Annotated in this window: 57 protein-coding genes and 1 pseudogene (1 of these 58 running past the window's edge); 44 read left to right on the forward strand and 14 right to left on the reverse strand. The window is 72.9% G+C overall.

Annotated features, from left to right (window positions below):
• Positions 1 to 182: 182 nt before the first annotated feature.
• A complete protein-coding gene (locus ACFO0B_RS05175) occupies positions 183 to 2222 on the reverse strand; it encodes a hypothetical protein (RefSeq protein WP_378611137.1) in 2040 nt (679 codons plus the stop codon).
• Positions 2223 to 2507: 285 nt separating this feature from the next.
• Between ACFO0B_RS05175 and ACFO0B_RS05180 the strand changes: the two genes are divergently transcribed.
• Positions 2508 to 3371 carry a tetratricopeptide repeat protein gene (locus tag ACFO0B_RS05180; RefSeq protein ID WP_378611371.1) on the forward strand — a complete coding sequence of 288 codons (864 nt, stop codon included), beginning with the start codon at positions 2508 to 2510 and terminating at the stop codon, positions 3369 to 3371.
• 18 nt (positions 3372 to 3389) lie between these two features.
• Here ACFO0B_RS05180 and ACFO0B_RS05185 read toward each other — a convergent pair whose 3' ends face one another.
• On the reverse strand, positions 3390 to 3539 hold the full coding sequence (locus tag ACFO0B_RS05185) for a hypothetical protein (protein WP_378611138.1): 150 nt from the start codon (positions 3537 to 3539) through the stop codon (positions 3390 to 3392).
• A 102-nt stretch (positions 3540 to 3641) separates the two neighbouring features.
• Between ACFO0B_RS05185 and ACFO0B_RS05190 the strand changes: the two genes are divergently transcribed.
• The 5 genes from ACFO0B_RS05190 to recN are packed head-to-tail and all read left to right on the forward strand — an operon-like array spanning position 3642 to position 8434.
• Positions 3642 to 4640 (forward strand): HAD-IIA family hydrolase, encoded by a 999-nt coding sequence (locus tag ACFO0B_RS05190; protein WP_378611139.1) that lies wholly within the window; start codon positions 3642 to 3644, stop codon positions 4638 to 4640.
• Positions 4637 to 4900 (forward strand): hypothetical protein, encoded by a 264-nt coding sequence (locus ACFO0B_RS05195; RefSeq protein ID WP_378611140.1) that lies wholly within the window; start codon positions 4637 to 4639, stop codon positions 4898 to 4900. Before ACFO0B_RS05190 ends, ACFO0B_RS05195 begins: the two co-directional genes overlap by 4 nt.
• Positions 4901 to 5722 carry a TlyA family RNA methyltransferase gene (locus tag ACFO0B_RS05200; protein WP_378611141.1) on the forward strand — a complete coding sequence of 274 codons (822 nt, stop codon included), beginning with the start codon at positions 4901 to 4903 and terminating at the stop codon, positions 5720 to 5722.
• Positions 5719 to 6681, forward strand: coding sequence for an NAD kinase (locus ACFO0B_RS05205; RefSeq protein WP_378611142.1), 963 nt, complete (start codon positions 5719 to 5721; stop codon positions 6679 to 6681). The genes ACFO0B_RS05200 and ACFO0B_RS05205 overlap by 4 nt, the downstream gene beginning before the upstream one ends.
• Complete coding sequence (recN, locus tag ACFO0B_RS05210; RefSeq protein WP_378611143.1) at positions 6659 to 8434, forward strand: DNA repair protein RecN; 1776 nt, start codon at positions 6659 to 6661, stop codon at positions 8432 to 8434. Before ACFO0B_RS05205 ends, recN begins: the two co-directional genes overlap by 23 nt.
• Positions 8435 to 8514: 80 nt before the next feature.
• Here recN and ACFO0B_RS05215 read toward each other — a convergent pair whose 3' ends face one another.
• Entirely contained in the window at positions 8515 to 8934 is a 420-nt protein-coding gene (locus ACFO0B_RS05215; RefSeq protein ID WP_233016967.1) for an SRPBCC family protein, read from the reverse strand.
• 157 nt (positions 8935 to 9091) lie between these two features.
• On the opposite strand from ACFO0B_RS05215, the gene steA reads away from it, so the two are divergent.
• The 11 genes from steA (at position 9092) to der (ending at position 21071) form a co-directional block, all read left to right on the forward strand.
• Positions 9092 to 10306 carry a putative cytokinetic ring protein SteA gene (steA, locus tag ACFO0B_RS05220; RefSeq protein ID WP_378611144.1) on the forward strand — a complete coding sequence of 405 codons (1215 nt, stop codon included), beginning with the start codon at positions 9092 to 9094 and terminating at the stop codon, positions 10304 to 10306.
• Positions 10307 to 10317: 11 nt separating this feature from the next.
• Positions 10318 to 11262 carry a copper transporter gene (locus ACFO0B_RS05225; RefSeq protein ID WP_378611145.1) on the forward strand — a complete coding sequence of 315 codons (945 nt, stop codon included), beginning with the start codon at positions 10318 to 10320 and terminating at the stop codon, positions 11260 to 11262.
• 166 nt (positions 11263 to 11428) lie between these two features.
• Positions 11429 to 13147 carry a CTP synthase gene (locus tag ACFO0B_RS05230; RefSeq protein WP_378611146.1) on the forward strand — a complete coding sequence of 573 codons (1719 nt, stop codon included), beginning with the start codon at positions 11429 to 11431 and terminating at the stop codon, positions 13145 to 13147.
• Positions 13148 to 13293: 146 nt separating this feature from the next.
• The gene (locus tag ACFO0B_RS05235) at positions 13294 to 13938 is read left to right on the forward strand and encodes an NUDIX domain-containing protein (protein WP_378611147.1); all 645 of its coding nucleotides are present in this window, start codon (positions 13294 to 13296) and stop codon (positions 13936 to 13938) included.
• 8 nt (positions 13939 to 13946) lie between these two features.
• Positions 13947 to 14864, forward strand: coding sequence for a site-specific tyrosine recombinase XerD (gene xerD / locus ACFO0B_RS05240; RefSeq protein ID WP_378611372.1), 918 nt, complete (start codon positions 13947 to 13949; stop codon positions 14862 to 14864).
• A gap of 402 nt (positions 14865 to 15266) precedes the next feature.
• Complete coding sequence (locus tag ACFO0B_RS05245; RefSeq protein ID WP_378611373.1) at positions 15267 to 16079, forward strand: ParA family protein; 813 nt, start codon at positions 15267 to 15269, stop codon at positions 16077 to 16079.
• Positions 16076 to 16933, forward strand: a complete 858-nt coding sequence (locus ACFO0B_RS05250) for a segregation and condensation protein A (protein WP_378611148.1) — start codon at positions 16076 to 16078, stop codon at positions 16931 to 16933. Before ACFO0B_RS05245 ends, ACFO0B_RS05250 begins: the two co-directional genes overlap by 4 nt.
• Positions 16930 to 17586, forward strand: coding sequence for an SMC-Scp complex subunit ScpB (gene scpB / locus ACFO0B_RS05255; protein WP_378611149.1), 657 nt, complete (start codon positions 16930 to 16932; stop codon positions 17584 to 17586). Before ACFO0B_RS05250 ends, scpB begins: the two co-directional genes overlap by 4 nt.
• 7 nt (positions 17587 to 17593) lie before the next feature.
• Positions 17594 to 18922 carry a pseudouridine synthase gene (locus tag ACFO0B_RS05260; RefSeq protein ID WP_378611150.1) on the forward strand — a complete coding sequence of 443 codons (1329 nt, stop codon included), beginning with the start codon at positions 17594 to 17596 and terminating at the stop codon, positions 18920 to 18922.
• 65 nt (positions 18923 to 18987) lie between these two features.
• A complete protein-coding gene (cmk, locus tag ACFO0B_RS05265; RefSeq protein ID WP_378611375.1) occupies positions 18988 to 19659 on the forward strand; it encodes a (d)CMP kinase in 672 nt (223 codons plus the stop codon).
• Complete coding sequence (gene der / locus ACFO0B_RS05270; RefSeq protein WP_378611151.1) at positions 19656 to 21071, forward strand: ribosome biogenesis GTPase Der; 1416 nt, start codon at positions 19656 to 19658, stop codon at positions 21069 to 21071. The genes cmk and der overlap by 4 nt, the downstream gene beginning before the upstream one ends.
• A 55-nt stretch (positions 21072 to 21126) precedes the next feature.
• Here the strand turns inward: der and ACFO0B_RS05275 are convergent, their stop codons facing one another.
• Both ACFO0B_RS05275 and ACFO0B_RS05280 read right to left on the reverse strand, forming a co-directional pair.
• Positions 21127 to 21501 (reverse strand): hypothetical protein, encoded by a 375-nt coding sequence (locus ACFO0B_RS05275; protein WP_378611152.1) that lies wholly within the window; start codon positions 21499 to 21501, stop codon positions 21127 to 21129.
• On the reverse strand, positions 21498 to 22601 hold the full coding sequence (locus ACFO0B_RS05280; protein WP_378611153.1) for an AraC family transcriptional regulator: 1104 nt from the start codon (positions 22599 to 22601) through the stop codon (positions 21498 to 21500). Before ACFO0B_RS05280 ends, ACFO0B_RS05275 begins: the two co-directional genes overlap by 4 nt.
• Before the next feature lie 81 nt (positions 22602 to 22682).
• Here ACFO0B_RS05280 and ACFO0B_RS05285 point away from each other — a divergent pair, with 81 nt between their 5' ends.
• The 12 genes from ACFO0B_RS05285 to ACFO0B_RS05340 all read left to right on the forward strand — a co-directional run bounded on the left by ACFO0B_RS05285 (position 22683) and on the right by ACFO0B_RS05340 (position 35520).
• Complete coding sequence (locus ACFO0B_RS05285) at positions 22683 to 24164, forward strand: flavin-containing monooxygenase (protein ID WP_378611154.1); 1482 nt, start codon at positions 22683 to 22685, stop codon at positions 24162 to 24164.
• Complete coding sequence (locus ACFO0B_RS05290) at positions 24161 to 25900, forward strand: FAD-dependent oxidoreductase (RefSeq protein WP_378611155.1); 1740 nt, start codon at positions 24161 to 24163, stop codon at positions 25898 to 25900. Before ACFO0B_RS05285 ends, ACFO0B_RS05290 begins: the two co-directional genes overlap by 4 nt.
• Before the next feature lie 124 nt (positions 25901 to 26024).
• Positions 26025 to 26828, forward strand: a complete 804-nt coding sequence (locus ACFO0B_RS05295) for an MlaE family ABC transporter permease (RefSeq protein WP_378611156.1) — start codon at positions 26025 to 26027, stop codon at positions 26826 to 26828.
• Entirely contained in the window at positions 26825 to 27703 is an 879-nt protein-coding gene (locus ACFO0B_RS05300) for an ABC transporter permease (protein ID WP_378611157.1), read from the forward strand. Before ACFO0B_RS05295 ends, ACFO0B_RS05300 begins: the two co-directional genes overlap by 4 nt.
• Entirely contained in the window at positions 27700 to 28683 is a 984-nt protein-coding gene (locus ACFO0B_RS05305; RefSeq protein WP_378611158.1) for an Mce family protein, read from the forward strand. Before ACFO0B_RS05300 ends, ACFO0B_RS05305 begins: the two co-directional genes overlap by 4 nt.
• Entirely contained in the window at positions 28680 to 29696 is a 1017-nt protein-coding gene (locus tag ACFO0B_RS05310) for an MlaD family protein (protein WP_378611159.1), read from the forward strand. Before ACFO0B_RS05305 ends, ACFO0B_RS05310 begins: the two co-directional genes overlap by 4 nt.
• Positions 29697 to 29770: 74 nt before the next feature.
• On the forward strand, positions 29771 to 30763 hold the full coding sequence (locus ACFO0B_RS05315) for an MlaD family protein (protein WP_378611160.1): 993 nt from the start codon (positions 29771 to 29773) through the stop codon (positions 30761 to 30763).
• A gap of 1 nt (position 30764) precedes the next feature.
• On the forward strand, positions 30765 to 31826 hold the full coding sequence (locus tag ACFO0B_RS05320; RefSeq protein WP_378611161.1) for an MlaD family protein: 1062 nt from the start codon (positions 30765 to 30767) through the stop codon (positions 31824 to 31826).
• Positions 31823 to 32890 (forward strand): MlaD family protein, encoded by a 1068-nt coding sequence (locus tag ACFO0B_RS05325; protein WP_378611162.1) that lies wholly within the window; start codon positions 31823 to 31825, stop codon positions 32888 to 32890. Before ACFO0B_RS05320 ends, ACFO0B_RS05325 begins: the two co-directional genes overlap by 4 nt.
• On the forward strand, positions 32887 to 33852 hold the full coding sequence (locus ACFO0B_RS05330) for an MlaD family protein (RefSeq protein ID WP_378611163.1): 966 nt from the start codon (positions 32887 to 32889) through the stop codon (positions 33850 to 33852). Before ACFO0B_RS05325 ends, ACFO0B_RS05330 begins: the two co-directional genes overlap by 4 nt.
• Complete coding sequence (locus tag ACFO0B_RS05335) at positions 33849 to 34553, forward strand: hypothetical protein (RefSeq protein ID WP_378611164.1); 705 nt, start codon at positions 33849 to 33851, stop codon at positions 34551 to 34553. The genes ACFO0B_RS05330 and ACFO0B_RS05335 overlap by 4 nt, the downstream gene beginning before the upstream one ends.
• Before the next feature lie 10 nt (positions 34554 to 34563).
• Positions 34564 to 35520, forward strand: coding sequence for an oxygenase MpaB family protein (locus ACFO0B_RS05340; RefSeq protein WP_378611165.1), 957 nt, complete (start codon positions 34564 to 34566; stop codon positions 35518 to 35520).
• On the opposite strand, the gene ACFO0B_RS05345 is transcribed toward ACFO0B_RS05340, so the two are convergent.
• Positions 35517 to 36185 (reverse strand): TetR/AcrR family transcriptional regulator, encoded by a 669-nt coding sequence (locus ACFO0B_RS05345; protein ID WP_378611166.1) that lies wholly within the window; start codon positions 36183 to 36185, stop codon positions 35517 to 35519. The genes ACFO0B_RS05340 and ACFO0B_RS05345 overlap by 4 nt on opposite strands.
• A gap of 135 nt (positions 36186 to 36320) precedes the next feature.
• Between ACFO0B_RS05345 and ACFO0B_RS05350 the strand changes: the two genes are divergently transcribed.
• Both ACFO0B_RS05350 and ACFO0B_RS05355 read left to right on the forward strand, forming a co-directional pair.
• Positions 36321 to 37301: an oxygenase MpaB family protein gene (locus ACFO0B_RS05350; protein WP_378611167.1), complete on the forward strand. Its 981-nt coding sequence runs from the start codon at positions 36321 to 36323 to the stop codon at positions 37299 to 37301.
• 17 nt (positions 37302 to 37318) lie between these two features.
• On the forward strand, positions 37319 to 37771 hold the full coding sequence (locus ACFO0B_RS05355) for an oxygenase MpaB family protein (RefSeq protein ID WP_378611168.1): 453 nt from the start codon (positions 37319 to 37321) through the stop codon (positions 37769 to 37771).
• 31 nt (positions 37772 to 37802) lie between these two features.
• Here ACFO0B_RS05355 and ACFO0B_RS05360 read toward each other — a convergent pair.
• A pseudogene (locus tag ACFO0B_RS05360) lies at positions 37803 to 38156 on the reverse strand (LLM class flavin-dependent oxidoreductase); the annotation flags it as partial.
• A 184-nt stretch (positions 38157 to 38340) separates the two neighbouring features.
• Here ACFO0B_RS05360 and ACFO0B_RS05365 point away from each other — a divergent pair.
• The 6 genes from ACFO0B_RS05365 (at position 38341) to ACFO0B_RS05390 (ending at position 47197) form a co-directional block, all read left to right on the forward strand.
• On the forward strand, positions 38341 to 39834 hold the full coding sequence (locus ACFO0B_RS05365) for a flavin-containing monooxygenase (protein ID WP_378611169.1): 1494 nt from the start codon (positions 38341 to 38343) through the stop codon (positions 39832 to 39834).
• A 63-nt stretch (positions 39835 to 39897) separates the two neighbouring features.
• On the forward strand, positions 39898 to 43110 hold the full coding sequence (locus tag ACFO0B_RS05370; protein ID WP_378611170.1) for an acetyl-CoA carboxylase family protein: 3213 nt from the start codon (positions 39898 to 39900) through the stop codon (positions 43108 to 43110).
• A gap of 130 nt (positions 43111 to 43240) precedes the next feature.
• Complete coding sequence (locus tag ACFO0B_RS05375) at positions 43241 to 43645, forward strand: YciI family protein (RefSeq protein ID WP_378611376.1); 405 nt, start codon at positions 43241 to 43243, stop codon at positions 43643 to 43645.
• Positions 43645 to 44871, forward strand: coding sequence for an RNA polymerase sigma factor (locus ACFO0B_RS05380; protein WP_378611171.1), 1227 nt, complete (start codon positions 43645 to 43647; stop codon positions 44869 to 44871). The genes ACFO0B_RS05375 and ACFO0B_RS05380 overlap by 1 nt, the downstream gene beginning before the upstream one ends.
• A 158-nt stretch (positions 44872 to 45029) precedes the next feature.
• On the forward strand, positions 45030 to 46070 hold the full coding sequence (locus tag ACFO0B_RS05385; RefSeq protein ID WP_378611172.1) for an AraC family transcriptional regulator: 1041 nt from the start codon (positions 45030 to 45032) through the stop codon (positions 46068 to 46070).
• A 101-nt stretch (positions 46071 to 46171) separates the two neighbouring features.
• On the forward strand, positions 46172 to 47197 hold the full coding sequence (locus ACFO0B_RS05390; protein ID WP_378611173.1) for a PP2C family protein-serine/threonine phosphatase: 1026 nt from the start codon (positions 46172 to 46174) through the stop codon (positions 47195 to 47197).
• 92 nt (positions 47198 to 47289) lie between these two features.
• Here ACFO0B_RS05390 and ACFO0B_RS05395 read toward each other — a convergent pair whose 3' ends face one another.
• A complete protein-coding gene (locus ACFO0B_RS05395) occupies positions 47290 to 48798 on the reverse strand; it encodes an FAD-dependent oxidoreductase (RefSeq protein WP_378611174.1) in 1509 nt (502 codons plus the stop codon).
• Positions 48799 to 48909: 111 nt separating this feature from the next.
• On the opposite strand from ACFO0B_RS05395, the gene mbp1 reads away from it, so the two are divergent.
• The gene (gene mbp1 / locus ACFO0B_RS05400) at positions 48910 to 49155 is read left to right on the forward strand and encodes a microaggregate-binding protein 1 (protein WP_378611175.1); all 246 of its coding nucleotides are present in this window, start codon (positions 48910 to 48912) and stop codon (positions 49153 to 49155) included.
• A gap of 65 nt (positions 49156 to 49220) precedes the next feature.
• Here the strand turns inward: mbp1 and ACFO0B_RS05405 are convergent, their stop codons facing one another.
• The 3 genes from ACFO0B_RS05405 to ACFO0B_RS05415 are packed head-to-tail and all read right to left on the reverse strand — an operon-like array spanning position 49221 to position 50363.
• Positions 49221 to 49553, reverse strand: a complete 333-nt coding sequence (locus ACFO0B_RS05405; protein WP_378611176.1) for a hypothetical protein — start codon at positions 49551 to 49553, stop codon at positions 49221 to 49223.
• Between the two features lie 16 nt (positions 49554 to 49569).
• Positions 49570 to 50022: a hypothetical protein gene (locus ACFO0B_RS05410; RefSeq protein WP_378611177.1), complete on the reverse strand. Its 453-nt coding sequence runs from the start codon at positions 50020 to 50022 to the stop codon at positions 49570 to 49572.
• 14 nt (positions 50023 to 50036) lie between these two features.
• Positions 50037 to 50363, reverse strand: a complete 327-nt coding sequence (locus ACFO0B_RS05415) for a hypothetical protein (protein ID WP_378611178.1) — start codon at positions 50361 to 50363, stop codon at positions 50037 to 50039.
• A gap of 123 nt (positions 50364 to 50486) precedes the next feature.
• On the opposite strand from ACFO0B_RS05415, the gene ACFO0B_RS05420 reads away from it, so the two are divergent.
• Positions 50487 to 50912, forward strand: a complete 426-nt coding sequence (locus tag ACFO0B_RS05420) for a ChaB family protein (protein ID WP_378611179.1) — start codon at positions 50487 to 50489, stop codon at positions 50910 to 50912.
• 22 nt (positions 50913 to 50934) lie between these two features.
• Here the strand turns inward: ACFO0B_RS05420 and ACFO0B_RS05425 are convergent, their stop codons facing one another.
• Together ACFO0B_RS05425 and ACFO0B_RS05430 are read right to left on the reverse strand one after the other, a co-directional pair.
• On the reverse strand, positions 50935 to 51165 hold the full coding sequence (locus tag ACFO0B_RS05425) for a DUF6480 family protein (protein ID WP_378611180.1): 231 nt from the start codon (positions 51163 to 51165) through the stop codon (positions 50935 to 50937).
• 8 nt (positions 51166 to 51173) lie between these two features.
• A complete protein-coding gene (locus ACFO0B_RS05430; protein WP_378611181.1) occupies positions 51174 to 51296 on the reverse strand; it encodes a hypothetical protein in 123 nt (40 codons plus the stop codon).
• Between the two features lie 203 nt (positions 51297 to 51499).
• On the opposite strand from ACFO0B_RS05430, the gene ACFO0B_RS05435 reads away from it, so the two are divergent.
• The 5 genes from ACFO0B_RS05435 to ACFO0B_RS05455 all read left to right on the forward strand — a co-directional run bounded on the left by ACFO0B_RS05435 (position 51500) and on the right by ACFO0B_RS05455 (position 54806).
• Positions 51500 to 51808 carry an STAS domain-containing protein gene (locus tag ACFO0B_RS05435; RefSeq protein ID WP_378611182.1) on the forward strand — a complete coding sequence of 103 codons (309 nt, stop codon included), beginning with the start codon at positions 51500 to 51502 and terminating at the stop codon, positions 51806 to 51808.
• Between the two features lie 39 nt (positions 51809 to 51847).
• Entirely contained in the window at positions 51848 to 52528 is a 681-nt protein-coding gene (locus tag ACFO0B_RS05440) for a PAS and ANTAR domain-containing protein (protein WP_378611183.1), read from the forward strand.
• Between the two features lie 193 nt (positions 52529 to 52721).
• On the forward strand, positions 52722 to 53150 hold the full coding sequence (locus tag ACFO0B_RS05445; protein ID WP_378611184.1) for an ATP-binding protein: 429 nt from the start codon (positions 52722 to 52724) through the stop codon (positions 53148 to 53150).
• Positions 53140 to 53940: an RNA polymerase sigma factor SigF gene (locus ACFO0B_RS05450; protein ID WP_378611185.1), complete on the forward strand. Its 801-nt coding sequence runs from the start codon at positions 53140 to 53142 to the stop codon at positions 53938 to 53940. Before ACFO0B_RS05445 ends, ACFO0B_RS05450 begins: the two co-directional genes overlap by 11 nt.
• A gap of 494 nt (positions 53941 to 54434) precedes the next feature.
• Positions 54435 to 54806, forward strand: coding sequence for a hypothetical protein (locus ACFO0B_RS05455; protein WP_378611186.1), 372 nt, complete (start codon positions 54435 to 54437; stop codon positions 54804 to 54806).
• Between the two features lie 73 nt (positions 54807 to 54879).
• On the opposite strand, the gene ACFO0B_RS05460 is transcribed toward ACFO0B_RS05455, so the two are convergent.
• Positions 54880 to 55856: the end of an HAD-IC family P-type ATPase gene (locus ACFO0B_RS05460; RefSeq protein ID WP_378611187.1), read on the reverse strand. The gene runs 3580 nt beyond the window's last position; only the last 977 of its 4557 coding nucleotides appear in the window; its start codon lies off the right edge, out of view; the stop codon is at positions 54880 to 54882.

Raw genomic sequence — 55856 nt, forward strand, 5'->3', positions numbered from 1 at the left:
CCGGAAGCTAAGCCTGCCAGCGCCGATGGTACTGCACTCGACAGGGTGTGGGAGAGTAGGACACCGCCGGAACAAATTGTCAGAGCAGGGGATCCACCGAGGTGGGTCCCCTGCTCTCGTTTCGGGCCCGATCGCACCCGCCGGCAGGCGGGTGCTTCGTGCTGCCCGCAGCATGGTTGAATTCAAGAGCGAACATACTTCTCCCGGCGGGACCGGGAATTCGGAAAGGGAACATCGTGCCGGAACGGAACGACGACCGGAAGCCCTTCCGACGTGACGCCTCGCAGGGCGACTCCGACCGGCGCGGTTCGGGTGATTCCCGCCGAAACGACAACAGCCAGGGCGGTTTTCGTCGGAACGACGACCGCGGTGGCAGTTCCCGTCCGGGCGATCGCGACAGTCGGCCGAGCCGCGGTGGAGATTCCGACCGCCGCTCGCGCGACGGCGGCGACCGGTCCGGTGGTTTCCGGCGCGACGGCGGTTCCTCCCAGGGCGGGAACAGCGGGTTCCACCGGGGCGGCGACAGCTCCGGCAGCTCGAGTCAGGGCGGTTACCAGCGCGGCGGGGACCGTGACGGTGGATATCGGGGCGGGGGCGACCGGAGCGGTGGTTTCCGGCGGGATGACGATCGCCCGGGCCGGCGCGACGATCGTGACAGCGGGCCGCGCCGCGAGGGCGGCTTCCGTCGGGACGACCGGGGTACCGGTGATCGGCAGGACAGCCGTGGTGGCGGTTTCCCGCGGGGGAACGACGGCGGTCGCCCCGGGGGCGACAGTGCCGGTGGTTTCCGCCGGGACGATCGCGACAGCGGGTTCCGCCGTGACGACCGCGGTGGTGCCGATCGCGGCGGCGGTTACCAGCGCGGCGGCGATCGCGACGGTGGATTCCGTCGAGGTGGCGACAGCGACAACCGGGGCGGAGGTTTCCGTCGGGACGGCGGCGACCGAAGTGGTGGCTTCCGGCGCGATGGTGACAATCGCGGCGGCGACAGTCGTGGCAGTGACAATCGTGGCGGCGACAACCGCGACGGAGGCTTCCGTCGCGGGGGTGATAGTCGCCAGGGTGGTTTCCGCAGCGGGGGCGACAGCCGTGACGGCGGTTCCCGCGGTGGTGGCAACAGCGGCCGTGACGGTGGCTTCCGGCGCAGCGACGATAGTGGCAATCGCGAGGGCGGTTTCCGCCGTGGCGGCGACAGCGACAACCGTGCGGGTGGCTTCCGGAGTGGAAGCGACGGTGGAGCCCGGCGGGATGATCGCGGGGGTGGGTTCCGCGGCAATGACCGCGACACCGGCAACCGGCGTGAGGACCGCGGCAGCGGGTTCCGGCGCGACGACCGGGGCGGCGATTCCCGTGGTGGCGATCGGGGAAGCGGCTATCGGGGCAACAGTGATCGCGACGGCGGGTTCCGGCGCGGTGGTGACCGCGAGGGCGGCTTCCGCAACGACGACAACAGGGGTGGTGCCCGGCGCGACGATCGCGAAGGGGGCTATCGCAAGGACGACCGCGCGGGCGGTTCCCGCGAGGGCGGGTTCCGGCGGGATGATCGCGACAGCGGATCTCGCGGGGGCCACGGCTCCGGCGGCTCGAATCAGGGCGGCTATCAGCGTGGTGGGGACCGTGACAGCGGGTTCCGGCGTGGTGATCGGCCGGAGGGCAAGGGCGGGTTCCGGCGGGATGGCGGGAACCGGTCCGACGACCGTGGCGGGAATCGGCAGGGCGGTTACCAGCGTGGGAACGATCGTGACGGTGGTTTCCAGCGCGATGGTGATCGGCCGGCGAGCAACCGTGCCCGGGAGTTCCGGCGGAATGATCGCGCCGACCGGGCCGATGATCGCGCGAGCGGTGCGGGGGCCGAGGAGCAGGCGAACGACTTCGGTGCTCGCGCGGACGAGCTCGCTCCCACGAACGAGCGCGACGACCGTGCGGACAGTGTCGCCGGCCAGGTGGACGGCCGGGATGATCGCGCGGACGATGATCGCGCGGACGGCGGCGAGGAGCGCGAGCGCGGCGCCGACGATCGCGAGCGCGCAGGCGACGGTGACGAGCGCAGTGCGGACAACGACGACGCTCGCGCCGATGCCGATGCCGATGCCGATGCCGATGCCGATGCCGATGCCCGCGCCGGCGGTGCCGATAATCGCGGAAGCGGCGGCAGTGACCGTGCTGGCGTTGTCGATGATGGCGAGCGGGGCGTCGGCGACCGCCGGGACACCGGTGAGCACCGCGAGCGCGGTGCCGGCGGAGACGCGGTCGGTGACCGCGAACGTAGCGCCGATGGCGGCGTAGCCGGTGACAATGACCGCCCGGACGGTGCCGGGAACCGCGTGGACGGTGTCGACCGGGCCGCAGCCGGTTCCGGCGAGCCCGGCGATGGCGTGAGCGGTTCGGCGGCAGGTACCCGGGCCGGTGGCACCGGCGCCGCGGGCGAAGCGGCGCCGGCCAGCGAGGAAGCACCGACGGACGAGGCGGACAGCGGACCGCGCGGTGGCGGGGCCGACGCGGCCTCGATCGCCGGCGGCTCCGATGTACCCGCGGCGCGGTCCGACGACTCCGCCCCCGACTCGAACGGCGCCGCGCGAATCGCGCCCGCGAACAACGCCGGGGAATACCGCAGTTACAGCCGCTCCGGCGGTGACGACCGCCGCCGCGGTGGCGAGGGAGCCCGCGTCGGCCGCTCCCTCGACCGCCGCCCCCCGCGCCCGGAGGAGCCGGACCTCCCGGACGACATCCAGGCCTCCGACCTGGACCCCACCATCCGCCGCGACCTGCTGAGCCTGGACAAGGGCAATGCCGAGACGGTCGCCAGGCACCTGGTGATGGCCGCCGCCCTGATCGCGGACGATCCGGAGCTCGCCCTCGCGCACGCCAGGGCGGCGCGGCAGCGGGCGGGGCGGATCGCGGTGGTCAGGGAGACCGCGGGCGTCACCGCCTACCACGCGGGCGAGTGGGCCGAGGCGCTCTCCGAGCTGCGCACCGCGCGCCGGATGTCCGGCGGCTCGGGGCTGCTGGCCGTGATGGCCGACTGCGAACGCGGCCTCGGCCGCCCGGAGCGGGCCATCGAACTCGGCCGCAGCGAGGAGGCTCGCGCGCTGCAGGGCGAGGAGGCGATCGAACTGCGCATCGTGGTGGCAGGCGCGCGCATGGATCTGGGGCAGGTCGACCAGGCCGTGGTGACGCTGCAGACCGCCGAGCTGGATCCGGCGCGCAGCGGGTCGGCGCACGCGCGGCTGTTCTACGCCTACGCCGACGCGCTGGTGGCGGCGGGACGGACCGACGAGGGGCTCACCTGGTTCCTCAACGCGGCCGCCGCGGACCTCGAGGGCGATACCGACGCCGAGGACCGGGCCGCGGAGCTCACCGCCGAGAACTGAACCTGTCGGTGGCCCCCGCTACAGTGCGGGGGTCTCGTCGAGGAGCCCGGGCACGCCCGGGTGGCCGGTCCGCGTCCGCGGCTCGTCCGGATTGGTGACGACCGGGTCCCGTCGCGGCACCCGGGTGACGATGAGCACGGCGGTACCCGTGCTCGGTTCTGCGACCATGAGGACGAGACGGCGGCGCATCCGCGCCGCGCGCGCCCGCAGCGGGTGCGTCCGATGGACCGGTTCGGCCGGATCCCGGCGCCGAGACGAAACGAGGGTGGAGTGACCCGGCTACGAGACGGTTACCGAGCGCTGCTGCTCGATCTGGACGGCACGCTGTATCGCGGCGCCGCGGTGATTCCCGGTGCCCCCGATGCGCTGCCCGCCGGCTCCGCGCAGCAGCTCGTCTACGTCACCAACAATGCCAGCCGCAGCCCGGGCGCGGTGGCCGAGCACCTCACCGAACTCGGTTTCGCCGCGGGCACCGACGACGTGGTCACCAGTGCGCAGGCCGCCGCGCGGCTGCTCGCCGAGCGGGTCCCCCCTGGCGCCGATGTGCTGGTCGTCGGCACCGACGCGCTGGCGGCCGAGGTCAGCGGTGCCGGGTTGAATCCGGTGCGGCGCTTCGATGATCGGGTGCCGGCGGCGGTGGTGCAGGGGCATTCGCCGCAGACCGCCTGGCCGGATCTCGCCGAGGCCGCCTACGCCGTCCGGGCAGGCGCGCACTGGGTGGCCGCCAATACCGACCGCACCCTGCCGAACGAACGCGGCCTCGCGCCGGGCAACGGCTCCCTGGTCGCCGCGCTGCGCGCCGCGACCGACACCGAGCCGGAGGTGGCGGGCAAACCCTTCGCGCCGCTGCTGGAGGACGCACTGACCAGGGCGGGCACCAGGGCCGCGCTGGTCGTCGGCGACCGGCTGGACACCGATATCGAGGGCGCCAACCGGGTCGGGCTGGATTCGCTGCTCGTGCTCACCGGCGTGAGCACCCTGGACGAACTGGCCACCGCGCCGCCGGAGCACCGGCCCACCTATGTCGCGCTGTCCCTGGACGCGCTGAACCACCCGATCGCGGCGGACGAGGTGGAGCTCGGCTCGTCCGCGCTGGGCGAGCTGCTCGGCGCCGAGCCCGCCCGCGCCTTCCGGGTGCGCGGCGGCGCGGGCGACCGGGTGGCGAACGACGGCGCGACCGGGGGCACCACCCCGGGATCGGCGGCGGCCGGGGGCGGTGCGGCCACGGGCAACGGCTCCGGAAATCCGATAGCGTTGAGCCCACGATGACAACTCCGACGCCGCGTCCGCACCCCGGCCCGCACGGCCACCGCCAGGGGATGCCGCTGCCGGGCGGCCACCTGCCCGGCGCGGGGCCGGAGCCCGCCGACCCCGCCCTGGTGCGGGCCGAGGTCGGGGAGTTGCTCGCCGAGCTGGCGGCGGGCGCCGGGCACGCGGACGCCGGGGTCGACCTCATCCGCCGGGCGAAGATCCTGGAACAGGCGCACGACGTGCTGGTCGAGGCGCTCGCCACGGTGGACAAGATCTGAGTGGCCAGGCGTGCGCGCGTTGACGCCGAGCTGGTCCGCCGCGGCATGGCCCGCTCGCGCGAACACGCGGTCGAGTTGATCACCGCTGGCCGCGTCCTGATCAACGGCTCGTTGGCCTCGAAAGCGGCGACGGCGGTCGAGGCCGGTACCCCGCTGCTGGTCCGCACCGAGCCGGACGAGGTCTCCTGGGCTTCGCGGGGGGCGCACAAACTGCTCGGCGCGCTGGCGGCCTTCGAGCCGGACGGGCTGACCGTTGCCGGGCGGCGCTGTCTGGACGCGGGCGCCTCCACCGGCGGCTTCACCGACGTCCTGCTGGCCAAGGGGGCGGTGCGGGTGGTGGCGGTCGATGTCGGCTACGGCCAGCTCGTGTGGCGGCTGCAGAGCGACGACCGGGTGGCGGTGCTCGACCGCACCAACGTCAGGAACCTGACTCCGGAGGCGATCGGCGGGCCGGTCGAACTGGTGGTCGGCGATCTGTCGTTCATCTCGCTGGGGCTGGTACTGCCCGCGCTGGCCGCGTGCGCGGCGCCGGGCGCCGATCTGGTGCCGATGGTCAAGCCGCAGTTCGAGGTCGGCAGGGACCGGGTCGGCTCCGGTGGTGTGGTGCGGGATCCGGCGCTGCGCGCGGCGGCGGTGCGCGAGGTGGCGGCCGCCGCGGCGGCGCTCGGGCTGCGGACGCGGGCCGTCACGGCCAGCCCGCTGCCCGGGCCGTCCGGCAATGTCGAATACTTCCTGTGGTTGCGGAACGAAGGCCCGGTCACCGACGACCGGGACGCGGTCGCCACCATGGTGCAACGGGCCGTCGAGGAGGGACCACAGTGAACGCGGGAACGCCACTCAGTGGCCGGGAGATCCTGTTGGTCGCGCATCCGGGCCGGGCCGAGATCATCGAGACGGCGCACCGGGTCGCGAAGATCTTCGCCGACGCCGGGATCGGGTTGCGGATCCTCGCCGACGAGGCCGACAGCACCCGATTCGAGGGGGCGGTCGGCAGCGACGGCGCGGTGCGGGTGGTCGAGGCAGGCCCGGCCGCCGCGGTCGGCTGCGAGATGGTGCTGGTCCTCGGCGGCGACGGCACGCTGCTGCGCGCGGCCGAGCTGGCCCGCCCCGCCGCCACCCCGGTGCTCGGAATCAATCTGGGCCGCATCGGATTCCTCACCGAGGCCGAGGCGGAGAACCTGGACGAGGCGCTGGCCCAGGTGGTGCAGCACGACTACCGGGTCGAGCACCGGATGACCATCGACGTCACCGTCCGGGTGGACGACGAGATCGTCGAAACCGGCTGGGCACTCAACGAGGCCAGCATCGAGAACGCCTCGCGGATCGGGGTGCTCGAGGTGGTGCTCGAGGTGGACGGCAGACCGGTGTCGTCGTTCGGCTGCGACGGAATCCTGCTCGCCACCCCGACCGGCTCCACCGCCTACGCGTTCTCCGCGGGCGGCCCCGTGGTCTGGCCCGAACTGGAAGCGCTGCTGGTGATCCCGAGCAATGCGCACGCCCTGTTCGCCCGGCCGCTTGTCGCGAGCCCGGAGTCCCGGATCGCGGTCGAGTCGGTGGCCACCGGACACGATGCGATAGTTTTCCTGGATGGCAGGCGCACGCTGGCGCTGCCGCGCGGAAGCCGCGTGGAGGCGGTCCGCGGCGCCGAACCGGTGCGCTGGGTGCGGCTGGACTCGGCGCCCTTCGCGGACAGAATGGTGCGCAAATTCCAATTGCCCGTGACAGGCTGGCGAGGCCGGCGGCGAACGGAGAGCACAAGTGCTGACAGAGATCAGGATTGACGGTCTCGGCGTCATATCCGCCGCGACCGCGCAGTTCCACGAGGGGCTGACCGTCCTCACCGGCGAGACCGGCGCGGGCAAGACCATGGTGGTCACCAGCCTGCACCTGCTCAGCGGGGCGCGGGCGGACCCGGGGCGGGTGCGCCTCGGCGCCGAGAAGGCCGTGGTGGAGGGGCGATTCACGGTCGACGAGCTGAACGAGGCCGCGCGCACCGAGGTCGGTGCGGTGCTGGAATCGGCGGCCGCCGAGGCCGACGACGACGGCAGCGTCATCGCCATCCGCACGGTCGGCAAGGACGGCCGCTCCCGGGCACACCTGGGCGGGCGCGGCGTGCCCGCCTCGGTGCTCGCCGGGTTCACCGCGCCGCTGCTCACCGTGCACGGGCAGAACGACCAGCTGCGGCTGCAGCGGCCGGAGCAGCAGCTGGCCGCGCTGGACCGGTTCGCCGCCGAGGCCGTCGAGCCGCTGCTGCGCGGCTACCGCAAGCACCGCAAGGCCTGGCTGGCGGCGCGGGAGCGGCTGCTGGAGCGCACCGCGCGCAGCCGGGAGCTGGCGCTGGAGGCGGATCGGCTGACCCACTCGCTCACCGAGATCGACGCCGTGCGGCCGGAGCCGGGCGAGGATCTGCGGATCGTGGACGAGGTGCGCAGGCTCAGCGATCTGGATTCGCTGCGCGACGCCGCGGTGGTGGCGCACGACGCGCTGGCCGGGCCCACCGACGCACCCGACGCGGGATCCGGCGCGCTGGACCTGCTCGGCACCGCGCGGGCACGGCTGGAGGGTGCGGAGGATCCGGCGCTGACCGCGCTGGCGCCGCGGCTCGCCGATGCCATCGCGGTGGTGGTGGATCTGAGCACCGAACTCAGCGGCTACCTCTCCGACCTGCCGTCGGACCCGAGCGCGCTGGACTCGCTGCTCACCAGGCAGGCCGAGTTGAAGACGCTGACCCGCAAGTACGCCGCCGACGTGGACGGGGTGCTCGCCTGGGCGGAGGAATCGCGGGCCAGGCTCGCCTCGCTCGACGTCTCCGAGGAGGCGATCGCGGCGCTGGCAGGCGAGGTCGACGCGGCCGCCGAGAAGGTGCGGGCGGCGGCGGTGAAGCTCAGTGCGGCGCGGACGAAGGCGGCGGGGAAGCTGGCAGGCGCCGTGAGCGCGGAGCTGGCCGGGCTGGCCATGGGTAAGGCGCGGCTCGAGGTGACGGTCAGGCAGATGCCGGCGAGCGCGCAGGATTCGGCGCCGCTCACGGTGGATGGAGCCGAGCTGCACGCCGGGTCGTCCGGGGTGGACGAGGTGGAGTTCCGGTTGTCCGCGCACTCGGGGGCGCAGTCGCTGCCGCTGAGCAAGAGCGCTTCGGGGGGTGAGCTCTCCCGGGTCATGCTGGCGCTGGAGGTGGTGCTCGCCGGGTCCGATCACGGGGCGACCATGGTCTTCGACGAGGTGGACGCGGGGGTCGGTGGCCGGGCCGCGGTCGAGATCGGGCGCAGGCTGGCCCGGTTGGCCCGCACCCACCAGGTGATCGTGGTGACGCACCTGCCGCAGGTGGCGGCCTTCGCCGACACCCACCTGGTGGTGAACAAGTCGGACGACGGCAAGGGGCGGGTGGACAGCGGGGTGCAGTCGCTCGACCGTGAGGAGCGGGTGGTCGAGCTCGCGCGCATGCTCGCCGGGCTGGACGACACCGAGACCGGGCGCGCGCACGCCGAGGAGCTCCTCGAAACCGCTCGCGCCGAACGGGAACCGGCCAGCGCCTGAGGTCGCTCCGCCGCGCGGCGGGCAGTGGTCGAGCGCGAGGGCGCCCGGTCACCGGACCGGGCGCCCTCGGGAAGCGTGGGTCAGCGGACCGCTTTCTGCGCACCCTTGATCATGGTGGTGATCAGATTGCGCAGCCCCAGCTCCAGCACCTTGCCGGGCACCGGCAGCTTGGGCTCGGACTCCATGGTGTAGCTGACCAGGGTGCCGCCGTCGGTGTCGGCGAAGGTGACGACGCCGATGTGCCGCTTGACCGGCGCCCCGGCGACGACCTTGTACGCCATCCGCTCGTTCGGCACGAGCTCGGTGATCTCCTCCGTGATCCCGACCCCGCCGACGCCGATGAGGTGCTGCGCGCCGACGCCCTCGCGCTCGGTGCTTCCCGGCCGCTTCAGGGTGATGTTCACCGCCAGGTGCGGGCTGAGGCTCTCGCGGTTCGCGAAGGTGCGGTAGACGACATCGCGGGGGGCGGCGACGACGGCATCGACGGTGGTGCTGGCCATGGAAAGGCTCTCCTCGGATCGGACTGTCTGTGACAGGAGCATATCGGGTTGTCTGGGGGTTCGCCGGAGTGGTTGCGGTGGTATCACTGTGACGAATGTGGCGTTGGATGCGGCGCGCCTCCACCTGTGGTCGAGGGTTTGCGGAGATCATCGGCCCATGAAGATGCCGGCGCTGCTGTCGAGGAGTTCCGAAACGCTGCCTGGTCGCTCCGGAATAGCCAGGGTGGATCGCAACACTCGGCGTCTGCTGAAACGGGTCGGTCCCGGCGATATCGCGGTGCTCGACGAGATGGATCTGGACCGGGCCACCGCGGATCGGCTGCTGGAGGCCGGCGTCGTCGCGGTGGTCAACACCTCGCCCTCGATCTCCGGCCGGTACCCGAACCTGGGGCCCGAGGTGCTGGTCGCCAATGACGTGCTGCTGCTGGACACGCTGAGCTCGGATGCCTTCGCCAAGATCAAGGACGGCGCCAAGGTCCGGATCCACGACGGCACCGTCTACGCCGACAAGCTGGTGAAGAAGGAGCCGGAGGCGCTGGTCGACGGCATCGAGCTCACCGAGTCGGTGGTGGGGGACCGGATGATCGCGGCCCGCAACGGGCTCGCCGACCACCTGGAGGCCTTCGCGGGCAACACCATCGAGTTCGTGCGCACCGAGAGCAGCCTGCTGATCGACGGCGTCGGCGTGCCCGCCCTGACGCTGACCATGAAGCAGGCGCACGTGGTCGTGGTCGGTGAGGGCCCGGACCACGCCGACGACCTGCGCAGCTTGAAGCCGTTCGTCAAGGAGTACGCGCCGATCATGGTCGGTGTCGGCCGCGGCGCGGACACGCTGGTGAAGCAGGGGTACAAGCCGGATCTGATCGTCGGCGACCCGGACGAGATCACCACCAAGACGCTGCGCTCCGGCGGCGAGGTGATCCTGCCCGCCGACACCGACGGCCACGCCAAGGGGCTGGACCGGATCCAGGATCTCGGGATCGGCGCCACCACCTTCCCCTCGTCCGGCTCGGCGACCGACCTCGCGCTGCTGCTCGCGCACCACCACGGCGCGGCCATGATCGTCACCGCGGGCGCGGCGGCCTCGCTGGACGAGTTCTTCGACCGCGGCCGCAAGGACAGCAACCCGGCCACCTTCCTGACCCGGCTCAAGCTCGGCACCACGCTGGTCGACGCCAAGGCGGTCGCCACGCTGTACCGGCACCGCGGCTCCGGCGCCGCGCTGGCGCTGGTGGTGCTGGCGGCGCTGGTGGCGGTGATCGTGGTGCTGGTCGCCTCGGACAGCACCGGCGCCGTCCTGGACTGGGGCATCGACATCTGGAACCGCTTCGCCGTCTGGGTGCAGGGCCTGGCCGGCGCGCGCGACAACTGAGGGGAGCCGCGATGATCTCGCTGCGCCAGCACGCCATCTCGATCGTGGCGATCTTCCTCGCGCTCGCGCTGGGCGTGGTGCTCGGGTCGCAGACGCTCGCCGCCGACCTGCTCGGCGGGCTGCGCTCGGACAAGGCCGAGCTGCGCACCCAGCTGGACGCGGCGACCGAGCAGAACCGGCTGCTCACCGATCAGCTCGCGGTGACCGACGAGTTTCTGTCCAGATCCGCCGGTGCGGTGGTGCAGGGCACCCTGGCCGATCGCACCGTGCTGGTGTTCACCACCCCGGACGCGGTGCCGGAGGACGTCGACACGGTGAGCAGGAACCTGGAGGCCGCGGGCGCCGCCATCACCGGGCGGATCGCGCTGAACACCCCGTTCCTGGACACCGGCGAGGGCGACCGGATGCGCAGCGCGCTGATCAACGTGATCCCGGCGGGCGCGCAGCTGCGCACCGGCGCGACCGACCAGGGCAGTATCGCGGGTGACCTGCTCGGCCAGGTGCTGCTGCTCGACCCGGTGACGGCGCAGCCGCGCAGCACGCCGGAGGAGTTCGGGCTGGTGCTGGAGACGCTGCGCGGGGGCGGATTCCTCGCCTACGGCGAGGATCCGGTGCGCGCGGGGCAGCTCGCGGTGGTGATCACCGGCGACATGCCGGATGCCGGGAACGGCAGCCGCGGGGTCTCGCTGGCGCGGTTCGCCGGTGGGCTGGACTCGGCGAGCGCGGGGGTGGTGCTGGCCGGACGGCCGGGCGCGGTGAACGGGCAGGGCCCGATCGACGTGGTGCGCTCGGACACGCCGCTGTCGGCCGCGGTGACCACGGTGGACAACCTGGACAGGCAGATCGGCCGGGTGACCGCGGTGCTCGGGCTGAGCGAGCAGCTCAACGGCGGCGCGGGTCGCTACGGCACCGCCGCCAAGGCGACCGCGCTGACGGTCGCGACGCCGTCGAGCTGAACGCCGGGTCCGCGCGCGCCGCCCCGCCTGCCGGCGTGACGCCGCGGGGCCGCGGGCGATGCATCTCACAGCGGTCGCTCGGGCGCATCACCGCACTTCGGCGAATTTCCGGCAAACCTGCGTGGCGGGTGAGCTCGGCGCCGGGCGCATGTTACCGTGAAGTCCCGTGGGTCAAACACGGATTCAGGCGCGAACAGCCACGAAGCACATCTTCGTCAGCGGTGGCGTCGCCTCCTCACTGGGCAAGGGTCTCACCGCTTCCAGCCTCGGTCAGCTGCTGACCGCGCGCGGGCTCCGGGTGACGATGCAGAAACTCGACCCCTACCTCAACGTCGATCCGGGCACCATGAACCCCTTCCAGCACGGTGAGGTGTTCGTGACCGAGGACGGCGCCGAGACCGATCTGGACGTCGGGCACTACGAGCGCTTCCTCGACCGCGACCTCTCCAGGGACGCGAACGTGACCACCGGGCAAATCTATTCGACGGTGATCGCGAAGGAGCGGCGCGGCGAGTACCTGGGCGACACGGTGCAGGTCATTCCGCACATCACCGACGAGATCAAGAGCCGCATCCTGGCCATGAGCGCCCCCGACCCCGAGGGCATCATCCCGGACGTGGTGATCACCGAGATCGGCGGCACGGTCGGCGACATCGAGTCGCAGCCGTTCCTGGAGGCGGCCAGGCAGGTCAGGCACGACGTCGGCCGGGAGAACGTGTTCTTTCTGCACGTCTCGCTGGTGCCGTACCTGGCGCCGTCGGGCGAGCTCAAGACCAAGCCGACGCAGCACTCGGTGGCCGCGCTGCGCAGTATCGGCATCCAGCCGGACGCGCTCATCCTGCGCTGCGACCGCGAGGTGCCGCAGGGGCTCAAGAGCAAGATCGCGCTCATGTGCGACGTCGACGTGGACGGCTGCATCTCCACCCCGGACGCGCCCTCGATCTACGACATCCCCAAGGTGCTGCACCGCGAGGGGCTCGACGCCTACGTGGTGCGCAGGCTCGGGCTGCCGTTCCGGGACGTGGACTGGACGGTCTGGGGCGATCTGCTGGACCGGGTGCACTCGCCGCGCGAGACCGTCGAGGTGGCGCTGGTCGGCAAGTACGTGGACCTGCCGGACGCCTACCTCTCGGTCACCGAGGCGCTGCGCGCGGGCGGCTTCGCCTCGCGGGCCAGGGTGCAGATCCGCTGGGTGCAGTCGGACGACTGCGCGAGCCCGGCGGGCGCAGCCTCGGCGCTGCGCGACGTGGACGCGGTGCTCATCCCCGGCGGCTTCGGCATCCGCGGCATCGAGGGCAAGGTCGGGGCGATCACCTACGCCCGGACCCGCGGGCTGCCGCTGCTCGGGCTGTGCCTGGGGCTGCAGTGCGTGGTGATCGAGGCGGCCCGCTCGATCGGGCTGGCCGAGGCCAACTCGGCCGAGTTCGAGCCGGATACCCCGCACCCGGTGATCTCCACCATGGACGACCAGAAGCAGATCGTGGCGGGCGAGGCCGACCTGGGCGGCACCATGCGGCTCGGGGCGTACCCGGCGGTGCTGACGAAGGGGTCGCAGGTGGCCCAGGCGTACGGCACCGACCAGGTCTCCGAGCGGCACCGGCACCGGTACGAGGTCAACAACGCCTACCGGGACCGGATCGGGAAGAGCGGGCTGCGGTTCAGCGGTACCTCGCCGGACGGGCGGCTGGTCGAGTTCGTCGAACTGCCCGCCGACAAGCACCCGTTCTTCGTCGCCACCCAGGCGCACCCCGAGCTCAAGAGCCGCCCGACCCGGCCGCACCCGCTCTTCGCGGCGCTGATCGCGGCGGCGCTGAAGTACAAGCTGGCGGAGCGGCTGCCGGTGGACATCCCGGACGAAGAGTTCGCGGGCGCGGAACAGGCATGAGCGAGTCAGGCCCGGAGGCGGGAGCGGAGCGTGGCCACGGAGGGCCCTCGCTCAGGCCGGATGAACCCAGCATGAGCGAGTCAGGCCCGGAGGCGGGAGCGGAGCGTGGCCACGGAGGGCCCTCGCTCGGGCCGGATGAACCCAGCATGAGTGAGCAGGTGGGGAAGCACACGTTCGAGACGGTCTCGTCGGAGACCGTCTACAGCGGGGCGATTCTGGCGCTGCGCCTCGACCAGGTGGTGATGCCGGGCGGCAAGGTCGCCGAGCGGGAGGTGGTGGAGCACCACGGCGCGGTCGCGGTGGTCGCCGTCGACGATGCCGGTGACGTGGTGCTCATCCGGCAGTACCGGCACCCGATCGGCACCCGGCTGCTGGAGCTGCCCGCCGGGTTGATCGATGTCGAGGGCGAGGACCCGCTGGCGGCGGCCCGCCGCGAGCTGGCCGAGGAGACCGGGCTGGCCGCCGCGCGCTGGTCGGTGCTGGTCGACGTCGCGCTCTCGCCCGGCTTCACCGACGAGGCGCTGCGCATCTACCTGGCCGAGGGGCTCACCGCGACCGACCGGCCCGATCCGGAGCTGGAGGAGGCCGACATCGCGCTGGTGCGGCTGCCGGTCGCCGAGGCGGTCCGGGCAGCGCTGGCAGGCGAGATCGTGAACGCCACCGCGGTGGCGGGGGTGCTGGCGCTGGCGACCGCGCGCGCCACCGGCGCCGCGCTGCGGGCGGCGGAGGCACCGTGGCCGGGGCAGCCGACCGCCCTGCTGCGCAGGCAGGCCGCGCAGCGCGAGAGCTGAGCGGCGCGGTGCTCGCCAGGGAGATCGACGGCTACCTCGACCACCTCGCGGTCGAGCGCGGCGCGGCCCGCAACACCGTCGCCGCCTACCGGCGCGACCTGGCCAGGTACCGCGAATTCCTGGACGGCCGCGGCGTCGCCGCGCTGGAGCAGGCGGGCGAGGCCGACGTGGCCGAGTTCGCCACGGCGCTGCGGGCGGGCGGGGCGGGCAGGCCGGCGCTGGCCGCCGGGTCGGTGGCGCGGGCGCTGATCGCGGTGCGCGGGCTGCACCGCTTCGCCGCCGCCGAGGGGGTGGCCGCCACCGACGTGGCGCGCGCGGTGAAACCGCCGAGCCAGGGGCGCAGGCTGCCGAAGGCGCTGCCCTACGACCAGGTGCTCGCGCTGCTGGAGGCCGCGGCCGCGACGGACGCGCCGCGCGCGCTGCGCGACCGGGCGCTGCTCGAGCTGCTGTACTCCACCGGCGCCCGGATCTCCGAGGTGGTCGGGCTCGACGTGGACGACCTGGACACCGATGGCCGAGCGGTGGTGCTGCACGGCAAGGGCGGCAAACAGCGCATGGTCCCGATCGGGCGGCCCGCGCTGGCCGCGGTCGACGCCTACCTGGTGCGCGGGCGGCCCGCGCTGGTGCCGCGCGGGCGGGCGGCGGGCGGGCCCGCGCTGTTCCGGAACGCGCGCGGCGGCAGGCTCTCCAGGCAGAGCGCCTGGCAGGTGCTGCGCTCCGCCGCCGAGCGGGCCGGGATCGAGGCGGCGGTCTCGCCGCACACGCTGCGGCACTCCTTCGCGACGCACCTGCTCGACGGCGGCGCCGACGTCCGGGTGGTGCAGGAGCTGCTCGGGCACGCCTCGGTGACCACGACGCAGATCTACACCCTGGTCACGGTGACGACGCTGCGCGAGGTCTGGGCCACCGCGCACCCGCGCGCGTGACCCGACCCGACCCGCCCGATTTCGTACCCACCGGCCGGTAACCCGGACGCGCGGCGGTGACACGGGGAACACTGGGACGCGCGTGTCCGAGCGACGGTGCCCCGCACGAGGCGGTAGCGTCTATCGGAAGCTGGACCGTACGAGAGCGAGGTCGCGCCATCCCGGCTTCGCTACGCTCGGCAAGGAACGGGCAGGACGTATAAGGAGCAGCGGATCGTGACCACAGCCAGTGCGGAACCGCCGAACAACGCGTCCGTCCGGGGTCCGTCCGCCCGCGCGGAGCGGCGCGGCGACGCCGAGCCCAAGGGCCCGTCCAAGGCCGCGGCCGATTCGCTCTGGGGCGACGGCGCCGAGCCCGTTCCCGAGGACGCCGACGCCGACCTCGGCCCGACCGGACGGCCGCTGCGCCCGGTGCCGGATCCGCCGCCGGTGGAGAAGACCGGCCAAGCGCTGATCGTCGCCATGTGCAACCAGAAGGGCGGCGTCGGCAAGACCACCTCCACCATCAACCTGGGCGCCGCGCTCGCCGAGTACGGCCGCCGGGTGCTGCTGGTCGACCTCGACCCGCAGGGCGCGCTCTCCGCGGGGCTCGGGGTCGCGCTGCACGATCTGCAGTACACGGTGCACAACCTGCTGGTCGAGAACCGCGTCGGGATCGATGACGTGGTGATGGAGACGCGGGTCGACGGCATGGATCTGCTACCCAGCAATATCGACCTCTCCGCCGCGGAGATCCAGCTGGTGAACGAGGTCGGCCGCGAGCAGTCGCTCGGCCGCGCGCTGGCGCCGGTGCGGGACCAGTACGACTACATCCTGATCGACTGCCAGCCCTCGCTCGGTCTGCTCACCATCAACGCGCTGGCCTGCGCCGACGGCGTCATCATCCCGATGGAGTGCGAGTACTTCTCGCTGCGCGGCCTCGCGCTGCTCACCGACACCGTCGACAAGGTGCGGGACCGGCTGAACCAGCAGCTCAGCCTCTACGGCATCGTGGTCACCATGTTCGACGCCAGGCTGCAGCACGCCAGGCAGGTCATGGCGCGCGTGGTCGAGGTCTTCGGCGACCTGGTCTACGACACCGCGATCGGCCGCACCGTGCGCTTCCCGGACGCCAGCGTGGCCGGTGAGCCGATCACCACCTGGGCGCCGAAGTCGACCGGCGCGGAGCAGTATCGATCGATGGCCAGAGAGGTCATCCACCGGTCCGGCCGGTGACCACGACCGTCACCCCCGAGGCGCCCGAAGCGCCCCGCCAGACGTTCCACCTGCGGCTGAGCAACTTCGAGGGGCCGTTCGACCTGCTGCTGCAGCTGATCAGCGCGCGAAAACTCGACGTCACCGAGGTCGCGCTGCACAAGGTCACCGACGAGTTCATCGCCTACACCAAGGCGCTCACCGCGGCGATGTCCGCGCCGAACGGGCTGCGCGCGGACAAGATCCTGGACGAGACCACCGAGTTCCTCGTCGTCGCCGCCACCCTGCTCGACCTCAAGGCGGCCCGGCTGCTGCCCGCCGGCGAGATGACCGACGCCGAGGACCTGGAGCTGCTGGAGGCGCGCGACCTGCTCTTCGCGCGGCTGCTGCAGTACCGGGCGTTCAAGCAGGTCGCCGAGTTGTTCGCGGAGCTGGAGGCGGTGGCGCTGCGGCGCTACCCGCGTTCGGTCGGGCTGGAGGAGCGGTTCGCCGGGCTGCTGCCCGAGGTCACGCTCGGGGTGGACGTGCCGCGCTTCGCCGAGATCGCCGCGGCGGCGTTCCGGCCCAAGCCGAAGCCGCGGGTCGGGCTGGACCACCTGCACGCGCACACCGTCTCGGTGGCGGAGCAGGCCGAGCTGGTGCTGGACGTGCTCAGGGAGCGCGGCATCGGCGGCTGGACCACCTTCGCCGAGCTGATCACCGGCCTCACCGAGCCGATCGAGATCGTGGCCAGGTTCCTGGCGCTGCTCGAGCTGTACCGGGGCAGGCACATCGAGTTCGACCAGCCGGAGCCGCTCGGTCCGCTCGGCGTCAGCTGGACCGGCGACCCGGAGGCGGTGCGGGCCCCGGCGACCATCGAGGAGGACTACGGATGACCGACGCGGTGGCGAATTTCACGCCGGAGCCGCTGGACGGCCCCGAATTCCGGGCGGCGCTGGAGGCCATGCTGCTCGTCGTCGACGCACCGGCCCCGGTCGAACAGCTGGCCGCGGCGCTGGACGACACCACCGAGCGGGTGCAGACGGCGCTGCGCGGGATGTCCGCCGAGCTCGCCGCCAACGGCAGCGGAATCGACCTGCGTTTCGTCGGGGACGGGTGGCGCTTCTATACTCGCAGCGAGTACGCACCCTATGTGGAACGGGTACTGCTCGACGGCGCCAGGACCAAACTGACCAGGGCGGCGCTGGAGACCCTGGCGGTCATCGCGTACCGCCAGCCGGTCACCAGAACCAGGGTCGGCGCGGTGCGCGGGGTCAATGTCGACGGCGTTATGCGTACGCTGCTGGCACGGGGCCTGATCGCCGAGGACGGTGTCGATCCGGAGACCAACGGCACCCTCTACCGCACCACGGAGCTCTTCCTGGAGCGGATCGGGCTGGCGTCGCTCAGCGATCTGCCGCCACTGGCGCCGCTGCTCCCCGGCGTCGACATGATCGACGAGATCAACGAGAGCCTGGAGACGGATCCCCGCTACACCAGGCTGCGAAAACCCGCCGGGTCCGATCTGGACCTCGGCACCGAGAACTGAAGGAACTATGAACACCCCCGCTCGCCGAGATGGCACACCGGATCGAAGAAACCGCAGCGACCAGCCCGGCCGCGGCAGGCCGGAGCGCGGGCAGCGCACCGCCGCCGCCCGCGCCGACGGCGCCCGCCGCGCGGACGAGGAACGCGATCGCCGCCGCACCCGCGGCGACACCGACAGCCGCGGAAGCGGCTACGGCCGTGACGACCGCGGCGCGAGGCCGGGCGGCGGCCAGGACCGCGCCGGGCGTCCCGACGGCGGCTACGGCCGCGGGGACGACCGGGGTGGACGCCCCGGCGGCGGCCAGGACCGCGCGGGCCGCTCCGGTGGCGGCTACCGCAGGGACGACGGCGGAACCGGAGGCCGCTACGGCGGCGGCAGGCCCGACGGTGGCCGTGCCGGTGCGTCGGGCGGCCGGTCCGAGGGCGGCTCGGATCGCCGCTACGACGGCGGCCGCCGGGACGAGGGCGGCGCGCGCCGCGACTCCCGCCCCGCGGCCAAGAAGGCCAAGCCGGAGCGGCAGAGCAGCTCGACCCCGCTGCTCAGCAATGCCAAGCCGGCCAAGCACCAGCACGCCGAGGGCGGCCACACCAAGCTCCCGTGGGGCGAGGGGGAACGGCTGCAGAAGGTGCTCGCGAAGGCGGGCGTCGCCTCGCGCCGCGCCGCCGAGGAGCTGATCGCGCAGGGCCGGGTCGAGGTGGACGGCGCCATCGTCACCGAGCAGGGGCTGCGGATCGACGCCGAGAACGCCGTGGTCCGGGTGGACGGCACCCGCGTCGTCGTCCGCGAGGAGCTCGTGCACCTGGCGATGAACAAGCCGCGCGGCTGGCAGTGCACCATGTCCGACGACCTGGGCCGCCCGTGCGTCGGCGACATCGTGGCCGAGCGGATCGTCGCGGGCCAGCGGCTCTTCCACGTCGGCCGGTTGGACGCCGACACCGAGGGGCTGCTGCTGCTCACCAACGACGGCGACCTCGCGCACCGGCTCATGCACCCCTCCTTCGAGGTGCACAAGACCTACCTGGCCACCGTGCGCGGCGAGGTGGACCGCTCGCTGGGCAAGCGGCTGCGCGCCGGCGTCGAGCTGGAGGACGGCCCGGCCAGTGTCGACCGCTTCCAGGTGCTCGAGGTCAACGAGGGACGATCCCTGGTCAAGCTGGAGTTGCACGAGGGGCGCAAGCACATCGTGCGCAGGCTGCTCGCCGAGGTGGGCCACCCGGTGGACCGGCTGCTGCGCACGCACGTCGGCCCGGTGGCGCTCGGCGATCAACGTCCGGGCACGCTCAAGGTGCTCGGACGGGACGAAGTCGGAAAACTCTACGAGGCGGTGCAGTTGTGAACGGTCTGGAGATCCCGGTGGCCGATACCGCGCGGTTGTCGGACGATTCGCCGCTGGTGGTGGCGATGGACGGCCCGTCGGGCACCGGGAAGTCCAGCGTCTCGCGGAGGCTGGCCACCCGGCTGCGCGCCCGCTACCTGGACACCGGCGCCATGTACCGGGTCGCCACCCTGCGGGTGCTGCGGCTCGGCGTCGACCCGGCCGACCCGGCCGCCGTCGCCGCCGCGGTCGCGGAGCTGCCGCTGACCATCGGCACCGACCCGGGGCAGGAGCTGATCCTGCTCGCCGGTGCGGACGTCTCCGACGAGATCAGGGGCAGCGTCGTGACCCGCGCGGTCTCCGCGGTCTCCGCGGTGCCTGCGGTGCGCGAGCAGCTGGTGGCGCTGCAGCGCGAGCTGGCGGCGGGCGCCGGGCGGATCGTGGTCGAGGGCCGCGACATCGGCACCGTCGTGCTGCCGGACGCGGACGCCAAGGTGTACCTGACCGCCTCCGCGGAGGCCCGCGCGCACCGGCGCAATCAACAGAACATCCGCGAGGGCAGGGGCGACGACTACGCCGGTGTCCTCGCCGACGTGCAGCGCAGGGACACCCTGGACTCGACGCGCGCGGTCTCCCCGCTGCGCCCGGCCGCGGACGCGGTGCAGGTGGACACCAGCGAACTGGACATGGACGAGGTCATCGACGAGCTGTACCGGGTGGTCGGGCACGCCGTGGCCGGAAACGGACGGACGCGGTGACCGAGGACGTACTCGCCGGAGACGGCATCTGGAGCGACGAATCCGACTGGGAGATCCAGGATCTCGATTCCGAGGCGGAGGCGGGCGACGAGATCGCCATGCCGACCCTCGCGGTGGTCGGCCGCCCCAACGTCGGCAAGTCGACGCTGGTGAACCGGATCCTCGGCAGGCGCGAGGCCGTCGTCGAGGACATCCCCGGCGTGACCAGGGATCGGGTCTCCTACGAGGCGAGCTGGTCCGGGCGGCGCTTCTGGGTGCAGGACACCGGCGGCTGGGAGCCGGACGCCAAGGGGCTGCAGCAGTCGGTGGCCAGGCAGGCCGAGCTGGCCATGTCGACCGCCGACGCCATCCTGCTGGTGGTGGATGCCGTCGTCGGCGCCACCGCCACCGACGAGGCCGCGGTGAAGAAGCTGCGGCGCAGCGACATCCCGGTGATCCTGGTCGCCAACAAGGTGGACGACGTGCGGGCCGAGGCCGAGGCGGCCTCGCTGTGGTCGCTCGGGCTCGGCGAGCCGCGGATGGTCAGCGCCGCGCACGGCCGCGGCACCGGCGACCTGCTCGACGACGTGCTCGCGGCGCTGCCGGAGACCCCGCGCGAGGGCACCCCCGGCCTCGGCCCGCGCCGGGTCGCGCTGGTCGGGAAGCCGAACGTCGGCAAGTCCAGCCTGCTCAACAAGCTGGCCGGGGACGAGCGCTCGGTGGTGCACGACGTCGCGGGAACCACCGTCGACCCGGTGGACACGCTGGTCGACCTCGGCGGCAAGATCTGGAAGTTCGTCGACACCGCCGGGCTGCGGCGCAAGGTGGCGCACGCCTCCGGCACCGAGTTCTACGCCTCGCTGCGCACCAAGTCGGCGCTGGAGGCATCCGAGGTCGCGATCATGCTGATCGACGCCTCGCAGCCGCTCACCGAGCAGGACCTGCGGGTGATCAGCCTGGTCGCCGACTCCGGGCGCGCGCTCGTGCTCGCCTTCAACAAGTGGGACCTGGTCGACGAGGACCGGCGGCTCACCCTGGAGAAGGAGGTCGACCGCGACCTCAACCGGGTGCCGTGGGCGCAGCGGGTGAACATCTCCGCGCACACCGGCCGCGCGGTGCAGAAGCTGGTCCCCGCCATGGAGGGCGCGCTGGAGTCGTGGGACAAGCGCATCTCCACCGGGCGGCTGAACAACTGGCTCAAGGAGGTCGTCGCGGCGACTCCGCCGCCGATGCGCGGCGGCAGGCTGCCCCGGGTGCTCTTCGCCACCCAGGCCGGTACCCGCCCGCCGACCTTCGTGCTCTTCACCACCGGTTTCCTGGAGGCGGGGTACCGCCGGTTCCTGGAGCGGCGGCTGCGCGAGGAGTTCAACTTCGACGGCTCGCCGGTGCGCATCTCGGTGCGGGTCAGGGAGCGGCGCGAGCGCAAGAAGTAGCGGACGAGCGGGCGGCGGGGACGGTCGGCGACCGTCCCCGCCGCTGTCGTACCCGCTACTCCGAAACCGGGAAGAGCGAGGGGCCGTCCTCGGGAGCGCCGTCGATCTGGCCGCGGTGCGTGCCGAAGAGCTCGTCCGCGTCGTCGGCCGGGAGCTGCTCGACATCGGTGACGCCCGCGTCGGCGAGTTCCTCGGTGGTGTGATCGATGGGCTCGCCGACGTCGGGCTCCTCCTCGGCGAGGCGCTGGGCGAGCGGCTCGCCCTCGCGCTCCTCGCGGGCGGTCATGCCGAAGCGGTTGGCGCCGCTCCAGTCGTCCGGCGGATCCACCACGGCGTCGCCGTCGTCGTTGCGCACCTCGTCGGAGTCGAGGGACTCGGTCGGCGACAGGGTGTCGCCGGGACCGTCTTCGGTGCTCGCGTCGGTACTCATACGCCAGTGGTGCCCGGCCGGCCCCCGGGCAAACGTGCGGCGCCGGCCACCGCGGGCCCGCGCAGCCTGGTCCTGCGGTAGGCCGCCGGGGTGGTGCCGGTCCACCGCTTGAAGGCGTGGATGAAGGGGGTCGCCTCGGCGTAGCCGAGCCGCAGCGCGACGTCGTCCACCGACATCGGGGTGGCGGCGAGCAGCTCCTCGGCCAGCGTGCGGCGCACCTCGTCGAGCAGGCCGCGGTAGCTGGTGCCCGCCTCGGCGAGCCTGCGGCGCAGGGTGCGGGTGCTCATGGCGAGCTCGGCGGCGACGGCGTCCAGCGTCGGCGGGCCGCTGGGGCCGGGGAAGAGCCGCTCGCGCACGTCGGCGGCGATCCCGGTGCGGGCGCGGCGGTGGCCGACCAGGTCGCGGCACTGCGCGACGCACATGGCCCAGGTGGCCTGGTTGGCCTGCGGCAGCGGTCGGGTGAGCAGCGCCTGCGGCACACCGAAGAGCGTCTGCGGGCAGCCGAAGCGCGGCTCGACGCCGAGCGCGGCGGTCAGGACGGCGGTGTTCGCCGGCGCCGGGAAGGCGAACTCGGCGCGGGTGAAGGTGCACGGCCCGCCGAGCAGGTCGCTCATCACCCGGTGGATGGCGACGATGTCGCGCTGCACCAGGAACCACTGCAGGTCGGCCGGGACGGTGCCGTAGCGGAACCGGGTCAGCACCTCGTGCTCGTTCCACTGCACCTCGGGGGTGCAGAAGGCGAAGCCGAGGCTGTAGTAGCGCAGCGCCAGCGAGATGGCCTCGCGCAGGGTCGCGCTGGTGACGCAGGCGAAGCCGAAGATGCCGAAGGTGCTGATCCGGTAGCGCTGCCCGACCGTCGCGCCGAGCGCGGCGTCATCCGCACCGAGCTCGCGGACCAGCGCACGCACGACGGCGAGCTCGGTGTGCGCGTCGATCTGCCGATCCGGGTCGGTGAGCATGGCCGCGGCGAGACCGGTGCCCGCCAGCAGCCGCGGCGCCTCGACCCCGTGCGCGGCCGCGTGCTCGACCATGACCCCGACGCTGGCGACGCCGCGCGGAAAGCTCCAGTCGCCCACTTCGGCCTGCTCGACTTCGTGCATGACACCAGTATGGCCGAATCTATTGATTCTTTGACCTCAGGTATTTGCCGTGCGGCCACGCCAAGGCCATAGCGTAGGGATATGCCACGTAGTGCACCTTCGATCGTCATCATCGGCACCGGCTTCGGCGGCCTCGGCACCGCCGTGGAGCTGCAGCGCGCCGGCTTCGGCGACTTCACCATTCTCGAGCGCGCGGCCGATCTGGGCGGCGTCTGGCGGGAGAACACCTACCCCGGCGCGGGCTGCGACATCCCGTCGCCGCTGTACTCGTTCTCCTACGAGCCCAAGTCGGACTGGCCGAAGCGCTTCTCCGGCCAGGCCGACATCCAGGGCTACATCCGCGACGTGGCGCGCAAACACAACCTGCTCCCGCGCATCCGCTTCGGCTCCGATGTCACCGAGGCGGCCTACGACGACGCGACCGGCACCTGGACCGTGCGGCTCGCCGACGGCGCCGAGCTCACCTGCGACGTGCTGATCTCCGCGGTCGGGCAGCTCTCCCGCCCCGCGCTGCCCGCGATTCCCGGCATCGAGAGCTTCCGGGGGCAATCCTTCCACTCCGCCGAGTGGGACCACGACGTCGAGCTGACCGGCAGGAAGGTCGCCGTGATCGGGACCGGCGCCAGCGCCGTCCAGTTCGTGCCCGCCATCGCGCCGAGCACGGAACACTTGACGCTGTTCCAGCGCTCGGCGGCGTGGATCATGCCGAAGAACGACGTCGAGTACTCGAAGCTGCAACACACGCTGTTCCAGCTGCTTCCCTTCACCAGGAAGGCCGAGCGGCTCTGGTTCTGGACCGTCTGCGAATTCCTCGCGCTGGCGCTGGTGGACGTGCCGTTGATCCGGAAGCTGGTCACCTGGATCGGCATGCGCCAGCTGCGCAAGCAGGTGGCCGATCCCGGGCTGCGGGCGAAGCTGACCCCGGACTACCCGGCCGGCTGCAAACGGGCGCTCTTCTCCAACGAGTACCTGCCCGCGCTCACCGCGCCGAACGTCAGCGTGCAGACGACCGGCATCACCGCGATCGAGCCGGAGGGCGTGCGCACCGCCGACGGTGAGCTGCACGAAGCCGACGTGATCGTCTACGGCACCGGCTTCAAGGGAACCGAGTTCCTGTGGCCCATGCAGATCCGCGGCCGCGGCGGGCGCAAGCTGGAGGACGACTGGGCGGGCGGGGCCCGCGCGTACAAGGGCGTCACCGTGCCCGGCTACCCGAACCTTTTCCTGGTGTACGGGCCGAACACCAACCTCGGCGTCGGTTCCATCGTCTACATGATCGAGTCGCAGGCGAGCTACATCCGGCAGGCGCTGGAGCGGCTCGCGCCGCACGCCGGTCGCGTGCTCGACACCCGCACCGACAAGGCGGACGAATTCGATGCCGGGCTGCAGCAGCGGCTCGAGCGCACGCCTTGGAACTTCTGCGGCAGCTGGTACCGCAGCGAGAACGGGCGCATCACCAACAACTGGCCGGGTACCGTGCTCAGCTACCGGCTGCAGACCCGCAAGCTGAACCCGGCCGACCACCCGCTGCTTCCCGTCGGAGCAAAGGAGCTCTTCCGATGACCTTCGACTACGACGTGCTGATCGTCGGCTCCGGCTTCGGCGGCAGCGTGAGCGCGCTGCGGCTCACCGAGAAGGGGTACCGGGTCGGCGTGCTGGAGGCGGGGCGCCGCTTCGCCGACCACGAGTTCGCCAAGACCTCCTGGCGCGCCAGCAAGTACCTGTGGGCGCCGTGGGCCAAGTTCTACGGCATCCAGCGGCTCACGCTGCTCGACGACACCCTGATCATGAGCGGCTCCGGCGTCGGCGGCGGCTCCCTGGTCTATGCCAACACGCTGTACGAGCCGCCGGAGAAGTTCTTCGCGGACCGGCAGTGGGCGCACATCACCGACTGGAAGTCGGAGCTGCTGCCCTACTACGACCAGGCCAAGCGGATGCTCGGCGTGACGACGAACCCCGCCACCACCGCCACCGACCGCGTCCTGCGGGAGGTGGCCGAGGAGATGGGCGTCGGCGACTCCTACCAGCGCACCCCGGTCGGCGTGTTCTTCGGCGGGCCGGGCACCAGGCCGGGGCAGGACGTGCCCGACCCGTTCTTCGGTGGCGCCGGCCCGGCCAGGCGCACCTGCACGCACTGCGGCGAGTGCATGACCGGGTGCAGGCACAACGCCAAGAACAGCCTGGTCAAGAACTACCTCTACCTGGCCGAGGAGGCCGGGGCCGAGGTGCACCCGCTGACCACCGTCACCGACGTGCGGCCGCTCTCCGGCGGCGGCTACTCGGTCTCGACCGTCGGCACCGGACGGCTGCTGCGCAGGAGGAAGCGCACCTTCACCGCCGAGCAGGTGATCTTCTCCGCCGCCGCGCTCGGCACCCAGCGGCTGCTGCACAAGCTGCGCGACACCGGCTCGCTGCCGGAGATCTCGCCGCGGCTCGGGTACCTGGCGCGCACCAACTCCGAGGAGCTGCTCGTCGTGCGCACCCGCGCCGACGACACCGATTTCACCAAGGGCGTCGCGATCACCTCGTCCATCCACCCCGACGCCGACACGCACATCGAACCGGTGCGCTACGGCAAGGGGAGCAACACCCTCGCGCTGCTCAGCACCGCGATGGTGGACGAGGTCGACGGGGTCGCCAAGGGCAAACTGTGGTGGCGGCAGATGGTGCGCAGCAGGCGCGATATCGCGCGCATGCACAATCCGCGGCGCTGGTCCGAGCAGATGATCGGGCTGCTGGTGATGCAGTCGCTGGACAATTCGATCACCACCTACACCCGGCGCGGGGTGTTCGGGCGCAAGCGGATGCACACCAGGCAGGGCGAGGGCGCTCCCAACCCGACCTGGATCCCGGCCGGGCACGACGTGGCGAACCGGATCGGCGAGAAGATCGACGGCTTCGCCACCGGCTCGATCAGCAGCCTGTTCGACATCCCGATGACCGGGCACTTCATCGGCGGCTGCGTGATCGGCGATTCGCCGGAGAGCGGTGTGGTCGATCCCTACCACCGGCTCTACGGCCATCCCGGGCTGCACGTCATCGACGGCTCGACGATCACCGCGAACCTCGGGGTGAACCCGTCGCTGACGATCACCGCGCAGTCCGAGCGGGCGGTGGCCATGTGGCCGAACAAGGGCGAGGCCGATTCGCGGCCCGCGCTCGGCTCCGCCTACCGCCGGATCGAGCCGGTGGCGCCGCGCCATCCGGTGGTGCCGGAGAGCGCGCCGGGGGCGCTGCGGTTGCCGCTGGTGGAGATCACCAGCAACGGGAAGCCGGTCCCCGCGCCCGCGGGGGAGTAGGGGCCGCGCGGCTCGAACGCCGCTTTCGAGGCTGTTCAGGGGGGCTGTCGATCAGTTCCGGGGAAACCGCTCGACGCTGCGCATGCTGTTGATAGTCTGATGGCAGTTCGACTATCACAGCGCGGTGTTCGAGGAGGTCGTGGTGGTCGCGTCGATCGCATCGAGCACCCGGACCTTCGGGCGCGGGGTCCGGCTCGGGGTGCGGGCCACCGCGCTCATGGGGTACGACCTGGCCCGCGGCCGCTTCCCGCTGCGGGAGGCGCTGGTCCAGGCCTGGTTCTTCGTCTCGGTGTCGATGCTGCCCGCCATCCTGATCTCGCTGCCGATGGGCGTGGTGATCGCGGTGCAGGTCGGCAGCATCACCGAGAACATCGGTGCCGGGTCGATGGCGGGCGCGGTCGGCGGCATGGGAGTCATGCAGCAGATCGCGCCGCTCGCGGCGGCGCTGCTGGTCGGCGGGGCTGGCGCCTCGGCCATCGCCGCCGATCTCGGCGCCCGCACGGTGCGCGAGGAGATCGACGCGCTGCGCACCATGGGCATCGACCCGCACCGCAGGCTGGTGGCTCCGCGCGTGCTGGCCATGACGGTGGTCGCGCCGATGCTGGCCGTGCTGGTGATCCTGATGAGCATCCTGGCCGGGTTCTTCGTCGCCTCGGTCGGGCAGGGGGTCGCGCCCGGTTCGTACTGGCTCTCCTTCGGCAGCTTCGCCACCGTCACCGATCTGGTGATCTGCCTGGGCAAGTCGGCGGTCTTCGGCTACCTGGTCGCGGTGATCGCCGGGCAGCGCGGGCTGGAGGCGGGCGGCGGCCCGAAGGGCGTCGCCGACTGCGTGAACGCCGCCGTGGTGCTCGGCATGCTGGCCTGCCTGGTGGCGAACCTGGTGATCACCCAGCTGGTGCTGCTCTTCCTGCCCATGGGGTTCCTGTGACCGCCGCCGCGGCCCGCGGCGGGCCGTCGGCGTACCGCCCCGCCGGGCTGCGCTGGACCCGGCGGCTGCGGCGCGGCTGGGAACCGCTGGAGGAGCTGGGTTTCCAGCTCCGCTTCGGGGTGGCGGCGGTGCTCGGGGTCGGGCACGCGCTGCGCAACTACCGCAGGCAGACGGTCGCCGTCTTCACCGATCTGGCCTGGGGCAACGGCCGGTCGGTGATCGTCGGCGGCGGGGTGGCGCCGGTGCTGGTGATCATGGGCGTGGTGGCGGGGGCGATGATCGGGCTGCTCGGCTTCACCGCGCTGGACATGCTCGGTATGGGGCCGCTGGCCGGGGCCGTGTCGGCGCTGGCCAACCCGCGCGAGCTGGCGCCGCTGGTGGCCGGGGTCGGCTTCGCGGCGCAGGCCGGGTGCCGGATGACCGCCGAGATCGGCGCCATGCGGATCTCCGAGGAGATCGACGCGCTGGAAGCGCAGGCCATCGACCCGATTCCGTACGTCGTCTCGACCCGGCTGGTCGCGGCCGTGATCACCGTGGTTCCGGTGTACCTGATCGCGCTGGCGCTCGGCTTCCTCACCACCGACCTGGTGGTGACGGGTGTGCAGGGGCAGGGCGCCGGCGCCTTCGGGCACTACTTCCGGATGTTCGTCAGCGGCCCGGACCTGGCCTTCTCACTGCTCAAGGTGGTGGTGTTCGTGCTGCTGGTCACCGGCGTGCACGCCTACCAGGGGTTCTACGCGACCGGCGGGCCGGAGGGGGTCGGCATCGCCTCCGGGCGGGCCATCCGGGCCGGCCTGGTGCTGATCGCCATGAGCGATATGGCGCTCACCCTCGCGATCTGGGGGTTCGACACCGATATCGGGTTCACGGGATGAGCCGGGCGCGGAGTTTCTCGGTGCGCGGGCCGGACCGGGCCGGGCTGCGGTTGCGCGGGCTGGTGCTGGTGGTCGCGCTGGTGCTGCTGAGCGGTGCGGTGTGGCGGACGCTGGAGCCGGGGCGGGACGGGCGGGTGGAGTTCGACCTGGTGGTCTCCGGGCTCGGCGACGGCGCGGGGCCGGGCACCCCGATCCGGCTGCGCGGCATGGCGATCGGGCAGGTCGTCGCGGTGCGGCCGGTGGGGGTGCAGCGGCACCGGCTGACCGTCGGGGTGGATGCGGCCCGGCTGCCCGAGCTGAGCACGACCACGCGGCCGCGCTTCGTCTCGGCCACGGTGTTCGGCTCCACCGCACTGGAACTCACCCCGATGCCGGGCGGGGAGCCGCTCGCCGCGGGCGCGGTGCTCGAGCCTGCCGAGCGGGTCGAGAACTTCACCGTCACCCGGATCCTGCGCGACTCCAACCGGGCCGTCGCCGGCATCCTCACCGATCGGCTCGCGGTCTCGCTGGAGAACGCGGCCGGGCTCACCGAGGCGGGCGCGCCGCTGCTCACCTCGGCGCTGCTGCTCGCCCGCAGTTGGCAGCGCGCCCAGGGGGTGCCGCTCGGGCAGGTGCTGAGCACCACCGCCGACGTCACCGAGGGGGTCGCGGCGTTCGCTCCCTCCGCGCTCGGCATCCTCACCGCGCTCGCCTCGGTCGAGGAGCTGGACGACGACGCCGCGACGAAGCAGGCATCGGCCACCATCTCCGAGGTCTCCAACCTGGTCTTCGCCTTCGCCGGCGAGCTGGTCGGTGCGCTCGGGCCGATGGCGCACGCGGTGGACATGCTGCTGGACATGGTGATCCCGCTGAACCAGTCGATGCGCGGCGTCACCCCGGGGCATGTCCGGGCGCTGCTGGCCGGGCTGGACGGCGCGCTGCGGAACCGGGACGGGCAGGTCACCCTCGACACCGAGATCGTCCTCGGGGGTCCGCGATGAAGACGCCCCGCGGCGCCGCCGTGCGCCTCTCGCTGCTGCTGCTCGTGGTGATCGGCATCGTCACCCTGGTGGTGCAGGCCGTCGAGCGCCCGGTCGGCGGAGCGACCCGCGCCTACGTGGCCGAGTTCGGCGACGTCTTCGGGCTGCGCGAGAACGCCGATGTGCGGCTGCGCGGCGTGCAGGTCGGCAAGATCACCGAGGTCGCGCTCACCCCCGAGCACACCGCGCGGGTGCGCTTCACGCTGCGCACCGAGTACCCGCTGCGCGGCACCGACCTGCTGGCCATCCGCTTCCAGAACCTCACCGGGCAGCGCTATCTCGCCATCACCCGCGGCGCCGACGCCCCCGAGCTCGACCCCGCCGAACCGGTGCGCAACACCGTCGACTCCTTCGACATCACCACCGTCTTCAACGGCCTGCGCCCGCTGCTGGAGGAGGCCGACCCGGAGGTCTACAACCGCTTCCTCACCAACGTCGTCGCCCTGATCGACGGCACCGGCGACGACCCGGCGCCGCTGCTCCGCGACGTCGCCGCGCTGGCCTCCTACGCCGCCGACCGCACCGCCGTGATCAGCACCATCGTCGCCAACCTCGACCAGCTCGCGCAGCGGCTGCGCGGGCGCTCGGCGAACCTGGAGAACATCCTGCGGGTCTTCCACTCCATCTTCATGCCGGTCTCGAGCCGGATGGCGGAGTTCCTCACCCTGATGGACAAGGGCTCGGTGGAGATGAGCGAGGTGGTGCGCACCGCCGACGCGCTCGCCCTGCTGCTGCTCGGCGCCCGCGACTCGTCCGACTCGCTCACCGACCGGATGCGGCTGGCCATCCCGGACAGCACCGCCGCGGTGCGCTCGCTGTGGCTGCTGCCCGGGCTGCTGGAGTCGCTGAACGCGCTCATCCCGGCCGAGGAGCCGGGCCGCCGGTGTGCGCACGGCGCCTTCCCGCTGCCGGTCGACGCGACCGTGCTGCTGCACGGCCGGGCCCTCACCGTCTGCGCGGGGGCACCGCGATGACCGTCCGCGAGGGAGGAGCGCCATGACCGTCCGCGAGGGAGGAGCGCCATGACCGTCCGCGAGGGAGGAGCGCCATGACCTTCGGCGCCGAGCAGGTGACGCCGCGCGCCCAGCTGGTCTGGGCGCTGTTCGGGGTCGTCACGCTGACCATCGGCTTCGGCACCGTCGGGGTGCTGTACCTGCACCCGCCCGGCTCGGTCGTCCAGCACCTGACGCTGCCGGAGAGCGGCGGGCTGAAACCCGGTGACGGGGTGCGCATCGCGGGAATCCCGGTCGGCCGGGTGCTCGCGGTCGAGCTGGCCGACGCGCACGTCGACGTCGCCTTCGAGGTCGACGCCGGGCAGCGGATCGGCGACGCCACCGCGGTCGACGTGCGCATGCTGACCCCCGTCGGCGGGCTCTACCTGGCCCTGCTGCCCGCGGGCGACGGGGTGCTGCGCGGCGCCATCCCGGCCGAGCGGGCCCGGCTGCCGTTCCTGGTGAACGACCTGCTGCCGGAGACGGTCCGGGTCACCGACCGGGCCGACACCGCCGCGCTGCGGGCCACCCTCGAGGGTTCGGCGGCCGCGCTCACCGGGGCGCCGGGCGCGGTGCGCGAGTCGGTCACCGCGCTCGGCACGGTGCTCGGGGCGCTCGCCGAGCAGCGCACCCAGGTGCAGGAGCTGCTCGGGCTCTCCAACGAGTACCTGGCCACCGTGCACGACAACGAGCAGCTCGCCACCGAGGTGATCCGCGCCTACGCGATCCTCGGCCCGCAGATCGTGGCGGCCCGCGCGAAGGTGGAGATCTTCGCCGACAAGGTGACCGCCGTTGTGGGGCTGCTGTTCGACTTCCTCAGCGGGCCCTACGCCGAAAAGCTGGAGCCCCTTTTCTTCCCGCTCGAACAGAGCCGTGACCTGAGCGGGCGGCTGCTCGCCGACACGAACCGCATGATCGACGCGCTCACCGGCACGCTGCGGCAGCTCGCCGCGGTGGCCGGGCCGGAGGGGACCGCGCTCATCGACCGGAGCGGGCTCACCGTCCAGCGGCCGGACGTGTGCCTGCCGGTGCCGGGAGCGGGGTGCTGAGATGGGCGTGCGGACGGGACTCGGGATCGTGCTCGTCGCCGTGGTGGCCGCTACCGGTGCCGCGGTCGGTCTCGGCTGGGGCGGCGGCGGAACCAGGGCGGTGTGCGCCGAGTTCGACACCACCTACGGGCTGTACGACGGCGCGGCGGTGACCATTCGCGGCGTCCCGGTGGGGTCGGTCTCGGCGCTGGAGCCCGATGGCGATCGGGTCCGGGTGCGGATGCGGATCGGGGAGCGCGGGCTCCCCGCCGACGTGCGGGCCGTCGTGGTGAACGCCTCGCTGCTCACCGACCGGCGGGTGGAGCTGGTGGACGCCGACTACGCGGGCGGGGCGCTGCTGCCGGAGGAGCGCTGTATCGCGAAGGAGCGCACCGAGACCCCGATCGGCACCTCGGCCGCGCTGCGCTCGTTCACCGGACTGCTGGACGAGATGACCAGGCCGGGGCCGGACGGCGTTCCACTGCTGCGGGCGGTGCTGGCCGGGGCGGACCGGGAACTCGGCGGGCTCGGGCCGCAGCTGCGCGAGCAGTTGCGGGCACTGGCCGAGCTCACCTCGTCGCCGGACGTCTTCCTGGGCGAGCTGGGCGCGGTGCTGGACAACTCCGCCGAGCTGACCACCTTCCTGACCAGGGAGTGGGGCGACCTCACCACCGCGCTCACCACCTTCGGGCCCGGGCTGGAGCTGCTGGAGAGCAGTCTGGTGATCGTCAAGACGATGGTGGGGAAGCTGGCGCTCGCGGTCGAGCCGATGGATCGGCTGTTCAACCAGCACTTTCCGTATCTGATGGAGATGCTCGAGTCGTCGGTTCCCGCCGTGACGCTGGCTCGGGTGCGGGCCGAGGAGTCGCGGGATGTGCTGGACACGGTGCCGGGGGTGCTGGCGATGTTGCGCGCCATGGTCGGGGAGGCGGGGGTCGAGGTCGGGTATCGGGGGCCGGGGGTCGTGGTCGGGGGCGATCCGGTGGTGCTCTGTGCCGGGGTTCCGGAGTGCGTGCCGCTCCCGGGGGCGGCGCGGATGCCGCTGCCGCAGGCGGTGCTCGCCGTGGTGGGGGGCGCGCGATGAGTGTCCGGGCGGGCGGGCGCCGCCGTTCGCCGTCGGCCCGGAATCCATGGCCGCAGCGCGGCATCGGTGCTCGGTGCGCGACGCTGCTCGCCGTGGTCGCGGCGCTGCTCGCCGGGTGCGGGTTCGACCCCTCGCACCACGCGCTGCCCGGCACGGGCGTGGACGGGCCGAGCTACCGGCTGAACCTGGAGTTCGAATCGCTGCTCAGCCTGCCCGCGGGGGCGGTGGTGCGCAGCGACGGCGCCGAGGTCGGCACGCTGCGCGGGATCGAACTGGCCCCGCACGCGGCGATCGCGCGCATCGAGCTGCGCGCGGACGCCCGCTTCCCCCGCGGCACCCGCGCCGAACTGCGGCAGACCACCGTGCTCGGCGACATCTACCTGGCGCTGCTCGCGCCCGTCGACGGCGGCACCGAACTGCTGCGCGACGGCGACACCATCCCGCTCCGCGACACCGACCCCGGCCCGCAGCTGGAGCAGATCCTGGACCGGATGGCCGTGTTCGTCAACGGCGGCAGCCTCACCCGCATGCAGGACGCCATCGACCAGCTCAACAGCGCGCTGCCCGACGACCCGGCCGAGACCAGCGAACTCGGCGGGCGGCTCGCCGCCGACCTCGGCACCACCGCCGACCACCTCCCCGACCTGGAGCGCATGCTCGCCGCCGCCGACGCCACCACGCGGCGGCTGCACGACATGCGCGACGAGGTCGGCTTCCTGTTCTCCGAGACCGCGAAGCGCAGGCTCGGCCGGGTGCCCGAGTTCATGACCGCGGTGCTCAACGTCGTCATCGACGTCAACACCCTCACCACCGGCCTGGACTGGACCATTCCCCGGCTGCCGCACCTCAACGTCGCCCTGGAGCAGACCGCCGGGCTGCTCCGCGAACCCTCCGCCGACCCGCTGGTCTGGGTGGGCAGCGGGTCGGTGATCCCGGAACTCCTGTCCGGCAAGGTGATTCCATTCCTGACCGACCCCGCGATCGACGTCCGCACCGTCCGTGTCGAGGGCAACCCCGAGATCGACGCCGCGGTGCTGCTCCGCCTGATCGGAGCCGCGCCGTGACCCGCATCCCCGCCTGGCTCTCCTGGCTCGCGCTGACCGCGGTGACCGCGCTCGGCGGCGGCTACCTCACCGTCGGCGTGCTCGGCCACGACCCGACCGTGCCGCGGCACCGCGCCGAGGTGCGGATGGCACACGCCGCCGGGCTGCGCACCGGGTCGGAGGTGGTGTACCGCGGGGTCGACATCGGGGCCGTGCGGTTCGTGGAGAGCGTGCGCGACGGGGTCAGGGTGGGAATCGAGTACGACGCCGGGTACCGGATTCCCGCCGACAGCGCGCTCGCCGTCGAGAACCTCTCCGCGCTGGGCGAACCGGTCTTCGCGTTCCTGCCCGGCGCCGACACCGGCCGCTACCTCGCCGACGGTGCCCGCCTCACGGGGACCGTCGAGACGCCGACCGCGGTGCCGGAGCTGCTCGCGGGCACCTCCACCCTGCTCGACCAGGTCGACTCGGCCGCGGTCGGCAGGCTGGTCGAGACCTTCGCCGTCGCGGTCGACGGCGCGGGCGAGGTGACCCCCGCGCTGGCCCGCGCCGCCGACCTGCTCGCGCGGACGCTGGCCAGGCACCAGCCGTCGCTGGAGATCGTGCTGCGCGACGTCATGCGGCTGATGCCCGAGCTCGGCTGGGTGAAGACGGTGCTCACCGCGGCGCCACCGCAGCTCGACCGCTTCGGGGCGACGCTCGGCGTCTCCTACGAGTACCTCTTCGAGGGCTCGGTGCTGCTGCGCGGGGAGGAGGTGCTCGGCTCCTGGCGTGCCGAGGAGGCGCAGCTCGTCGACTTCCTGCGCCGCTTCGCCCCCGAACTCGGCGCGCTCGGCGTCGCACTGCGCCCCGTCACCACCGCCATCGGCCCCGCGCTCGGCGCCGTCGACATGGGAACCCTCCTCGACCAGGCCCTCACCTCCCTCCCCGGTGATCGCCTCCGCATCACCCTCGCCCCGCCCGCCCCCGAAGGACCGCCGTGAGTTCCCATCCCCCTTCCCCCGCCGACCCGAGCGGGACCGAAGCGAGCGGCAAGCTCGCGAACAGCGCCGAACCGCGCGCGGCGGAGGTGAACCGCAGCGAAACCGGAGCGTCCGGCAACCGCGACACCGAGCCGAGCGGCGCGGCAGCGCCAGGCGATGCCAGCGGCGGGGGAGAAGCGACTCCGCGCAGACCAGCCCTGAACCGCACAGTGCTGACAGCCGTCGCTGCCGCAGCCGCCGTCACCTTCGGCACCCTCTGGGCAACGGACAATTCCGCGGAAGAACTCGCAGACCTGCGAGCAACACTCGCCACGGACACCGAGGCAGAACAAGCCGCGTCCCGCTACGCCCTGAACGTCTCGGAGGTCAACCCCAGCGACATAGAGACCTGGCGAACCCAACTGCAGGAAGAGGTGAGCCGAGACCTCGCCCCGAAACTCTCGGCCGCGGTGGATGTCGTCGGCCCCTGGCTCACCCGGATGGAATACACCTCCACGGCGAAAGTCCTGGCGGCGAAGGTGAGCAGCAGAGAGAACAACCTCTACACCGTCCAGGTCTTCGTGGACATGACCTCGAGGAGCCGCCAAACCCCCGACGGCGTCACAGCGACCGCCGCCTACACCATCACCCTCGACCGCGACGCGAACTGGACCATCACCGACGTCGGCGGCGTCACCCCCGCACTACCCCGTGGAAAGTAGGAGAACGACCATGACCGCAGCCGGTACCGAGCACAGCCCCGTCGCCTCGGTGACCCCGATCCACGACGACGACGCGATCGAACTGATCTCCCCGGACTCGCTGACCGCGGAGATGGTCGGCCACTGGACCTACCTCATGATGGAGGCCGCGGCCTTCGCCATGCAGGGCCTGCACCCCGTCATCCGCGACGTCACCGACAAGTACTCGGTCGCCCGCACCGACCCGATGGGCCGCGCGATCCGCTCGGTGGACTCGGTGCTGCGCTGGACCTACGGCGGCGCCGAGGCCATCGCCGAGGGCAGGCGGCTCCGCTCCCTGCACGAACCGCTGCGCATGCGCAATGCCGAGGGCAAGCAGATCAGCGCGCTGAATCCCGGTGCGTACCAGTGGGTCATCGCGACCGCCTACGCCACCACCGCGAAGGCGGGCCCGCTGCTGCTCGGCAGGCACTTCACCGCCGACGAACTGGACGGACTGCTCGCCGACAACATCAAGATCGCGCGGATCCTGCAGGTGCCGATGAAGGGCTACCCGCAGACCCGCGCCGAGTTCGACACCTACTACGAGCACATGGTCACCGAGGTGCTGAACGCCACCGACCTGCAGCGCCGCGAATACGCCGAGCTCCGCACCGGCGATCTGGAGCAGCTGCGCAAGCTGCCCTTCCCGCTGAACCGGGTCGCCAGGGCCGCCCTCACGCCGATGCTGCGCTTCAACTACCTGTCGCTGGCCGGGCTGCTCGACCCCCGGCTGCGCGACATGATGGGGCTGACCTGGAGCGACGAGGAACAGCGCACGCTGGAGCGGATCTACGCGGTGATCCGCCTCGCCTACCGGGTGCTGCCGGAGCGGCTCACCTACTTCCCGATCGCCTACCACGCGCGGCAGCACCACCGGGCGATCCAGAAGATGAAGGTGCGCGAGCTGAAGTCGGCCGCCTACAAGGTGCGGCCGAAGCAGGTCTAACCGCCGGGGTGCGGGAAGAGCAGCGGCGCGAGATGCCGCCGGGCGAACTCCCGCGCCGCGTCCGCGTCGGAGAGCGGGAGCACGCCGTGCGGGTTGGAGATGATCGACATGGTGAGCCGGACGAAGAGCTCGGCCACCACGTGCGCGTCGAACCGGCCCAGCTCGCCGCGCTCCTGCCAGTACTCGATGTACTGCGCGAACAGCACCCGCCCCTGCTCGATGAACTCGTCGCCGGTGAGGAAATCGGCGAGCTCGCCCGCCGCCGAGGAGACCCGCAGGCTGCGGGTGAGCAGCCGGGGCGCCGTCGCCTCGGTGACGTAGGCGGCGAAGATCTCGGCCAGCCCGCTCACCGGGCCCGCGGAATCCCGCAGCGCCTGCACCACGATCACCCCGACTCGCTGCGACTCCGCCATGAGCGCGTATCTGACCAGCGCGGACTTCGTGCCGAAGCGCCGGTAGACGGTGGCGACGCCGACCCCGGCGCCCTCGGCGATCCGCACCATGGTCGTCTCCTCGAAGCCGACCTCGGCGAAGCAGTCGCGCGCGGCGTCCACGATCCGGCGCGATTTCGGCTCCAGCGCGGAGAGCGCGGCCCAGGAGCGGGCCACGGCGGCGAGCGCCACCTCGTCCTCGTCGGTGACCGGAACCTCCGGGCTGGCCTTCATCGCCGGAAGCCTACCGGCCCGCCGCGCGACCGCGATGAGACGGTCTGCCCACCAGCTTCTCAAAGTGATAGTATGAAGGCGTTGAACTATCATACGGTGCCGCACGCGGCCCAGGATCGCCGACGGGGGCTTCCCATGACGACGAATGCAACGGTGCCCGTTGTTCGGGGCGGCAGGAACGCGCCCGCGGCGCCCGGGGTCCGCCCCGAGATGCTGGCGGAGTTCCGCAAGCACACCGGGAGTGTGCTCTCCGGCGTCTTCGGCGGCGCCGCCTTCGACCAGGTGGCGCTGGTGCCGGTCGCCGCCGCGGTCGACCGCACCGGCCGGTTCGCCGACAACTTCCTCGATCGCGGGATGCGCAGCGGCCTCTCGGCGCTGCTCTCCTTCTGGGGCGACCCGGTCGACCGGCAGGCCGAGGCCGACTGGCTCAAGGAGCGGCACCGGGACGTGCGCGGCCGGGGGCAGGGCGAGTACGCCGACGTCCGGTACAGCGCGCTCGACCCGCAGACCTGGATCTGGGTCGGGATCAGCGGGATGTTCCTCTCGCTCAACACCTTCACCCCGTGCACCGGGCACGTGCTGCGGCCCGCGGAGAAGGAGGCCGCCTACCAGCTCGTGCGGGAGAGTTTCCGCGGGCTGGAGCTGGCCGCGCGCGGCGGCAAGCTCCCGCCCGACCTGGCCTCGGCCGAGCAGTACTACGAGCACATGGTCGAGCACGAGCTGGCGGCCAGCCCGTTCCTGGTGCGGCAGTTCGCCGGGCTGACCAGGCTGCCGCTGCCGACGCTCGGCATCTCGCCCGCCGCGCGCGCCGCGCTCACCCCGCTCTGGCTGCTGGTCCGGCCGCTGGTCGGGCACGTCATCCAGGTGTGCTCCGCGCAGGTCATGCACCCAGAGGTGCGGCGCATGGCGGGCTTCGAGCTGCTGCCGCGGCACGACAGGGAGTTCGCGCTCTACCGCTGGGTGCTGCGCACCGCGTGGCGCCTCCTGCCGGACCGCTCCAAGCTGGTGCCGCTGGCCCACAACCGGTTGCAGTACGAGAAGCTCGTCGCCGTGCACAAGCGGTACGCCCTCGATTCCTTCGCGCCGCCGGAGCGCTCCGGCGGGTGCCCGAGGTAGCGATAGTGAGGCTCGTGATGTCTATCAAACCGCCCGGGGAGCGTGGGGCGGCGCAGCCCGGTATGCCGGTGGCGGACGCGGGCGACGAGACGGCTCCCGGCCGGTGGACCCCACCCCGCCCCTGGGGGCCGGACTCCCTGAGCTGGAAGCGCGGCATCGCCTGGCGCACGGCGCTGGCCGGCCGCGCCACCCTGCTCATGCAGGCGGCGGATGGCGGTGCCCGCCCCCTGCCCCCGCACCCCCGCTTCCCCCTCCGGACGCCGGTCTGGAAAATCCCCGCCCTCCCGCTCGCCGCCCTGCTCCGCCTCACCACCGCCGGCTACCTCCCCCCGGTCCTCCGCGAGCGCCTCGGCCTGCCCTGGGACCACCCCCGCGCCGCCCGCTTCGCCACCGTCGTGGCCGTCACCGACGGCCTCGACCGCCTTCTCCCCGAACGCATCCGCCACCCGCTCTCGTCCCGGACGGTGTGATCCGGCGCGCCGTACTGTCCGAGCGCCGAAACTATCTCGCCGCGCCGGCGAACGGCGTCCCCCCGGCCACCGCGACCGGCCGATTCGGATGCCGCCACAACCCTTTTCGCTCGAGCTCCGGCAGCGCCCCCTCGCCGAACCAGTACGCCTCGTCGAGATGCGGGTACCCGGAGAGGATGACGTGGTCGATGCCGAGCGCGGCGTACTCCGCGAGCCGCTCGAGCATCCGCCGCTGCCCCTCGGACGCACTGCGGCGCAGATTCGCCCGCACCCGTTCGACATCGGCGGGGATCGATCCGGCGAGCAACCGTGCAGCCTCGGCCCGGGCCGCTTCGGCGGTATCCCGGCGCATGACGTGAATGCGCAGCCCGAAGTCGTCGATCCGGTTCTCGTAGGCCGGTAGGAACCAGTGGAAGGACAGACTCATGGGCGCAGTGTCGCCGGGGGCGCGGCGCAGGGTTGCGCTCAGCGGGGTCTTTTCGACCCGAGCTAGACGTAACTTGAGATAACACGTACCCTCGGTCACCAGCACCCGGCCGAGGGAGTTCGGGGCGGATGGAGCGGAACGCATGACGCGACATGTCGATGTCCTGATCGTCGGCGCCGGGCTCTCCGGTATCGGGGTGGCGAGCCACCTGGTGCGCGAGGGGGCAGGCCGCAGCTTCCTGATCCTGGAGCGGCGCGCCGCCATCGGCGGCACCTGGGACCTCTTCCGGTACCCGGGCATCCGCTCGGACTCGGACATGTACACCTTCGGCTACGGCTTCCGCCCCTGGAACGGCACCAAGGTGCTGGCCGACGGGCCGAACATCCGCAGCTACATCTCCGACACCGCGCGCGAGCACGGCATCACCGAGCACATCCGATTCGGCCGGAAGGTGGTGGCCGCGCGCTGGTCGAGCACGGAGGCGCGGTGGACGGTGGAGGCGGTGGACGAGGCGACCGGCGCGGTCGAGGCCGTCACCGCGAACTTCCTGGCAGGCGCCACCGGCTACTACGACTACGACCGCGGCTTCCGCCCGCACTTCCCCGGGGAGGAGCGGTTCACCGGCCGCTTCGTGCACCCGCAGCACTGGCCGGAGGAGCTCGACGTGGCGGGCAGGCGGGTGGTGGTGATCGGCAGCGGCGCCACCGCCATCACGCTGGTGCCCGCGCTGGCCGCGCGCGGCGCGCGGGTGACCATGCTGCAGCGCTCGCCCACCTACATCACGGCGCTGCCCGCCGACGACCCGGTGGCGGTCGCCCTGAAGAAGGCGCGAGTGCCGGACCGGATCGCCTACCGGGCCGGGCGGGCCCGCAATATCGCGCTGCAGCGCGCGAGCTACCGGCTCTCCCGCCGCAGCCCGGCGCTGGCGAAGAAACTGCTGCTCGCGGCGGTGCGCGCACAGGTGGGCAAGGACCTGGACATGAGGCACTTCACGCCGAGCTACGACCCGTGGGACCAGCGGCTCTGCGTGGTCCCGAACGGCGACCTGTTCCGCGTGCTGCGCACCGGCGAGGCGGAGATCGTCACCGACCGGATCGAGACCTTCACCCCGACCGGCATCCGGCTCGCCTCCGGGGCGGAGCTCGCGGCCGACATCGTGGTGACCGCGACCGGGCTCACCGTGCAGATGCTCGGCGGCGCCGCGCTCGAGGTGGACGGCGAGCCGGTGACGGTGCGCGACCGCGTGGTCTACAAGGGCGCCATGCTGGACGGCGTGCCGAACTTCGTCATGGTGCTCGGCTACACCAACGCCTCCTGGACGCTCAAGGCCGACCTGGCCGCCGAGTACTTCTGCCGCGTGCTCGGCCACATGGACGAGCACGGCTACCGGACCGTGGTGCCGGTGGCGCGGGAGGGCGACCGCTCGCCGCACTCGATCATGGGCGCCGCGCTGACCTCCGGTTACATCTCGCGCGGCGACGCGGTGATGCCGCGCCAGGGAACGCGCGGGCCGTGGAAGGTGATCAACGACTACTTCCGGGATCGGGCGTTCCTGCGCACCGGGCCGGTGGACGACGGGGTGCTGGAGTTCAGCCGGGTGCAGGCGGTGCGCCGCGCGAAGGCGCCGGTGAGCTGAGCCGGGACCGCGCCGGCGAGGGGTCGGTGCGGGCGCCCGCGTCTCCCGGGACACACTGTCCCCATGCGCGTGGTGGTGGCGAACAGGGGCGAAATCGCGGTCCGGATCCTGCGGACCGCGCGGGACCGCGGCTACGAGACCGTGGTGCTGCACACCGCGGCGGAGCGGGGCGGGCTGCCGGTGCGGCTGGCGGACCGAGCGGTCGAGCTGCCGGGGAGCGGGGCAGCCGGGTACCTGGACATCGCTGCGGTGACCGCGGCCGCGGCCACCGCAGGGCCGGGGGCGCTGGTGCACCCGGGGTACGGATTCCTCAGTGAGAACGCCGAATTCGCGGCTTCCTGCGCGGCGGCCGGGCTGACCTTCGTCGGCCCGGCGCCCGCTGCGCTGCGCACCTTCGGGGCCAAGCCGGCGGCGCGTGCTGCGGCCGCCGCGGCCGGGGTTCCGGTGTTGCCCGCCACCGAGGCCGGGGCCGACGTGGACGAGGTGGCGCGGTTTCTCGCGGGGCACCCCGGCGGGGTGATGCTCAAGGCGGTCGCCGGGGGTGGCGGGCGCGGGATGCGGGTGGTGCGCGCGGCCGACGAGATCGCCGAGGCGTACGCGCGGTGCGCGGCCGAGGCCGCGGCGGGGTTCGGCGACGGCACGCTGTACGCGGAGGCGCTGCTGAGCGCGGTCAGGCACATCGAGGTGCAGGTGATCGGCGACGGTGCGCGGGCCGCCGCGCTGGGGGAGCGGGACTGTTCGGTGCAGCGGCAGCGGCAGAAGCTGGTCGAGATGGCGCCCGCGATCCTGCCCGACGGGCTGCGGGCTCGGCTGCACGCCGACGCGGTGCGGGTGGCGGAGGGGTGCCTGGGTGTGCTCACCGTCGAGTTCCTGGTGGCGGGGGAGGAGCACTACTTTCTCGAGGTGAATCCGCGGTTGCAGGTGGAGCACACCGTCACCGAGGAGGTACTGGGGGTCGATCTGGTCGGGGTGCAGTTCGACCTGGCGCTGGGGGCGAAGCTGGACGAGCTGGAGCTGCCGGAGCGGGCGCGCGGGTTCGCGGTGCAGGCGCGGGTCAACGCGGAGAGGATCACCGCGGACGGGGCGGTGCTGCCCGGGACCGGAGTGCTCGAGCAGTTCGCGCCGCCGACCGGCGCCGGGGTCCGGGTGGATACCGCCGCCGGGCCGGGGCAGCGGGTCGAGGCCGCGTTCGATCCGCTGCTCGCGAAGGTGATCGCGCGCGGGGCGACCAGGGACGCGGCGCTGCGGCGCTGCGCCGACGCGCTCGGCGAGACGGTGATCGCCGGGCCGGACACGAATCTCGCGCTGCTGCGCGCCGTCCTCGCCCGGCTCGCCGGGGGCGAGCCGGTGGACACCGGCTGGTTCGAGCGGAATCTCGCCGGACTGCTCGCCGAAGCGGGGGAGCACGGGGAAGCTCGCGCGGACACCGTCACCCCGCCCCGCGAGGGCGCGGCGGCGGCCGAGTTCGCCTACGCCACCGACCTCTTCGACGCGCCGGGGCCGGCCCCCGGGGACGACACCCCGGCCCTCCGTTCCCCGATGGTCGGCACCGTCGTCTCCCTCGCCGACCCGGGCACCATCGTCGGGCCCGGCGGCGAACTCGCGGTGCTCGAGGCGATGAAGATGCAGCACGTCCTGCGCGCCGAGACCGCCGTGCGGATCACCGAGCTGCGCACCGCGCCGGGCGCGGTCGTCGACCGGGGAACCCCGCTGCTCACCTGGACCCCCGAGTCCACCGTCGACCAGCACACCGAGAGCACCGAACTCGACCTCGACACCATCCGCCCCGACCTCGCCGAGGTCAACGCCAGACAGCACCGCACCACCGACGCCGCCCGCCCCGACGCCGTCGCCAAGCGCCGCCGGCTGAACCGCCGCACCGCGCGCGAGAACATCGCCGACCTCGTCGACCCGGACAGCTTCGTCGAGTACGGCGCCCTCGCCGTAGCCGCCCAGCGCCTCCGCCGCAGCGCCGAGGAGCTCATCGCGAACACCCCGGCCGACGGCCTGATCGCCGGCCTCGCCACCGTCAACGCCGACCGCTACGGCGCCGAGCGCACCGCGGCGGTGGTGCTCTCCTACGACTACACCGTGTTCGCGGGCACCCAGGGCATGCGCAACCACGCCAAGACCGACCGCATGCTGCACCTGGCCGCCGAGCGGAGCCTGCCGGTGGTGTTCTTCACCGAGGGCGGCGGCGGCAGGCCGGGCGACACCGACCACGGCGGCATCTCCGGCCTCGACGTCACCACCTTCCACGCCATGGGCGCGCTCTCCGGGAAGGTGCCGCTGATCGGCATCGTCTCCGGCCGCTGCTTCGCGGGCAATGCCGCGCTGCTCGGCATGTGCGACGTGGTGATCGCGACCCCGGACGCCAATATCGGCATGGGCGGCCCGGCCATGATCGAGGGCGGCGGGCTCGGCGTGTGCACCCCGGAGGAGATCGGGCCGGTCTCGGTGCAGCGCCGCAACGGGGTGGTGCACCTGGTCGCCGCGGACGAGGCCGAGGCGGTACGGCTGGCGCGGCGCTACCTCGCCTACTTCCAGGGCGCCGACCCCGAGTGGGTGGCGCCCGACCCGCGGCTCGCCAGGCACGTGGTGCCGGAGAACCGGCTGCGCGCCTTCGACATCCGCGCGGTGCTGGATTCGGTGGCCGATGTCGGCTCCGTGCTGGAGTTGCGCCGGGACTGGGCGCCGGGCGTGCTCACCGCGCTCGCCCGGTTCGACGGCGTCCCCTTCGGCGTGATCGCCAACGACTGCACGCACCTCGGCGGCGCCATCGACGCACCCGAAGCCGACAAACTCTCGATGTTCCTGCGGCTGTGCCAGGCGCACCGGCTGCCGATCGTCTCGCTCTGCGACACCCCCGGCTTCATGGTCGGGCCGGAGGCGGAGAAGCAGGCGACCGTCACCCGGTTCAGCAGGCTGTTCGTCGACGCCGCCGCGCTCACCGTCCCGTTCGGCACCGTCATCGTGCGCAAGGGGTACGGGCTGGGGGCGCAGGCGATGGCGGCGGGGTCGTTCCGCTCGCCGCGGTTCGTGATCGCCTGGCCGACCGGCGAGATCGGCGGCATGGGGCTGGAGGGCGCGGTCCGCCTTGGCTTCGCCAAGGAGCTGGCCGCGCTCGCGGACCCGGAGCAGCGCCGTCGGGCGTACGAGAATCTGGTCGCCGCCGCCTACGAGCACGGCAGGGCCCTCACCGCCGCCACGGTCCTCGAACTGGACGACGTCATCGACCCGGCCGACACCCGCCGCTGGATCCGCACCCTGCGCTGACCGGCGCGGCCTGCGGAACTCGCGCGACTACTTCTGCCAGGGTTGTCCGTGTGCGGGGATCGGCTCCGACGTCCCTGACGAGGCGGCACCACCGGGGCGCCGCACGATCGAGGAGAACGCCGTGAAGTACATGATCCTGAGCTACGCCTCGCAGCGCGACTACGACGAGATGGTCGGCAGGAGCGACGGCGCCGCGCCGGAGTGGTCACCGGAGGATTTCGCGAACATGGCCCAGTTCATGGGCGCCTTCAACGAGCGGCTGTCCGCATCCGGCGAGCTGGTGGAGACCCGCGGCCTGCTCGACCCGGCCCGCACCAGGCGGGTGGCGGCCGGGCCGAGCCCGGTGGTCACCGACGGCCCGTACGCGGAGACCGAGGAGGTGCTGGCCGGGTACTGGATCGTCGAGTGCGCGAGCTTCGACCGCGCCACCGCCATCGCCGCCGAACTGAACGATTGCCCCGCGCCGGAGGCCGCGCGGGCCCGCGCCTACGCCGACGTCAGGCCGATCGCGGAAGACCACGCCGAACTCGGCTGATGTCCGCTCCGGAACCGGTGGGTGACCTGCTGCGCCGGTGCGCGCCGCAGGTCCTCACCGCCCTGGTCCGCCGCTACGGCCACTTCGACGCCGCCGAGGACGCGGTGCAGGAGGCGCTGCTCGCCGCCGTCGTCGCCTGGCCGGAGTCCGGGGTGCCGGACGACCCGCGCGCCTGGCTCGTCGCGGTCGCCGCGCGCAAACTCATCGACGCGCTGCGCAGCGACTCCGCCAGGGCGCGGCGCGAGGAGCTGCTCTCGCTCCGGACCGGGGCCGCGGCCGGGCAGGCGGTGCGCGACACCGACGACACCCTCGAGCTGCTCTTCCTCTGCTGCCACCCGGCGCTCACCCCGGCCGACCGGATCGCCCTCACCCTGCGCGCCGTCGGCGGCCTCACCACCGCCGAGATCGCCCGCGCGTTCCTGGTCGCCGAGGCGACCATGGGCAAGCGCATCACCAGGGCCAAGCGGAAGATCGCGGGCATCGGCCTCGCCCCGCTCGCCCCGGCCGAGCAGCCGGAGCGGCTCGCGGCGGTGCTGCACGTGCTCTACCTGATCTTCACCGAGGGGTACGCCGCCACCGCGGGCCCCGCGCTGCACCGCACCGAGCTGAGCGCCGAGGCGATCCGGCTGGCCCGGCTGCTGCACCGCCTGCTGCCGGACGAGGCCGAGGTCACCGGGGTGCTGGCGCTCATGCTGCTCACCGACGCCAGGCGCGCCGCCCGCACCGGCCCCGGCGGGGAACCGGTGCCGATGGCCGAGCAGGACCGCACCCGCTGGGACGCCGCCGCCATCGCCGAGGGCACCGCGCTGATCACCGCCGCGCTGCCGACCGGCATTCCCGGCCCCTACCAGCTGCAGGCCGCCATCGCGGCGCTGCACGACGAGGCGCCGAGCGACGCCGCCACCGACTGGCCACAGATCGAACTCCTCTACCGCGAGCTGCGCGCCAGGGCGGACAATCCGGTCACCGCGCTGAACCACGCCGTCGCGGTCGCCATGGCGCGCGGCCCCGCGACGGCACTCCCGCTGGTGCTCGCCTGCGCGGCCGATCCGCGGTTGGCGAGCGATCATCGACCGGACACGGTATTGGGCCATCTCTACGAGCGGCTCGGCCGCCGCGCGGAGGCAGGCGCCGCCTTCCGCCGGGCGGCCGCGCTGGCCCGCACCCTGCCCCGTGAGCGATACCTGCTGGCCCGGGCCGCGCGGCTGGCCGAATCGGGCGAATAGGACCCGAAACGGCCGAAAACCCGGGACCGAGTACCTATCGGCATCCACTGCGGTTATGGCCTGTCACAGAGATGTCTCCGACGTCTATCGGGGCCCTTCGAGCCGTTGATACATTGCGCCAACCCATCGACCACACGGCATCATCGAGGACGCAACCTATGCTCGAACCGGTTAATTTCCGCGGCACCACCAGCGTGCAGGTGCTCATCCGGTTGGCCGAGGAACGCGGTATGCCCGCGACCGAGACCCTGGAAGGCACCGGCCTGCGCCCGCTCGCGGCGCTGGAAGCCGCGACGCCGGTCTCGGTCGCGCACGAACTGCGGATCGTCGCCAACGTCGTCTCCCGCTTCGGCCGCGAGCCGGGGCTCGGCATCGAGGCCGCGCGGCGGCGCCGGGTGCCGCTCTTCGGACCGTGGGGGCTCGCCCTGCTCGGCAGCCGCTCGCTGCGCGAGATCGTCGCGGTGACCAGGTACCTGGACCGCACGGTCAGCTCCACCGCGCTCAGCCTGGAGACCGACGAGCGCGAGGCGCGCATCGTCTTCGACCCGTCGATCACCTCACCGGTGGTCCGCGCCTTCCTGGCCGAGCGCTACCTGGCCGGGGTGCCCGCGGTGAGCCGGGCGCTCTTCGACCACGTCATCCCGGTCCGCCGGGTGACCTTCCGGCACCCGGGCCCGCGCGACACCGTTCGCTACCGCCGCACCTTCGGCGTCGAGCCGGTCTTCGGGGCGGGCGTCGACTCGCTGGTCTTCGACCGCGCGCACCTGGACATGCCGCTGCCCCGCCCGCACGACTGGGCCCGCGGGCTCTGCGAGCAGCTCTGCCGCGAACTGCTGAACCGGCGCCGGGTGCGCACCGGCGTCGCGGGCACCGTGCGCGACCTGCTGATCCGCGACCCCGCGCGGCTGCCGGACCAGACCGCGGTGGCAGGCGCGCTCTTCATGAGCCCGCGCACCCTCTCGCGCAGGCTGAACGAGGAGGGCACCTCCTTCCGGGCGCTGCTCGACGAGGTCCGCGAGGTGGTCGCCGACGAGCTGCTCGCGCACACCCCGATGACCACCGAGCACCTCGCCACCCGGCTCGGCTACTCCGAGGCCGCCTCCTTCATCCGGGCCTTCCGGCGCTGGAAGGGCTGCCCGCCGCAGGAGTTCCGGGCCCGGCTGGAGCGGCCGTCCCCGCGGCTCGCCGTCGCGGGCTGATCCGCCCGGGTCACCCCGGCCGGGAAGTCGCCCTGCGCGGCGCGGACCGGTTCCTGCCGTACTATCGCGAGCGACCGGCCGGGGAGACGAAGGAGGACGGTGTGGACCCTCGTCCACTGCCAGCTGAGGCAGCCGCGGATGTCGCGGGCACACCACCAGCCCCGCCCGCGCGCCGCAGGGTCGCGCTGCCGCCGGAGAACGCCCCGGCCACGCCGGTGGAAGAGCTGGATTCCGACGGCAATCCGGTGCGCTCCGACGCCGATCGGTTCGCCGCGGATCTCGGCGCCGTCGCGGTGATCACCGACCGCGGCATCACGCACGCGCGCAACGACGACGCGGTCTCCGCCGCGGTCGTGGAGGATCCGGCCACCGGCCGCCCGCTGGCCACCGTGATCGTGGTGAGCGACGGCGTCTCCAGCTCCGACGATCCGCAGGCCGCCTCCGGCGCCGCGGTGCGGGCCGGGCTGGAGGCCACCGTCGCGGTGCTGGAGGCCGGTGGCTCGGCCGCCGAGGCGGTGCCCGCCGGGCTGGAGGCGGCCGCGGCCGCGGTGCGCGCGGTCGGCGCCGACGTGGAGAACGCGCCGTCCTGCACCTTCGTCTCCGCGGTCGTGCACGCCGACGGGCCGGACGCGGTGCTGATCACCGTCGCCAACGTCGGTGACAGCCGGGCGTACTGGCTGCGCGCCGGGGTCGCGCCGAACAGCGCCGCGGTCGCCACCCAGCCGGAGCTCACCATCGTCACCGACGGCGGCGCCGCGCACGCGGTGCCCTCGCAGCGGCTCACCGTCGACGACTCCTGGGCGCAGGCCCTCGTCGACGCGGGCGCCATGGACGAGCAGGCCGCCATGCGCGACCCGCGCGCGCACACCCTGCTGCGCTGGCTCGGCGCCGACACCTCGCCGAAGCCGTGGGCCGACGACTGCGTTCGCACGCTCCGCACCCGCGGGCCCGGTGTGCTGCTGCTCTGCAGTGACGGGCTCTGGAACTACATCTCCGACCCGGAGGCGCTGGCCGCGCCCGCCACCGGCGCCGCGCCCGCCGACGCCGCGCGCGAACTCGTCGAGTTCGCGCTGCGCTGCGGCGGAAACGACAACATCACCGTCGCCCTGGCACCGGTCGCGGGCTGAATCACGCTGCCGCGCTGTGGTGCGGCCGCGGTGCTGTGTCGCCGCTTCGCGCGGTCCCGGACCGGCAGCGGTCAGGCGCGGGCGGGGAGCGGTCAGACGTGTTCGGCCGGTGCCGCGGCGGGGAGCGGGGTCAGGTCACTGGTGGCGGGCCCTTCGAGCAGGGTTCCGTCGGCGGCGAAGCGCGAACCGTGCAGCGGGCAGTCCCAGGACTTCTCGGCGTCGTTCCAGCGCACGATGCCGTACAGGTGCGGGCAGACCGCCGAGACCCGCTGCGTCGCACCACCGGTGGTGCAGACCGCGACGGGCCGCACCCCCCGGTGCTCCACCCGCCCCTCGCCCTCGGCGGGCGGCTGTTCGGAACCACCGCGCAGCGTACGCAGCCACCCGGCGGTCAGTTGCGCCCCGACCTCGGCGTTCGCCTTGGCCGCCGCGGGCAGCGCCTTCACCTCGTCGCGCCGCCAGCTGTCCAGCGCCGCAGCCCATTCCGGCACGCCACCGGAGATCCGGCCCGCGATCGCCAGCGCGGCGGCGACCCCGTTTGTCAGCCCCCACTTGGCGTAGCCGGTGCCGGTCAGGATGCGATCGTCCCCGGGGAGCAGCGGCCCGGCGTAGGGCAGCTCGGCGACCGGCAGGTAGTCCTGGGCCGACCAGGTGTGCAGCGGCACCGCGCCGGGGTACCAGCGCCCGGTCCAGTCGATCAGGTCGTCCACCGCGGCCTGCTCGGAGCCGGTCCGCCCGACCGGGTGGCCGTTGCCGCCGACCAGCAGCAGGTCGCCGCGCGCGCTCGGGGTGTAGCGCAGGGAGCGGGTCGGCTGGCCGGCGCTGAGGAACATGTCCCTGGTGATCGGGCCGTCGACCCGGAAGGCCGCCAGGTAGGAGCGCTGCGCCGTGAGCCGGGCGAAGAAGCCGCCGCGGTCCAGGATCGGGATGCCGGTGGCCAGCACCACGGTGCCCGCCACCACCGAACCGTGCTCGGTCTCGACCACCGTCTCGCCGTCGGCCCGGTGCACCCCGCGCACCCTGGTGTTCTCGAAGATCGGCGCGGCGGCCGCCTCCACGTCCACCGCCAGCGCGGCGAGCAGCTCCATCGGGTCGAGCTGCACCTGCCCGGCCAGCCGGACGGCGGCGCGCGCCGGGAACGGGACGTCGGGATCGTCGATCAGCTCGGTCGGCAACCCCGCCTCCCGCGCGACGGCGTGCTCGGCGGTGACCATGTCCACCTCGGCGCCGGTCGGCGCGTAGGTGTGCGCGGTGCGGTGCTCGATCCCGACCCCGGCGCTCGCGCAGTACGCGGTGACCCAGTCCAGCGCCGCGGAATTGGCGGCGACGTACTGCCGCACCGTCTCCGGCGAGTGCTTGCGCGCGATCTGCTGCAGCCGGGTGCCCTGCAGCAGGCTCACCTTGCCGGTGGTGCCGCCCGTCGTGCCCGCGCCCACCCGGCCTGCCTCCAGCACCGCGACGCTCGCCCCGGCGCGGGCGAGCACCAGCGCGGTGACCAGACCGGTGAGCCCGGCGCCGACCACCACCGTGTCGAAGCGCAGCCCGGGGGTCAGCCGGAGCCGGGCGGGCGTACGGGTTTCCTGCAACCACAAGGACGTCATGGTCGCGAGATAGCCGATGCGGCCGAATCCAACCGTCCTGATTCGGGCCGGCATCCCCGGGTAAGCGATCGATGTCCGCCGAAGAAGTCGATATGTCGGAGGTTGAAGTTCATGACCGAAAACAAGAGTGGACCCCGCGAGGGAATCGAGGGCGCCGTCGAAGGTGCCAAGGGTGCCGTCAAGGAAGCCGCGGGCTCCCTCGTCGGGCACAACGACCTGCGTGACGAGGGACGGGCCCAGCAGGACAAGGCCGCCTCGCAGCGGGAAGCCGCCGAGAAGGAGGCCGCCGCGGAGAAGTCGCGCGCGGAGGCCGATCTCGACGAGCAGAAGCAGAAGGCGTATCAGCAGGGGCGGTAGTTCCGCTGAGCGTGTCGAGCGGGCGCCGGGTCGGACCCGGCGCCCGCTCTCGCGTCCGCGACCCCCTACCTGGGGGCGAGGATCCCACCGAGATCAGCCTCGCGGATGGGTGTCGCGGCATTCGCCTGCGCCCGGCACATGAGGTCGATCGCCCCGATGGCGGCATCGACGGTCGTCGCCTCGGGCGCCGAACCGCGATCGTCCTCCAGGTACTTGGTGACGGTCGTCCGCTTGTCCTCGGTGGACTGCGCGATGTAGTCGTTGCACGGCGTGTCCCCGCCGCGATTCACCGCCTCCTCCACCTGGTCGCAGCCTGCGCCGCCGAGCACCGCCGCGGTGACGATGAACGCGATGCCCGCGATCCGGGGCAGCCGGTGCCGAATACTGGTGTGCCGCATTGTGTCCTCGCGAGGGTCAGTTGCCGAAGCCGACGAGGCCGGATGCCAGGTCGGAGATGCCGAGCGCGTCGAGCGCCCGCTGCCGGACGTCGGGGCAGGTCTTGTCGGTGATGGTGTCCACCACCGAGCGGTCCCGCACCACGATGTCGTTGAGCCCGCCGTTGCGGGCCGCCCAGCCCTGCACGGTGGTGTTGTAGGAGAGCCTGGCGCCGGTGCCGCCCTGCGACGCCCACCCCTCGATCTCGGGGGCGAGCGTGTCGCAGAGGTCGCGTTCGGCGCTCGCGGTGATGGTGTCGGTGTCCGGCACCTCCGCGGTCGTGCCGTCGGCCGGCGGCGGGAAGGTGAGCGTGATGGAGCCGCCGCCGGTCGCGGTGGCCGGTATCGGGTCGACATCGGGGCCGTCGCCGGAGCAGCCGGTGAGCAGCAGCGCACCGGCTGCCGCGAGCGAGCACAGGTGGAGCGAACGCATGGAGCGGCGTCCCGTCAGTGCCCGCCGGGATCGGACAGGCTGCGCCCCTCCAGGGCCTTCACCCGCCGATGCTCCAGGACGATCAGGGCCGCGCCGACAACGAGGCAGACGCCGCAGGCGATGCCCGCGATGATCGCCCAGCCCTCGAAGCCGTAGCCGGCGGCGACCAGGGTCAGCCCGACCAGCACGATGCCGAGAGCGACCAGGATCATCCCCGGCCAGTTCCGCGCGTCCTCCAGCGCTTCGCCCGCGTGCTGCCGGGTGGTGCGCGAGTCGTCCGGGAAGCTGTGCCCGGAAACCGGAACTTCCCGCCTCTCGCCGGGTGTGTTCGGGGCGCTCATATCGAGGTCCTTTCTGCCACGTCGAATGGGGGCTCTTCGGTCATACCCGGCGCCATCGCGGTCAATCGTGCGAGCCGCCGCACTCCCCGTTAACCGCGCGGGCCGGCGGGGTACCCGCCGGATATGCCGAAGACGAACGCCAAGGGCGAGGCGAAGAAGTCGGAGCTTCCCAGCACCGTGCGGCGCTCCCCGGCGAAGGCGCAGCGCACCTTCGCCGAGGCGCACGACTCCGCACTGGAGACCTACGACGGCGACGAATCGCGCGCGTACCGGGTCGGGTACAGCGCGCTGAAGCACAGTTACGAGAAGGTGGGTGACCACTGGGAGGCCAAGGAGCAGCGCGGCCCGTCGGACGAGCGCGCCGAGCGCGGCGGGCTGAACACCGGCGGCGAGACCGCTGAGGGCGTGAACGCCAACGCCACCAAGAAGCACCTGCTGGAGGTGGCGGGGCGGCTGGAGATCACCGGCCGCTGGCGGATGCGCAAGGACGAACTGGTCGAGGCCATCCAGCGGGCGAACCGGCGGGCCACCGCGGCGGCGCGGAAGTAGCGCCGTCGCGGAGCGGGACGGTCTAGAACTGCAGGACCACCGTGGTCACCGCGGCGATCAGGAACACCGCGACCAGCAGTACCCCGGCGATGATGGCGACGATGCCGGGGATCGGGAAGTGATGCCTGGTGGCCGGCTCGGAGGCGGAGAGCCCCGAGGTCTGCGGGGTGTCCGGCGGGGTGTCGCCCGGCCGCACCCCGCCGCCGGGCTCCAGGCCGGGGACGCGGGCCGGATCAGGATCCATCGATGCCATGAGTGCTCCTATTCGGGGTTGCCGGGGTTGCCGGTATTGCGCGCGGTGCCGGGACGCTGCCCGCGGCGCTTGCGCACCAGCAGCACGGCGCCGACGATCAGCGCGATCGCGAGTATCACCAGGAGTTCCATGCGGCGCGGCTACCCGCCGCCCGCGCGCCGAATCCGGCGGGTAACGAGCGGCTACGTTCCGCGGACACGGGCGCGGAGCACGTGCCATGCTTGGCCCCTGGTCGAGTTCACGGCCGTGATCACCGCTCCCCACCGGGAGGTCGCTCATGTCCGCAGTAGGTGTCCCGCCCCGTCGGCGACGCTGGGAGCCTCGGGTACACCGGATGGCCGACTGCGTGGTGGTGCGGGTCGAGGGTGAACTCGACGCCGCCGGATACCCCGAGTTCAGCTCGGTGCTGGAGCGCGCGGTGCGCACCGGTGGGCGCTGCGTCGTCGTCGACCTGCGGCCGACCCGGTTCCTCAGTATCCGCGCGGCGACCATGCTCGGGTCGGTCAAGCAGCGCACCTCGGGCAGCGGATCGGAGCTCCGGCTGGTGGCGGGCCGGGCGGACGTGGAGCGGGCGCTCGAAGTCACCGGGGTGCGGCCGCTGTTCCGCTCCTACAGCTCCATGCGGGACGCGCTGGCGGGCTGAACCGCGCCGGTCGGCGGAGGTATTGCCGATAATTGCCTGGTGACGGATTGCAGGCCGGTACCGCCCGCGGCGGCGGCGGTGGATCGGGTGATCGGCGGGGGCGCGCGGCAGCACGTCGGCAGCTTCCGGTTCTGGTTCGAGACCCAGGCGTGGGAGTGGTCCGACGAGGTCGCGGCGATGCACGGCTACCCGCCCGGCACCCCGGCGCCGGACACCGAGCGGCTGCTCGCACACAAGCACCCGGACGACCGCGAACAGGTCGCCGACCGGCTGGCCAGGTCCATCGCGCACGGCGAGCCGTTCTGCAGCAGCCACCGGATCGTCGACACCGGGGGTGAGGTGCACCACGTCATCGTGGTGGCCGACCGCGTCACCGGAGCCGACGGCGCGGTGCTCGGCACCGCCGGCTACTACGTCGACGTCACCGGCACCCTCGCCGTGCACCGCCGCGAGACGCTGGACGAGCAGCTGCCCGAGCTCTATGCCTCCCGCGCGGTGATCGAGCAGGCCAAGGGCGCGCTCATGCTGGTCTACGGGGTGAGCCCGGAGCAGGCGTTCCGGGTACTGAGCTGGCGGTCCCAGGAGACCAACGTCAAACTGCGCACGCTGGCGACCCGGCTGATCGCCGACTTCGGCACGCTGTCCCCGTTCTCCGCGGGCGCGCGCAGCCGCTTCGACCACCTGCTGCTCACCGCGCACGAGCGCGTCGAGGAGGAGTGACCGACGGTTTCGCCGAGGTGGCACCGGGTAAGCGGTCGGTGATCACCGGGTGGCGGGGTGCGGGCGGTGTGCGGCCCGCACCGCCACCCGGTGTCCCTATACGTGTACGTGGACCGAGGCCGGAGCGGGATGCCGGCAACGGTCCGGTAGCGTGGCCGCTCGGTCGGCCTCGAGAACAAGGTGGTGGTGGGCAATGGGGGAAAAGACTCCCCGATCCTCGACGGATACGACGACGATCGGGGTGCGCGTCCCGGCATCGCTCGAGCAGCTGACCATGCTGCGCGCGCTCGCCGAGACGGTGGCCCTCATCGCTGATTTCGCCATCGACGAGGTCACCGACATCCGGCTCGCGCTGGACGAGGTGGCCACCTCGCTGATCATGGACGCGGTTCCCGGCTCCGACCTGGACTGCGAGTTCAGCTACGAGGCGGGCCGGATGTTCGTCCGGGTACGGGCCACCGCGGCCGCAGAGGGCGGCATCGGCGAGTCCGGCTTCGGCTGGCACATCGTGCGCACCCTCACCGAATCCATCTCGTCGGCGCAGGCGCCGTTCGACAGCGCGCGCTCCGGCTACCCGACCGAGGTCGATTTCACCTGGGTCCGCAGCGCCGATGGCGGCTGAGCCGGGTTCCGGCCGGAGATCCGGCGGCGGCTACGAGAACACCGAGCCGCTCTTCGAAGAGATCGCGGCGCTCGGCCCCGAGGCGGAGCCGCGCCGCCAGGCGCTGCGCGCGCAGCTCATCGCGACCTGCCTGCCACTGGCCGAGCACATCGCGCGCAAGTTCGCCGGTCGCGGAGAGAACTTCGACGACCTGCTGCAGGTGGCGCGGCTCGGGCTGGTCCAGGCGGTCGATCGCTACGACGTGAGCCGCGGCTCCTCCTTCCTCTCCTTCGCGGTGCCGACCGTCATGGGCGAGGTGCGCAGGCATTTCCGCGACAACACCTGGTCGGTGCGGGTGCCGCGGCGCACCAAGGAGATTCAGCTGAGCATCGGTGGCACCGTCGAGGGGCTCTCGCAGCGGCTCGGGCGGATGCCGCGGGCGCGGGAGATCGCCGACGAGCTCGGGGTCGACGTCGTCGAGGTGACGCAGGCGCTGATCGCGGGCAATGCGTATCAGTCCCAGTCGCTCGATGCCGTTGCCGCCGAAGGGGATTCGGACAATGCCCCGCTACCGCTGCTGGCCAGGCTCGGCGCCGAGGAGCCCTCGTACCACCTGATCGAGGACTATATGGCGGTGCGGCCGTTGATCGAGAAGCTGCCGGAGCGGGAGCGCACGGTGCTGGTCATGCGGTTCTTCGAGAACCGGACGCAGTCGCAGATCGCCGAGCAGCTGGGGGTTTCGCAGATGCACGTCTCGCGGATTCTCGCCAAGACGCTCGCCGGGTTGCGGGACGAGGCGCTCGGGGACTGAGCCCGCGAGCGCCTCGCGCGGCCTCACACGGGGTTCGGCGGCGCGGGGGCCGGTGCCGGGCCGGGGACCGGGGGCAGCGGGCTCGGAATCGGGGCGGGGCCCGGTGGTGCCGGAGCCGGGATCGGGTCGGGGGCGGGAATCGGGTCCGGCGCGGGAATCGGCGGGACCGGCGCGGGGTCGGGGACCGGGTCGGGCGCGGGGACCGGCGGGACGGGATCATGCCCCGGCCCCGGCGGGGCGGGGTCGGGGCCGGGCGGTGTCGGGTCGGATCCGGTGGGGCCCTGCGGGAACGAGCTCACGGCGACGTCCTCCTCACTGACCGGGCGCGCGGCCCGGACTCGATGCACCCCGGTTGGCTACCCGGTCCGGACCGGCCGAATCGGCGCACCGTCCGGGATCGCCGGTTTGCTCGCCGATCGGCTCGGGTATCGGGAGCGGGTAGGGAGAGCGGCCCCCGGCGCCCGCCGGGTGCGCACCCAGCGAGGAGCTCAGCCATGGCCGATCGACGTTTGCCGGGAACCCGCACCCCGGCCGACCGCCCGCAGCAGATCACCTCCCCCGAGCAGCGTCAGGAGCGGCCGGGACGCACCATGATCACCACCGACCACCGGGTGATCCGCTCCTGGGCCGAGCGCCGCGGCGCCCGTCCCGCCACTATGCCGGGCAGCGTCCTCGACGGCGTGCTCGGCGTGCTGCGCTTCGACTTCCCCGGCTACGGCGGCGCCGTCCTGCAGCCCGTCGGCTGGGACGAGTGGTTCGCCACCTTCGACGCACGCGGCCTGACCTTCCGCTTCCAGGAGCAGCGCCCGGACGGCAGCACGAGCAACTTCAACCGCCTCGAGCACCCGGTCCCCGGGCTCCGGTGACGCCCGCCGGCGGGCACATCCCTCCGCTCGTTCCTCGGTCCTGGCCGCAGTCCCACCCGGGCGAGGATCGGTGCTACGCGGCGGAAGGGAGGAGCCGGGGGAGGACCGCGGCGCCCGCGGTGGCCGCGACCGCCGACCCGGTGGCGATGGTCCAGCCGATCGGGCCGAGCGGGGTGCAGCCGAAGTAGTGGCAGAGGCCGGGCGTCATGACGATGGCGCCGAGCACCGCGCCGCTGGCGGCGGTGGTCACCCAGACCATCGGGCTGCGCCGCCCGGAGATCAGCGTCTGCCCCAGCTGGGTGCCGATCAGCGCGACCAGCCCGATGGTCGCCGCGCGCTGCTCGGAGGCGAGCACCCGCCCGGTGGTCCAGGCGACCGCCGCCCCCGTCGCGGTGACCGCGCCGCGCAGCGCCAGCGTGCGGAGCAGGTCGTCGCCGAGGTCGGCGGGCGGGATCTCGGCCAGCTGCGCCGCCCGCTTCGCGACGACCGCGGCTGCGTCGGCGTCCGCCTCCGGCCCCGCCTCCGCGTTGCTCGGGGAGAGCGCGAGCGCCAGCGCCGGGAACATGTCGGTGAGCATGTTGACCAGCAGGAACTGCCTGGTCCCGAGCGGCGCGCGCCCGTTCACCGCGGTCCCGTACGCGGTGAACGCCACCTCGCCGGCGTTCCCGCCGACCAGCACCCCGACCGCGTCGGTGACCCGCTGCCACATGCCGCGCCCCTCCACCAGCGCGTGCAGCAGCGCGGTCGGATCCGGATCGGTGAGCACCAGGTCGGCGGCGTTGCGCGCGGCCGCCGAGCCGTGCGCGGCGAGCCCGATCCCGACGTCGGCGGTGCGAATCGCGGCGGCGTCGTTGGCGCCGTCGCCGGTCATCCCGACCACGTGCCCCGCGCGCCGCAGCGCGGCCACGATCCGCACCTTCTGCTCCGGGTTGACCCGCGCGAACACCGTGCTGCGCTCGATCAGCTCGCGCTGCTCGGGCCCGGCCAGCCGGTCCAGGTCGGCGCCGGTCGCCACCTCGTGCACCGCGATGCCGAGCTGCTCGGCCACCG

This window comes from Nocardia jiangsuensis (genome assembly GCF_042650385.1).
Taxonomy (GTDB): Bacteria; Actinomycetota; Actinomycetes; order Mycobacteriales; family Mycobacteriaceae; genus Nocardia; species Nocardia jiangsuensis.

Coding starts and splice junctions, on each gene's coding strand:
- ACFO0B_RS05395 (WP_378611174.1), bottom strand. CDS start 48,798: ATGACGTCCTTGTGGTTGCAGGAAACCCGTACGCCCGCCCGGCTCCGG.
- ACFO0B_RS05455 (WP_378611186.1), top strand. CDS start 54,435: ATGGCCGATCGACGTTTGCCGGGAACCCGCACCCCGGCCGACCGCCCG.
- ACFO0B_RS05325 (WP_378611162.1), top strand. CDS start 31,823: ATGAGTGTCCGGGCGGGCGGGCGCCGCCGTTCGCCGTCGGCCCGGAAT.
- ACFO0B_RS05410 (WP_378611177.1), bottom strand. CDS start 50,022: ATGCGTTCGCTCCACCTGTGCTCGCTCGCGGCAGCCGGTGCGCTGCTG.
- ACFO0B_RS05315 (WP_378611160.1), top strand. CDS start 29,771: ATGACCTTCGGCGCCGAGCAGGTGACGCCGCGCGCCCAGCTGGTCTGG.
- ACFO0B_RS05260 (WP_378611150.1), top strand. CDS start 17,594: ATGAACACCCCCGCTCGCCGAGATGGCACACCGGATCGAAGAAACCGC.
- ACFO0B_RS05345 (WP_378611166.1), bottom strand. CDS start 36,185: ATGAAGGCCAGCCCGGAGGTTCCGGTCACCGACGAGGACGAGGTGGCG.
- ACFO0B_RS05305 (WP_378611158.1), top strand. CDS start 27,700: ATGAGCCGGGCGCGGAGTTTCTCGGTGCGCGGGCCGGACCGGGCCGGG.
- ACFO0B_RS05385 (WP_378611172.1), top strand. CDS start 45,030: ATGCTCGAACCGGTTAATTTCCGCGGCACCACCAGCGTGCAGGTGCTC.
- ACFO0B_RS05380 (WP_378611171.1), top strand. CDS start 43,645: ATGTCCGCTCCGGAACCGGTGGGTGACCTGCTGCGCCGGTGCGCGCCG.
- ACFO0B_RS05445 (WP_378611184.1), top strand. CDS start 52,722: ATGGGGGAAAAGACTCCCCGATCCTCGACGGATACGACGACGATCGGG.
- ACFO0B_RS05435 (WP_378611182.1), top strand. CDS start 51,500: ATGGCCGACTGCGTGGTGGTGCGGGTCGAGGGTGAACTCGACGCCGCC.
- ACFO0B_RS05340 (WP_378611165.1), top strand. CDS start 34,564: ATGACCGCAGCCGGTACCGAGCACAGCCCCGTCGCCTCGGTGACCCCG.
- ACFO0B_RS05450 (WP_378611185.1), top strand. CDS start 53,140: ATGGCGGCTGAGCCGGGTTCCGGCCGGAGATCCGGCGGCGGCTACGAG.
- ACFO0B_RS05320 (WP_378611161.1), top strand. CDS start 30,765: ATGGGCGTGCGGACGGGACTCGGGATCGTGCTCGTCGCCGTGGTGGCC.
- ACFO0B_RS05375 (WP_378611376.1), top strand. CDS start 43,241: ATGATCCTGAGCTACGCCTCGCAGCGCGACTACGACGAGATGGTCGGC.
- mbp1 (WP_378611175.1), top strand. CDS start 48,910: ATGACCGAAAACAAGAGTGGACCCCGCGAGGGAATCGAGGGCGCCGTC.
- scpB (WP_378611149.1), top strand. CDS start 16,930: ATGACCGACGCGGTGGCGAATTTCACGCCGGAGCCGCTGGACGGCCCC.
- ACFO0B_RS05310 (WP_378611159.1), top strand. CDS start 28,680: ATGAAGACGCCCCGCGGCGCCGCCGTGCGCCTCTCGCTGCTGCTGCTC.
- ACFO0B_RS05370 (WP_378611170.1), top strand. CDS start 39,898: ATGCGCGTGGTGGTGGCGAACAGGGGCGAAATCGCGGTCCGGATCCTG.
- ACFO0B_RS05280 (WP_378611153.1), bottom strand. CDS start 22,601: ATGCACGAAGTCGAGCAGGCCGAAGTGGGCGACTGGAGCTTTCCGCGC.
- ACFO0B_RS05290 (WP_378611155.1), top strand. CDS start 24,161: ATGACCTTCGACTACGACGTGCTGATCGTCGGCTCCGGCTTCGGCGGC.
- ACFO0B_RS05350 (WP_378611167.1), top strand. CDS start 36,321: ATGACGACGAATGCAACGGTGCCCGTTGTTCGGGGCGGCAGGAACGCG.
- ACFO0B_RS05355 (WP_378611168.1), top strand. CDS start 37,319: ATGTCTATCAAACCGCCCGGGGAGCGTGGGGCGGCGCAGCCCGGTATG.
- cmk (WP_378611375.1), top strand. CDS start 18,988: ATGGACGGCCCGTCGGGCACCGGGAAGTCCAGCGTCTCGCGGAGGCTG.
- ACFO0B_RS05430 (WP_378611181.1), bottom strand. CDS start 51,296: ATGGAACTCCTGGTGATACTCGCGATCGCGCTGATCGTCGGCGCCGTG.
- ACFO0B_RS05425 (WP_378611180.1), bottom strand. CDS start 51,165: ATGGCATCGATGGATCCTGATCCGGCCCGCGTCCCCGGCCTGGAGCCC.
- ACFO0B_RS05405 (WP_378611176.1), bottom strand. CDS start 49,553: ATGCGGCACACCAGTATTCGGCACCGGCTGCCCCGGATCGCGGGCATC.
- ACFO0B_RS05185 (WP_378611138.1), bottom strand. CDS start 3,539: ATGGTCGCAGAACCGAGCACGGGTACCGCCGTGCTCATCGTCACCCGG.
- ACFO0B_RS05195 (WP_378611140.1), top strand. CDS start 4,637: ATGACAACTCCGACGCCGCGTCCGCACCCCGGCCCGCACGGCCACCGC.
- ACFO0B_RS05285 (WP_378611154.1), top strand. CDS start 22,683: ATGCCACGTAGTGCACCTTCGATCGTCATCATCGGCACCGGCTTCGGC.
- steA (WP_378611144.1), top strand. CDS start 9,092: ATGAAGATGCCGGCGCTGCTGTCGAGGAGTTCCGAAACGCTGCCTGGT.
- ACFO0B_RS05275 (WP_378611152.1), bottom strand. CDS start 21,501: ATGAGTACCGACGCGAGCACCGAAGACGGTCCCGGCGACACCCTGTCG.
- ACFO0B_RS05235 (WP_378611147.1), top strand. CDS start 13,294: ATGAGTGAGCAGGTGGGGAAGCACACGTTCGAGACGGTCTCGTCGGAG.
- ACFO0B_RS05365 (WP_378611169.1), top strand. CDS start 38,341: ATGACGCGACATGTCGATGTCCTGATCGTCGGCGCCGGGCTCTCCGGT.
- ACFO0B_RS05420 (WP_378611179.1), top strand. CDS start 50,487: ATGCCGAAGACGAACGCCAAGGGCGAGGCGAAGAAGTCGGAGCTTCCC.
- ACFO0B_RS05225 (WP_378611145.1), top strand. CDS start 10,318: ATGATCTCGCTGCGCCAGCACGCCATCTCGATCGTGGCGATCTTCCTC.
- ACFO0B_RS05415 (WP_378611178.1), bottom strand. CDS start 50,363: ATGAGCGCCCCGAACACACCCGGCGAGAGGCGGGAAGTTCCGGTTTCC.
- ACFO0B_RS05215 (WP_233016967.1), bottom strand. CDS start 8,934: ATGGCCAGCACCACCGTCGATGCCGTCGTCGCCGCCCCCCGCGATGTC.